This window comes from Roseibium sp. AS2 (assembly GCF_038900065.1).
In the GTDB taxonomy this organism is placed as follows: domain Bacteria; phylum Pseudomonadota; class Alphaproteobacteria; order Rhizobiales; family Stappiaceae; genus Roseibium.
Genome location: NZ_JBBMQN010000001.1, coordinates 972,385 through 1,030,055, shown reverse-complemented (window position 1 = coordinate 1,030,055; position 57,671 = coordinate 972,385). Strand labels below are relative to the sequence as shown.

Here is a 57,671-nt window from a genome sequence, read left to right as displayed (position 1 = left end):
CATGTCGATCCGCTCCGCGCTTCCCGAACGCCATTCGGGGGCACCATCGCGCACGGCTTTCTGACCCTGTCGCTGCTCTCGGTCATGGGCCAGGAAGCCCAGCCGGAAATCCGGGGTGCGGTGATGGCCGTGAATTACGGCTTCGACAAGGTGCGCTTTCTCGCACCGGTCGCGACCGGCGCCAGGGTGCGCGGGCGGTTCGTGCTGGCCGGTCTGGCACGGCCGAAGGACGGCGAAGTCGATATCACGTGGCGCTCGACGGTGGAGATCGAGGGAGAAAAGCGGCCGGCGCTGGTCGCCGATTGGCTGAACCGGTTCTATCTGGACAGCGCGACGGACCGGCCATGAGAAAGCCTCGCCCCTGTCCGGGAAACGGCCGTGTTCGGCTGTCCGCAAACCGGATGCCGTACCGCCGAAAGCGGATGCGTGACCAGATCTGTCAGGAGATAACATGGATCTAGGAGTAACCGACCGGGTTCGCCCGCTCATCGACCGGGTTCGCCGGATGGTGGAGACGGAAATCGCCCCCCTCGACAGGGAATATCATGAGGAAGTCGGCCGCCATCCGTCCGGTGACCGGTTTCGCATGACAGACCGTCAGCTGGAGATCCTGAACGGCCTCAAGGCGCAGGCCAGGGAGCGTGGCCTGTGGAATTTCTGGCTGACGGACAGCGAAGAGGGCTTCGGCCTGACCACGGTCGAATACGCCTATCTGGCGGAGGAAATGGGCAAGGTCGGGATCGCCGCGGAAGTGTTCAATTGCAATGCGCCCGACACCGGCAACATGGAGGTGCTGGAGCGCTACGGCACCGCGGCCCACAAGCAGCGCTGGCTGAAGCCTCTGCTGAACGGAGACATCCGGTCCGCCTATCTGATGAGCGAGCCGGAGGTGGCCTCCTCGGACGCCACCAACATTGCATTGACCGCCGTCAAGGACGGCGATGCCTGGATTCTGAACGGTGACAAATGGTGGGCGACCGGGGCGGGCGACCCGCGCTGCAAGCTCTACATCGTCATGGCCTGCACGGATCCGGACGCCCACAAGCACAGCCGTCATTCCATGTTTCTCATGCCTGCTGATGCCGCCGGCATCGAGGTGCTGCGGCCGATGCAGGTCTTTGGCGCCGACGACGCGCCGCACGGCCACATGCATATCCGCTTCACCAATGTCCGGGTGCCCGGCGAGGATCTGGTGCTTGGCGAGGGCCGGGGCTTCGAGGTCGCCCAGGGCCGCCTCGGCCCCGGCCGGATCCACCACTGCATGCGCGCCATCGGGCTGGCGGAAAAGGCACTGGAGCTGTTGTGCCGGCGGGCCATGGAGCGCGACGCCTTCGGCCGGAAACTGACCGATCTCGGCGCCAATCACGACATCATCGCCAATGCGCGCATGGAGATCGAGATGGCGCGGCTGCTCTGCCTGAAGGCCGCCTGGGTGATGGACACGCAAGGAACGCGTGCCGCCCAGTCCTGGATCAGCCAGATCAAGGTGGTCGCGCCGCTGATGGCCCTGAAGGTGGTCGACGAGGCCATGCAGGTCCATGGCGCGGCCGGGATTTCCCAGGACTTTCCGCTCGCCGCCATGTGGACGCATTTGCGCACGCTGCGTTTTGCCGACGGCCCCGACGCCGTGCACCGCCGCCAGGTCGCCCGCGCGGAGCTGCGCAAATATGGCAACGGCAAGGTGTGACGGGGGTGTTCAGTTTGCCTTTCACACAGTGTGTCCCCGCATGACAACGGGCGCGGCGGATCCTGACCTTCCTGCACTCAGCACCTGGCTCGAAACGCGCTTGCCCGGTTTCAAAGGCCCGCTGGAGGCGGAAAAATTCGACCGCGGCCAGTCCAACCCGACCTACCGGCTGATGGCGGCGTCCGGGGACTATGTCCTGCGCCGCAAGCCGCCCGGTGTGCTGTTGAAATCGGCTCATGCGGTCGACCGGGAATTCCGGGTGCAGAAAGCACTGGCCGGGTCGGACGTGCCGGTCGCCACAATGCTGGCTCTGTGCGAGGACGAGAGCGTCATCGGGTCGGTTTTCTACATCATGGAGTTCGTGCGCGGCCGCAATTTCGACGACCCGCGACTGCCCGGTGTCGATCCCGGAACACGGCGCGGCCTCTATGACGAGATGAACAGGGTGCTGGCGGCAATCCATTCGGTTGATCTGGACGCATGCGGCCTGGCGGATTTCGGACCTTCGGGAAACTATTACCGCCGCCAGATCGACCGCTGGACCCGGCAATACCGGGCGAGCGAAACGCAGACCATTCCGGCAATGGACGAGTTGATCGTCTGGCTGGGTGGCAACGTGCCGGAAGACGACGGCCGGCGCACGCTGGTGCACGGCGACTACCGGATCGACAACATGCTGTTTGCAGGGGAGGGGACGGCCTGTGTCGCGATGCTCGACTGGGAACTGTCCACCATCGGTCACCCGTTTGCAGACCTTGCCGCGCTGATCATGCAGTGGCAGCGCCCGCCCGGCAGCGAGGGGCGGGGCCTTGCGGGCGTCGATCGTGGCCCGCTCGGAATTCCCGCGGATCAGGCCTTCATCGACGCCTATTGCGCCCGCATGGGCCTCACCGGCATCCCGGATTTCGGCTTCTACCTTGCCTTCGCCTTCTTCCGCATGGGTGCGATCCTGCAAGGTGTCGGAAAACGCGCTCTGGACGGCAATGCCTCCAACCCGGAGCTGGGTCTCAGGCTGGGGGCAACCGTGCCGGACTATGCCGCAGGTGGCCTGGACGCGGCGAAGGTTACCTGATCATCCGTGATCCGGGGCCGGCGTCCGTCACCCCCGGTCATTCGTTTCCGCGAAACTGCCGCCGTTCTCCGCCATCTGCCGCAACAGGGCGGGCACCTGCCAGTACCAGGCGTCTTCCCGCGCATAGTCCTCGATCCGCCGGACAAGTTCGGCCGCACCGATGACATCGGCGGTGTGCATCGGGCCGCCGCGGAAACGCGGAAAGCCGTAACCGTTGAGGAACACCGCGTCGATGTCGATGGGACGCAGCGCAATGCCTTCTTCCAGAACGCGGCTGCCTTCCAGGATCATCGCCGTCATGAAACGGCTGACGATCTCTTCCGCGGAGAAAGCGCGCGGCGCGATGCCGGCCTTGTCCCGTTCCGCATCGATGATCGCCAGCGCCTCCGGGTTCGGCCGGGACCCCGTGTCGTCGTAGATGTAAAAGCCCTGACCGGTTTTGCGCCCGAACCAGCCGTTCTCGCACAGACGGTCGGCGATCGGGATGTAGCGTTCCTCGGCCGGACGGGTGGCGGCGCGGCGCTTGTTGGCCGCCCAACTGATGTCGAGCCCGGCGAGATCGGCCACCTGGTAGGGACCCATGGCAAAACCGAAACCGCGCATGGCCGTGTCGATCTCTTCCGGCGATGCGCCATCCATCATCATGTAGTCGGCGGCCTTCTTGTAGAAGGTCATGATCCGGTTGCCGATGAAGCCGTCGCAGACGCCCGAGCGGACCGCGATCTTTTTCAGCCGTTTGGCGAGGGCGAACCCGGTCGCCACCACATCGTCCGCCGTCTTGTCGGCGACGACGACTTCCAGAAGCCGCATGATATGGGCGGGCGAGAAGAAATGCAGGCCGATGACATCTGCGGGCCGGGAGGTGATCGCGGCGATGTCGTTGATGTCGAGATAGGAGGTGTTGGACGCCAGCACGGCGCCTTTCCTGCAGACCTTGTCGAGCATTTCGAAGATCTCGCGCTTGACGCTCATCTCCTCGAAAACCGCCTCGATGACCAGATCCACTTCGGACAGCGCGCCCAGATCTGTGGAGGTCTTGAGTTTCGACGACAGAATGTCGTTGCGGGCGCCGGCGGTCAGCTTGCCGCGCTTGACCGCGCCGTCCAGATTGCCGGTGATTGTCGCAATGCCCCGGTCGAGCCCGGCCTGGTCGCGTTCGGTCAGGGTCACGGGCAGACCGGCCAGCAGCAGCGCCGTGGCGATGCCCGAGCCCATGGTGCCGCCGCCGATGACGCCGATTGCATCGATCGCGCGCGGTGTCGCGGATGCTTCCGGGATCTTCGAAACGGCCCGTTCGGAAAAGAACGCGTGGATCAGACCGGCGCGCTGCGGGCTCGCCATGCACTCTTCGTAAAGCCGGCGTTCCTCCTTCATGCCCTCCGTGACGGGCAGGCTTGAGGCGGCGACCGCATCGACGCATTTCTGCGGCGAAAACAGCAACGGCTGCGTCCGGGCCAGTTTCTTGCGCATCTCGTCAAGCGCCGTCGGATCGGGCTCCGTGTCCAGTGCACCTGTCCTGCGGTTGGGCAGGGTCCCGTCAAGCAGGTCTTGCGCGCTCTGGAGGGCCACCGCGCGGGGATCGCCCTCCGAAATCCGGTCGATCAGGCCGCTTGCAAGGGCGTCTTCGGCAGAGACCGGCTTGCCGCCGGTGATCATGTCGAGCGCGGTGCGGATGCCGGCAAGACGGGGCACGCGCTGGGTGCCGCCGGCACCGGGCAGGATGCCGAGCGTGACTTCCGGCAGGCCGACCCTGGTGCCTTTCAGCGCCACCCGGGCATGGCAGGCCAGGGCGACTTCCAGGCCGCCCCCGAGGGTCGTTCCATGCAGAACGCAGACGATCGGTGTGTCTGAAGCTTCCAGGAAATTGCACAGCTCGGGCAGCCACGGGTCGAGCGGCGGCTTGCCGAATTCGCGGATGTCGGCACCGGCGATGAAGGTGCGGCCCTTGCCGTAAATCGCGATTACCTTGACCGCGGACATGTCCTGCAAGGCTTCAACAGCCTGCCGGATCCCGGTCCGGACCGCATGGGAAGCGGCGTTGACCGGGGGATTGTCGATGGCGATGAGGCCGGCCGCACCGGTCAGCTCGAAGGAGACGGCGTCATTGATGGAGGTCTCGCCGGTCAGAGGCTCAGGGTGCATACAAATCTCCCGGGAGCTCGCCGGCGCGTTCGTTCGAACACGCCGGAAGCGCCCACATTTGAAAAAGGTCAACTCGTGGAAGCCCGGTCGAGCCGGGCCGCTCCGATCAGCGTGGTGGCGGCAGGATTGTCAATTCTGGGAAGGCCTTGTCAAGGTGTCCGAAAAGCGCAGCCGGCACTGATCAGGCTTTTGGCGAGGCCTTGGGGCTGAAGGAACAGCGGTCCGGCTTGAGGTCGACCAGCGGTGTTCCGTCGAGGCAGTCGAGCCCGCGCACGATCAGGTTGGGACCCTCCACCGAGACCAGTTTGACCAGCGACGTTCCGATCGGATTGGGGCGCACAGGCGAGCGCAGCGCGAAAGTGCCGTATGTGGTTTCACTGTGTGCGGGGTTCTGGACGACAAGGTCCCGCCGGGCCTGGTCAAGCCAGTAGAGAACCTCGACCCGGTCATAGTCCTCGATGCCCTGGAGGGCGGGCACCCAGGGCTCGAAGATCTCGATCCGGCAGTCCGGGCCGTCGTGCTTGCCCTGGCGCGGACACGCCTTGCGATCCGTCCAGGGGGTGTGGATCCTGCCGATGAAATAAAGTCTGGCGTCGTCCGGCTCCGAAACCGGGATCATGACCTCATGCGGGCGGATGTCGCTCATCGTGTCTCGTCCTGTATCTTTGGCGCTTGGGTCAATCGGACAGCCAGCGGACCACGCCATGATCGCTCAGGTCATAACCGCCGAGCGCGGCCGCCCTGGTCTTGAAGTCGGCGCTGCGGGCAAATGTGAACAGGCGCTGCACCGGTTGCGAGAAGTAGGCCTTGCGGTCGATCAGCAGATCGAAATTCTCGTCGACCAGCGGAAGAAAGCCGAGCCGGAAGGGTTTTGCCATGGCCTCTATGCCGAGCGCGGCATCGGCCTCGCCCGCGGCAACGGTGGCCGCGGCGTCGTTTTCCGAATGCGCCGGGGTCGGGGAACAGGTCAGGTCCGCCTCGCTAAGCCCGGCGTCGCCGAGCAACCTGGCCAGCAACAGGGCCGCGCCCGCCCCGCTCTGGCGCAGAGCGACCCGCCTGCCTTTGAGGTCGGCAACGGATGTGATCGTGCCGACGGCGTTCTCAGCGATCAGGAGCCCGCGCGTGCGCCGGGCCCAGGCGATCAGGACCGCATCGCGCAGGCCCAGGCTGCCGACGGAGCCGACGTTCCAGCCGGTCTCCTCGGGAAGATGCAGCCCGGCCAGCGAGGCAGCGCCGTCCTGGAACTTGATCAGCCCGTCCGCGCTGCCGTTGCAGAGCATGGCCAGACCGCAGCCGGACGCATGTATCGCCCAGTCCAGAAGCGGGTCGTGGGAACCGGCAAGCACATCCGGCCGCTCCGGGCTGCCGTCCTTGCCCCCGATCCAGGCACGGATCTGGTCGGCGGGAAACAGGAGTTTGCCCGTGATCCGGCGGTGCGGTATCTCGTTCGCGGCGGCAAGGTCATAGACCTTGCGTTCCTTGACCCGCAACAGGTCGGCTACTTCCCGGGTGGTCAGAAACTGGGGTTGCCGGAGATCTGGGTGCTTCAACATGTTTCCTGCCGTTCGCGGCAAACTTAACGGAGGACCGGCTCCCGGCACAAGATCCCCGGGCACGTGCCGGTCCGGCAGGCGGCGACGGTACCGGTTCGCGACGGTCCTGCGCAGTTGAAACCGGCCGCGGCGGTCCACTCTGTTTCCGGATTTGAAATGTGATCGAACCCTTGCACCACGGATACTGAGTGCAGTGCAAGATAAACTCTTTTCCCAAGTGTTTTCCTTGAGTAAAAATCCCCCACCTTTTCGACGCTGCAAAATATTAGATCGATAGCTGATTAAAAAATATACATTTTTTTTGATCGACCCCTTTCCTTGTAGCGGCATTTTTGTTTTTCTATGCACAATTGCACTGACCGGCTGCTCGATGGGGTTCAGGCCTCCAGAGTCGCTTGAATTTGTGTGCTTGATAATAATGAACCGGACTTGGGGACACTATGGCGAATACACGGGGCGCTGCCGTTAAGTATGATGGCGTTCAAAAGAGCTATGACGGGGAAACCCTTGTCGTAAAGAACCTCAATCTCGACATCCCGCCTGGCGAATTCCTGACCATGCTGGGACCATCCGGGTCCGGCAAGACGACCTGCCTGATGATGCTGGCCGGCTTCGAGCCCGCCACCCACGGCGAGATCTACCTGAACGATCGTCCGATCAACAATGTGCCGCCGCACAAGCGCGGCATCGGCATGGTGTTCCAGAACTATGCGCTGTTTCCGCATATGACGGTGGCTGAAAATCTGGCGTTTCCACTTCAGGTCCGCAACGTCAGCAAGGCCGAGCAGCAGGAAAAGGTCCAGCGCGCGCTGGACATGGTCGAGCTGGGGGCCTTCGGCAACCGGCGGCCGGCGCAGCTGTCAGGCGGACAGCAGCAGCGCGTGGCCGTGGCCCGTGCGCTGGTGTTCGATCCCGAACTGGTGCTGATGGACGAACCCCTGGGTGCGCTCGACAAGCAGCTGCGTGAGCAGATGCAGTATGAAATCAAGCACATTCATGAAAATCTCGGCGTCACGGTGGTCTATGTGACCCATGACCAGACCGAAGCCCTGACCATGTCGGACCGGGTTGCCGTGTTCAACGACGGCATCATCCAGCAATTGTCCACGCCGGATGATCTTTACGAAGACCCGCAGAACTCGTTCGTGGCGCAATTCATCGGTGAAAACAACAAGCTGAACGGCAAGGTTGTCGAGATCCAGGGTGAGGAGTGCGCCGTTGAACTCGACGACGGCACCCGGCTCAAGGCGGACAAGGTCAATGTCGGCGCCGTCGGCGACAAGACCACGTTGTCCCTGCGCCCGGAGCGTGTCGAATTCGACACAGACGATTCGATGGACAATCTGGTCAGCGGCCGGATCGAGGAGCTCATTTACCTGGGCGACCATATCCGCGTCCGCATGAATGTGGCCGGCAACGACGAGTTCATCGTGAAAGTTCGCAATCGTGGAGAGAAGCGCAAGCTGAATGTCGGCGAGACAGTCCAGGTGGGCTGGGCGCTGAACGACTGCAAAGCGCTCGACGCGGTTGTCTGAAATCGCCCGGCGGCCGGCTCGCGGCCGCCAGCGACAACAACGGAAACAAATCCGTTAAATCCAACAAAGAGGGAGCTAACTCAAATGAAGCTCAAAACCGTAATCCTTGCAGGCACCGCAGTGGCTTTTGCCAGCAGCGCCGTGCTCGCCGACGACATGACAGTCGTTTCCTGGGGCGGTGCCTATCAGGCGTCCCAGAAAAACGCCTACACCGATCCGTACATGGCTGAAAACCCGGGCGTCAACGTGATCTGGGACGAGTCTTCGGCGGAAGCCGTGGCCAAGCTCCGTGCCATGAACGAAGCCGGCAACGTCACCTGGGACCTGGTTGACGTGGTTGCGTCCGACGCCATCCGTCTGTGCGACGAAGGCCTCGCCATCGAAATCGATCCGGACACCGACCTGGCCGCAGCGCCGGACGGAACGTCCGCTTCCGAGGACTTCGGCGATCTTCTCGTGTCGGAGTGCTTCATTCCGCAGATCGTCTATTCCACCACCTTCGGTTACCGCTCCGACGTTGCTGACTGGAACGGCAAGGAGCCGGATGACATCTGCGACGTGTTCGATCTGGAAACCTTCCCGGGCAAACGCGCCCTGGAAAAGCGTCCGATCAACAACATGGAATGGGCCCTCCTGTGTGACGGCGTCGCCAAGGCGGACGTCTACGACGTTCTGGAGACCGAAGAAGGTCAGGACCGTGCGTTCGCCAAGCTCGCCACCATTAAGGACAACGTTGTCTGGTGGTCCGCTGGTGCGGAAACTCCGCAGCTTCTGGCCGACAGCGAAGTCGTGATCGGTTCCACCTACAACGGCCGCCTGTTTGCCCTCATCGAAGAGCAGAAGCAGCCGGTGAAGATGCTGTGGGACGCTCAGGTGTTCGACCTTGACGGCTGGATCATCCCGGCCGGTCTTCCGGACGACCGTCTTGCCGCGGTGAAGGAATTCGCCAAATACGCCACCGACACCCAGCGTCTGGCGGATCAGGCGAAGTACATCTCCTACGGCCCGGCCCGCAAGTCGTCGGCTCCGCTGGTCGGCAAGCACGCCGATCTCGGCATCGACATGGCTCCGCACATGCCGACCGATCCGAACAACGCCAAGAACACCTTCCTCTATAACTACGAATGGTGGGCGGATTACCGCGACGACATCGACGCCAAATTCCAGGCGTGGCTGTCTCAGTAAGCCTTTTGGCACGCTCCGGACCGGGTGGGCACTGCCCCACCCGGTCCTCCTCCTTAAAATGCGGAAAACTGTTTCATGAGCGATATCCCGGCCGATCAGGTTCTCACGACAAAAGACGGCAAGCCGCTTAAGGCCTCGCTGGCCAAGGCGCTGCGCCGCGAAAAGCTGCGCGCCTTCCTGCTGGTTGCCCCTCTGCTGATTTTCGTGCTGGTCACCTTTGTCGCTCCCATCGCGGACATGCTGTTCCGCTCGGTGGAGAACGGCATCGTCGCCGAGACGCTTCCCCGGACTGTTGTGGCCCTCGCGGAATGGGATCCGGAATCGGGCGCCGTGCCGGACGAAGAGGTGTTTGTCGCGCTTCATGGCGACCTGGCGATCGCGGTCGGCCAGAAGACCCACACACGCCTGGGCTCAAGACTGAACTACGAGCAAAGCGGCATCTCCAGCCTGTTCCGCAAGACCGGACGGCGCATCAAGCGCATGGATGAGGATGCCCCCTTCAAGGCACAGTTCATCGATGCCGACGACAAATGGGGCGACGTTCAGACCTGGCAGGTGCTGAAACGGTTCTCGCCGCGCTACACGCCGGGCTACTTTCTGAATTCCTTCGATGCGAAACAGACCGCCAACGGCATCGAGCTGAAGCCGGAAGACGAACGGATCTACATGTTCCTCTTCGGCAGGACCCTGTTCCTGTCGATCGTCATCACAGTGTCCTGCCTGCTTCTCGGCTATCCGATCGCATTCCTGCTCGCGGCCCTGCCGCTGCGTTCGTCGAACCTGCTGATGATCCTGGTGCTGCTGCCCTTCTGGACCTCGCTCCTGGTGCGCACATCCGCCTGGAAGGTGCTGCTGCAGCAACAGGGGGTGATCAACGATTTCCTGGTCTGGACCGGTCTGATCGGTGATGCCAGTCGTCTGGTGATGATCAACAACCAGACCGGCACGATCATCGCCATGACGCATATTCTGTTGCCGTTCATGATCCTGCCGCTTTATTCGGTGATGAAAACCATCTCGCCGACCTATGTGCGTGCGGCCAAGAGCCTTGGCGCCAATGACTGGACGGCCTTCTGGCGGGTCTATTTCCCGCAATCGGTGCCGGGGATCGGCGCGGGCGCCGTGCTCGTCTTCATCCTGTCGATCGGCTACTACATCACCCCGGAACTGGTGGGCGGCACATCGGGGATCTTCATCTCCAACCGGATTGCCTATCACATCTCGTCGTCCCTGAACTGGGGTCTGGCGGCAGCGCTCGGGACCCTGCTCCTCGTCGCCGTGATGGTTCTCTTTGTTGTCTACGACAAGATCGTCGGCATCGATAACGTGAAATTGGGCTAGGCACGATCATGAGCGCACTTCCCCCCTATGCATCCCCGTTGCAGCGGACCTGGTTCTACGGTTTCCGGTTCATCTGCGGGCTGATCTTCTTCTTCCTGATCTTTCCGATCCTGATCATCCTGCCGCTCAGCTTCAACGCACAGGACTTCTTCACCTTCACCAAGGAAATGCTGGCGCTCGACCCGGCCGGCTATTCCTTCAAGCACTATCACGACTTCTTCACCAACCCGGACTGGCAGCAGGCGCTAACCAATTCGGTAATGATCGCGCCGGTGGCGACTATCCTGGCGACCAGCTTCGGCACTCTGGCGGCCATTGGCCTGTCACAGTCGCATGTGCCCTACAAGCCGGCGATCATGGCGGTGCTGATTTCGCCGATGATCGTGCCGCTGATCATTTCTGCCGCCGGCATGTATTTCTTCTATTCGCGCATCGGCCTGCAGGGCACTTACTGGGGCGTCGTTCTGGCCCATGCCGCGCTCGGCACGCCGTTCGTGATCATCACGGTGACGGCGACTCTGGTCGGCTTCGACCGGTCGCTGGTGCGGGCCTCCGCGAGCCTGGGCGCGAACCCGGTCACGACCTTCTTCAAGGTGCAGATGCCCCTGATCATTCCCGGTGTCGTCTCCGGTGCCCTGTTCGCCTTCATCACCTCCTTCGACGAGGTGGTGGTGGTGCTGTTCCTGGGCTCCGCCGGCCAGAAGACCCTGCCCTGGCAGATGTTCACCGGCCTGCGCGAGCAGATCTCGCCGACCATTCTGGCGGTGGCCTCCCTGATGGTGGCGATTTCGATCGTGCTCCTGACGGTTCTGGAGATGCTCCGGCGCCGGTCGGAACGGCTGAGGGGGCTGTCACCGGGCTGACCCGGTACGGGGCCTGAATCGCCCCGCTGCATTCCACGGGAGCCGGTGGCGGAACGCCAGTCACCGGGCGGAGGTCTGAAGACAGGATCTCCCGGCAGCAAACAATCTGATTTCGGGCCTGGCGGGCCGGCTTCTCCTGGGGAAGCCGGCCCGTTTTGCGTTTCAGGCCGGAAAAGACCGTGAACACCACAGACAGGAAGGAGCCTGGAATGAGCGACGACATGATCCGCATCTATGAAATGAACAATGGTGACAAGGCCTTTTCGCCCTTCTCGCCGGACGAAATGGACCGCCGTCAGGACGGCCTCAGAAAGCTCATGGCGGCAAGAGGTATCGATGCCGCCCTGTTCACCTCCTATCACAACATCTGTTATTACTCCGGCTTCCTCTATTGCTATTTTGGCCGCAAGTACGGCTTCCTGGTCACGCCGGACAAGGCGACGACCATCGCCGCCGGGATCGACGGCGGCCAGCCCTGGCGCCGGACCCATGGCGACACGGTCATCTACACCGACTGGCGGCGGGACAATTATTTCCACGCCATCTCGTCGCTGCTGGATATGCCCAATCCGAAGATCCGGTGCATCGGCATCGAGTTCGATCACGTCTCCCTCGACCTGCTGAAGCTTCTGGAGGCGGCTCTGCCGGGGGTCGAATTCGTCGACATTGCTGCCGACGCCATGGGCCAGCGCACGATCAAGAGCGCCGAGGAACACACGCTGATCCGCGAGGGCGCGCGCATCTGCGATGTCGGCGGCGCGGCGCTGGTGGATGCGGTCCAGGCCGGTGTTCCGGAGCATGAAGTGGCCATCGCCTCCACCAACGCGATGATCCGCGAAATCGCGAAATCGTTTCCGTTCGTTGAGCTGATGGACACCTGGACCTGGTTCCAGTCCGGCATCAACACGGATGGCGCGCACAATCCGGTCACCAACAAACGTGTGGAAGCGGGCGACATCCTCAGCCTCAATTGCTTCCCGATGATCTTCGGCTATTACACCGCGCTGGAACGCACCCTGTTCTGCGAACACGCCTCCGACACGCATCTGCGGTACTGGCAGGTCAACTGCGATGTCCATCGAAAGGGCCTGGAGCTGATCCGCCCGGGCGCGCGCTGCCGCGACATTGCAACGGAACTCAACGACATCTACCGCGGCCATGACCTGCTCAAATACCGCAGCTTCGGCTACGGCCATTCCTTCGGCGTGCTCAGCCACTACTATGGCCGCGAGGCCTCGGTGGAACTGCGTGAGGATGTCGACACCGTCCTGCAGCCGGGCATGGTCGTCTCCATGGAGCCCATGATCATGATCCCGGAAGGGGACGCGGGCGCGGGCGGTTACCGCGAGCACGACATCCTGATCGTGACGGAAACCGGGGCGGAAAACATCACCGGTTTTCCTTTCGGACCGGAGCACAACATCATTGCGAAACGCTGAGGCGAAAAATCGCCCGCCATCGCTGCTGCGGACCGGCGACCAGTCGCCGGTCCGCCCTCCGCCGCAACCGGGTCCGGGCCGCGTTTGGCTTCCGGCGGGGGATGGCGCATCCGGCCGCCTCGCGGGTACGTAAAAGTCGTCGAAATAGATAATAACATCAATGATTTGAAACAGATCAACGCCTGAAGCCCGGTTGGGCCGAGCGCCCTGACTCGCGCCGTGAAACGGTTTTGACGGCGGTCCCGGAACACACCGGAGACACCGGCCGCGGCGGCCGGCCGCCGCGGGCGCGGCCGGTATCGGGTGGTGTCATCCTGCTGAAACAAAAAGGACTTCTATATTGTCGGAATTGCGGGGACCGACATGCCTGATCTGTACAAGCCGTTTCGACTTTCCTGCATCCAGAACATGCAGGCCATTGGTGGCCGGAACTATCTTTATGCGACCGTGTTCTACGGCTTTGACCTGACCGATCCCGAGGCGGTCCTGAGCGAGGCGGTCTACACGGAAATCGCCATGTCGAATCTGCCCATGGGCGGGTTCCTCGACGCCGGATTCCCGAAATCGGGCCCGGAAGTCCTGATCGCGGGCGAGTCGCGCGCACCTGAGGGAACCAGGGTCCAGGGACAGGAGGTCGGTGTCGCGCTCGGCCCTGTCAGGAAGCGGGCGACGATCTTCGGCGACCGCCACTGGGTCAGGGACAATGACGCGGTCAAGATGTCCTATGCCGCCCCTTACGAGACCATGCCGCTGACACCGGACCGGGCATTCGGCAGTGAGAGCCATCCGGTCAACCCGGCTGGTAAAGGCTGCGATCCGCAATATATCCTGGACCATTTCGGCTATGCGCCCCTGCCGAACATCGAGAATCCGGACGCGCTCATCAAGACCATGACGGACCGGCCGCAGCCGGTGCTGTTCGGTCCGCTCGAGCACGATCATCCCTTGCGCAAATCGAAGGTCGGGCAGCCGAGCTGGGACTGGATCAGGACCTCGTTTCCGGAGCCGCCCCCGGGCTTCGACAGCGCGTATCACAACATGGCACCGGCGGACCAGCGCATCGGTGTTTCCCTTAAAGGGACCGAACCGTTGTCCGTCTGGGGCATGTCCGCGGCGCATCCGGTGATCACCTCCAGACTGCCGGGTCTGCGGATCCGCCTGTTCGCCGTTCACGACATGAAGGCCGAGCGCCTCACCGAGATCGGCACCCGGATCGAGACCGTCTGGATCTTCGGCAGCTCGGAAATCGGCGGCATGTACCATCGCGGCATTCTCGAGGTCGCCGACGAAAAGGCCTCCGACGTGGTCGCCCTGATCTTCGGGGCAGAGCGGCTGAGCGACGCGCCGCGCCCCGGCTCCTATTACGCGGAAATCTACAGGCTGCGCACGCACCCGACCGAAGGGCCGATGCACACGCTCAATGACAGCCAGCTCATGCCCGACATTCCGGAAACCGAAAAGCAGGCGATGGAAGCGCGGTCACAGGCCTATAGCGAGGAGGTCGCGCAGAAGTTCGAAAAGAAGATCCAGTTCGAACATGCGGAAATGATCAAGAACGCGAAGATGCCGGACATGATGCGTCCGGATACAAGCCTGCCGCCAATCCCGAGACTGCCGTTTCCGGCACCTGAGGATGTGATCTCGGGCAATGTCGATCTTGCGGGCATGTTCAAGAAGCTGTCAGCCGCCGCAGACGCGTATGAAACGGAGATCATGGCGGGGCCGGCCGCCGCAATCGCAAGGCACAAGGCCGACGGGATCGTGGTGCCTGACGAGGTGTTCGGGTTTCGCGATGCGATGAAAAGCGCGATGACATCAGGCGATCCCGGCGCGGCGAACATGCTGAAGACGGCTGCCAAGGGAAAGTCGGCAGCAGCCGACATCTCGAAAAATGCCAGGGCCGCGCTCGATATTGCCAACCGGAAGTCAGCCGGGCTGTCGCCGCCGGTCGAGGACGTCATTCCGGGAGCGGTGGACGAGGCACTTGCCAGGATCGATGCGATTGTCAGCAAGATCGACGGAGTGGCCGCGGCCGGCGACGACGACCTTTGGCCGCTCGTCAGGGCCAGAGCCCTGGCGCTGCCCGAAGCCGATCCGTTCTACCAGTTGAAACAGGATCTCGAATACCTGGGCAGGGACCTGAAGGAAGACGCCGATCGGCCCAGATCCGGCGAGATGGTCACGGTTGAAGAGGCGCTCGGCGATCCGAAGTTCAAAGACCCGAAACCCACCGACTTCGACGCGATCGTGGCCGAGCTTGCGACCATGCCGGACAAGAACAAGGCGAACCTGGACAGGCTCGAGGCGATGCTTGCCGAAAAGCTGCCCAAGGCGGCCGGGCACGACTTGCCGCCCAGCCTGGCACTGGCCCGCGAGATCGAAAAGATCCCCCTTCCAGAATCGGATTTGAAATCCATCGACGACATCATCGCCAAGGCCGAAAACGCGATCTCCATGGACGCTGAAACATTTTTCGGGGATCTCGATGAGGAGGCCAAGGCGTTCATGCTGGACAAGGAGCATGCGCGCTCCGCGATGCTGGAGGCGGTTCATCCTCTGGAGACCTATACGCCGACGGTCCGCAAGAAACTCGGCGACCTTGTTGTCGAGCATATTCAAAACGGCGAAAGCTTTGCCCGGAGGGACATCGCGGACGCCGACCTTGCCGGAGCGGATCTCTCGCACCTGGATCTGAACGGCGTTTTCCTTGAAAAGGCGAACCTGGCCGGCGCCAGTTTGCAGCGCTCCGATGTCTCCGCCGCGGCCCTGACCGAAGCGGTGCTGACGGACGCGAACGCGACCGGAGCCGATTTCACGCGCTCGTCCCTTTCGGGCGTCAGCGGAGAGCGGGCGTGTCTGGACAAGGCCCGGTTCGCGGAACGCACATGGTCGAAATCGAACTTCGACGCCGCGACATTCCGGAATGCGGCCTTCGACACGGTGACCTTCCTGGAATGTTCCTTTTCCGGCGCCGATTTCGAAGCGGCGCGCTTTGTGAACTGCCTGTTCCTGAAGTGCGATTTTACCGGCGCCGCGCTCCGGAATGCAAAATTCGAGAAGACGATGATCGTCGAGGGCGACCTGTCGAAATCCGACTGGTCGGGAGCGGATTTCGACCGGCAACTGATGACCAAGATCACGGCACAGGGCAGCCGCTGGAGCAACGCAAGTTTCAGCAAGTCGACCTTCGTCGGCCAATCCGACCTGAAGGGCAGTTTCTTCGACGGTCTGAAGGGGCACTATTCGAGCTTCCTGGAGGCCAATCTGGACGAGACCTGCTTCGTGCGGGCGGAAGTGCCTGACTGCCTGTTCCTGAACTGCGCGATGAACGGCGTGGATTTCCGGGTGGCGCGCGCGCGCAAGGCGGTCTTCAACGACTCCGCCCTGGTGCACTCGGACTTCTTCGCCGCCGATCTCATGGAAGCGCATTTCAGCCAGTGTGACACCAGATACACGAGTTTCCGTGACGCCAATCTCTACGCCGCGAACTTCATGAACGCCGTGATGAAATGCGCCGACTTCAGCCAGGCCAATCTGGCTCAGACAATCCTGGAGCTTCCGACATCCAATGACACTTGACGAGATCCATCTGGCGATCGAGTACAGCCGGGCGATTTCCGATCAGGATTTCACCCGCCGAACGTTTGAAGACGCGACGTTCAAGGACGGGGACTTCGTCGTATGCAATTTCAGCGGCGCGCGGTTCGTCCGGTGCACCTTCGAAAAGAACACGCTGATACGCTGCGACTTTCGCGGTGCGCGCTTCGAGGGCTGCACCTTCCTGGACAGCCGCTTCATGATGGGCACGTTTGAAGGGTCGGTCTTTTCGGAGTGCGACTTCGATACGGTCGGGTTTCTGGAGGCAAAGCTGCAAGGCGCGGATTTCTCGCGCACGTCACATGTCGATGTCGGCTTTTTGTGCTGCGAGCTTTCGGATGCCAGGTTTTGCGGGGCGAATTTCGAAAGGGTCGGTCTTCTTGAAAACACTCTCGAACGGGTCAGTTTTGCCGGGGCTCATATCTATCGGACGATGATCTCCAGGGCGGATCTGCGTGCCGCCGAATTGACCAGCGCGAGCTTCCACCAGGTCCTGCTGGTCGATGGCAGCCTCGCCAACCGTGACCTCTCGGGCCAGACGTTCAAGGAATGCACCATGGTCGATGCCGACCTTCAGAAGGTGGTGTTCCGCGGATCGGAGATGACCCAGACCTCGTTTGTGAACTGCAACATGCGCCGCAGTGATTTTAGCGAGGCGAACATGCCGCTGGCCATGCTTGCCGGGTCCAATCTCGCCGGCTCGAAATTCGAGCGCACCAACCTGACCAACGGTGTCTTTGCCAATGCGGACGTCTCGGCGGTCTCTTTTGCCGGGTCCCGAATGCAGATGGCCGTGTTCGACAACGCCAATTGCGGTGCCGCGCGTTTCGAGGGCTGCGACCTCAAGCACGGTGACTTCACCAACGCGGACTGCCAGGCGGCGAATTTCGTCAAGACGTCTTTCGGGCTCACCAAGTTCCACGGGGCCAACCTGAAGGGCGCGCTTCTGGACGGCGCGTCGGGATCGACAGTGCCGACGGATGCAAAACGCCTCGTCGCGCAGGCCTATAACCCCAGGAATGTGATCCTCGACACAGACACGTAGGGTTTTGTCTCCTCGGCAAATATGACGAGGTCAAACTGTTGATTGTGACAATGACAATATGCACCGTGCGCATCACACGATTTGAAAAACGACGGTAGCCGAAGGAAGAGACCATGCCCACAGTGAATGCCTCGGGACCAATTCCCGGCGTCGATCTTTCGCCTGTCGATCCGTTCATCATGCCGTCGGTGCCGCCGGTCCCGATGGTCATGCCTGCCGTCGGATTTCGGGCAACGACGATCCCGACGCAATTCACGTTCTATTCCATCGCTTTCTGGTTTCACACGATGTTGTCGATGATCCCGGTCTGCGTCGCGGGTCCCGGGCCGGGCGTCGTTTCCGGGATGCCGATGAGCGCAAGCAAATCGGGCAAGGGATCGGCCCGTCTTCTCATCCAGGGGCAGCCTGCCAGCAGGTCTCTCATGGATCCGCCGCTTGAGAACGGGCTGACCGTCAATTCCGTCGGCATCACGTCCCCGTGCCAGTGCACCCTGATCAATCCGGTCGGATAGCGAAGAGGGACTGTCATGGCGAAGACCAGAGCGCGCGCCGACGAGACCACGTCGAAACACATCTATTTTGCGGTTCCGCTGGCCAACAATCAGAACGAGTTCAGCGGGCAGTATCTGCGCCTGGAGGAGTATGCCGGTTCCGGCGAGAACAGCCACCTGCCCACGGGCGTCGATACGTCGGGGCTGACGGGAATCACGATGTCGGCCAAGGGCGTCTACCTGCTCGATGCGGATCTCAAAATGGTCGAGACTTTCGGCGGTGCGCTGACTGAAAAGGTGCTGGGCGGCGACCACTCGGTCACGGTGGACAACGGTGACTGGAAACTCAAGGCGGAAGACGGCGCGATCACCATCGAGGCAAAACACACGTCATCGGACGCCAATATAAAGCTCGAGTCCGAAGGATCGGACATTCATGTGCACGCCTGGTGGGGCAAGAGCACCACTTCGGACAGCCGGGACATCAAGGACAGCACCTCGAAGAAGATCACCTACGTTCAGCTTTTCGAATACTCGTCCGTCATTGGCGGCTCCGTGACGGACCGGACGGCGTTCTCGTTCAGCCTGAATGTCGTGGGAGACACGTATTTCAAGCTGGCCGAAGCAAAGGCCACGATCACTTCGCTGAAGATCATCTTTGCCAAGTATTCCGGATATTATGTCAGTATAAATTTCTTTCAGTTCCTGTCGTTCAAGGCCGCCCAGAACTACAGAAAGACAATGGTTCTTTACAACAAGATGACGGTTTTCCAGATTTACGTCGAGATGCTGAAGAGTCAGAACGGCATCGTCAAGGAGCAGATCTCGGGCGGTGTCAGTGAAACCTATGCAGCGGAAATGCGCAAAAAGATGGCCGGCTGCGGGTTCTTCCAGCGGATAAAATTCTAGTGCTTGTTCAGGTGAGACGGAGCCGGTCGATGGAAACACATCAGTTCATGCCAGGGGCGCGGCGGGCGATGCGATGCGGTGCATCGGGCATTGGCCGTCACGACGCCGGTGCTCTGGTCCGCGCCGGGGACAGCGCTTGTTTCCTGAGTGGACATGCGACGGACAGGAGGCGGAGCTTGTGACCAGTGTTTACATGGGCGTTTCACCGGCCGGCGATGCCACCCAGAGGATTGAAAAAGGCGTTTACATGCGCCTGGGCGCGCATGTCGGCGACCCCGCCGAGGTGGATGAAGCGAGCCGTTTTCCAGCCATCTATACCGGTGGAATTGCCGGCAGTGACGGCATATTCATCACCACGGCAGGGTCCTACATCATTGGGGCAAACGGCACCGCCAATATCGAGATCGGTGGCACCCTGACGCAGAAAGTCAAGACAGGCGATTGTACGACAACCGTCGAATCGGGCGATGTCGCGCTTGCACTGGACAGCAAGGGCTTCTCGCTCTCGGCGACCGACAACTCCAGCTTTCTGGTGGAGTCGCACCATGCCGGCGGGATCACCATCAAGGCGCCGGCCGGCAAGGTGTCCAGCAAGGGCAGCGCGATCTACAACCACACTTTTGGCGCGTACCTGAAGCAGGTTGTCGGCTCCCAGAAAAAAATCGTCGAAAAAACGAGCACCAATGTCAGCATTGCCTGGGTGATACCGCTCTATCTCTCAGGTGCCGTCAGCACGAAGTATTGTTCCATGTCCCTGAAGGTTGCCGATGCGAGTGAAACGGACCTGAAGGTCTCGGCCGGCGGCGTTAAAATCGGCTTCGTCTACCTCAGCAACAACGTGATAACCCACGATATGGGTTATTCGATCCTGTACTACAAAAAGCGCGGTATTCAGCTGGAATATGCCGCAAAGAGCAACAAGCTCGAGGGCTGGGGTGATCTCTTCAACACCGCGTCCATGAAAAGCGCTCTGGCCCAATCGGATTACAAGACAAGCATCGCCGCCCACATTGGCATCGAGTCCAAGATGCCAGGCGCTTAGCGGAGGATCGAATGGCTAACCTCTTTTACTGGAGTCCCGCCGGCGGCACGAACAATTTCACCGACGGTCACTATCTGCGTCTGGGTACCTATGAAAGCAGGTGGGAGCCGGGCAGTGCGGATATCAAGGATCCAGCAGGCGTCGCTCAGGGCATCTACTTTTATTCCGACGGGAAATACACGCTCAAGACGACTGCGACCGGGGATGTTTGCCAGGAGATCGGTACCGGCGTTGAGCGGACCGTCAAGTCAGGCGGCTACAGCTATACAAACACGACAGGCAACCACACGATCGCGCAAAAAAACGGTGACGTGCTGATCGAGGCTGAAGGCAAGGTTGTCCTGAGTTCAGCGCATGAGGGCATCGCAGACACCTCGATCCTGATCGATGCGAAAAGCAACGATCTGTATTACCAGCAGGCCGGATATGCAAAATTTGTCGATACCTACAAGGAAACGACCGTCAAGGGGTACACGCACAAGACAAACATCGGAGTTGTTCTGAAGTTCTATCTTGGCGGAAGTGTCGGAACGTATTCGCATATTGGACTGAGCATAAAAACGGCGACCTTCGGCATCAAGGAGGTCACGGCCAGTGCAACGGGTGTGTCCCTGTCGATGAACGGCAACTCCTCGACGGACGTGCTGGGGCTGAAATTCGGATTCACGATTTTCGCGCTGCAGGTTGTCTGGCTGCACGAGGAATACGAATTCCTGAAGAACGAACTGCAGGTCTACAAGAGAATAACCAAGCTTGCGGCTTCTGACGCGCAGATTGTTGATGCCCAGGGTGCGGTGATCGGCACGCGGACCGCTGCGGCCGCGATGGATTCAGGCCTTGAAGTACAGTGTTGACCCCGGCTTTTCAGCCATCGGCGGATATGGACGGTAATCATGAGCAGACCCGGTAATTCAGATATTCAGGCTGAAGAACCTGCCCGGCCGGTGCGGCCCGCCGGCTTGCAGACACCTTCGCGGGTTTCCACCGTCGAAGTGTCTGAGGAGACCGGCCTTTTTCTTCGTGATCCCGGAGGTGACCGGGTCGCCGCCAGGTGCGCCGTCAGTTGCCTGATCTCGCCCGTGCCGGGCGACAGGGTTCTGACCGCCGAGGCCGATGGGCAGCTTTATGTGCTGGCCGTTCTGGAACGGCAAAATGCGGACGAGCCGCTGAAAATCGAAACGGCGGGTGGCCTTGTGCTGTCGGCCAGACGGATATCGATCAAGACCGGCGTTTTCGACATGGTGGCTGAAACGGCCAACCTTGTCGGCAATACCTTCAACAGCCTGTTCAGGACGTCCAAACGCATTGCCGGGACGGACGAGACGATCGCGCAGTCGACGTCGGTCAGCGCACATCAGCGTGTTTCGGTGATTGCCGGCTCCGACGTGCACAAGGCCGGCGTGTTCAGCCAGAACATCGAAAGCGCGATGGCCCAGAGCGCGCACACAGCCGTCGTTACCGCGAAGACCGACATCCGGCTGAACGCGGAACGGATCAATGTCGGCTGACGGTGGGTTTCGACGGTGTTGCTTCCGCGGAGCAACAAGGGCGGTCATGTCTCCATTCCGACGCCGCTGCCCAATGCCGCTGCCCAATGCCCCTGCCCAACGACCTTGACTGTATTTTTAGTGAACGGACACCATGGCGAACCTGAATGCCCTGCTCGACGCGGCCACCAAACATCTTGAAAACGGCGCGATCGAGGATGCCGAAGAGCTGTGCCGCCAGGCGCTCAGCCGGGCCCCGCGATCCATTCGGGCCCTGAAGACCTATGGCATGTGCCAACTTGCGTCAGGGGACCTGGACGCCGCAATCAGGAGTTTCGATTTCGTTCTTCAAATGAACCCCGAAGACGCGACTGCCTGTTACAATCTTGCGCTGGCTCAGAGCGCCCAGGGGAAAATGGACCTTGCGCAGCTCAATTTCGAAAGGGCGCTCAGTCTCGAGCCCCAAAACCCTTCTTTTCATGAAGCCATGGCGAGTGTGCACGCGCTCAGAGGCGAGCTTGAAAATGCCATGCGGTATCTTCTGATCGCACAGGAACTCAAACCGGATGATCCCAACATCCTCGCCAATCTGGGATCGCTGCTCGCGCAGATCGGCGCGTATTATGATGCGCGAAAATACTACGAGCAGGTTCTGGAGAAACAACCGGACAACGGTCCGGTCGCAATTCAGCTGGCGCATATTCTCCATGATCTGGGGGATCATGCCAGGGCCCTTGAACTGACCGAGGCCTTGTATCTGAAGCGCCCGCGCGATCCCATGATTCTCTCCGCTTTCGCGCATTCTCTGGCGCAGGTCGGGGAACTGGATCGGGCGGCCGAACTTGTTGAAATGGCACTGAAGATCGCGCCGGACATGGTCAACGCTCTTGAAGAGTATGCAATGGTCTGCGCTTTCCGGGGCGAGCCCGACAAGGGCATTGCAAAACTGGCGGGTCTGCTGAAGACACAGAGGGACAATCCGCAAATTTGCCTGCTCGTGGCGCAAGCGATGGCCAGAGCCGGAAAGCATGTGGAGAGTGTCACGCTGGCGCAACCGGCATTGCAGGACCTTGCAACCGGCGCAACAGGCGTGGCCCTGATCCGGCAGGGCTTGTTCCATGAGGGAAAGTTTGCCGAGGCGCGCAATCTCGTTGCCCGAATTGGACTTGAAGCCGGCGGGGTCGACAATGCTGTTCCAGGAGCGGTGGAAAGGGTGATCATCCCGCTTGAAACCAAGCCGTTGGAAGCGATCCTCTTTTCCCGTTTCCTGTCCGCAGGACCGGAAGAGGGGGATGACGCGGGCGACAGGGTGGTGTTTGCCCACGAGCCGTTTCTGCCGCTGCTGCAGCGCATGGACCTGGATTACCGCCTTGAATCGCTTCAGGGAAAGAACATGTTCGAGCTGGCCGAAACCGGAAGCTCCGTGTTCATGGCCGGCTTTGCCGCGCGGCCTGAAGTTGCCGACTATGACCCTGAACGGTTCAGGCCTTACCTCAAGGCGGACCCCGGGGCCGATGATTTCTGGCGCGGCTCGCTGCAACCGTGCAAGCGGCCGCTTTGCGGCATTGGATGGTCGAAATACCAGCCGGCTCCGCTTCTGAACGACGTGGACCGGGCGCTCACGGACTGGCCGGGGACTGTCTTGAGCCTGATGTGGGACGATCAGAGGTTCGAGCTTGAAGGCAACAAACGCATCATCGACGCCGGCGCGCATCTGAAATCGCTGGAAATGCTTGTCGATCTGATCGGCAAGCTTGATCTTGTCGTCGGCCCGGACAGTCTGGTGACCCATATCGCGGGCGCCATGGGGGTTCCGGCCATCGTTCTCGTGACGCCGGACAAGCCCTGGTACTGGTACGCGCCGGACGGCCGCTCCCACTGGTATCCGTCCGTCCGGGTCCTGGAACGGGCGTGGGAAGAGCCGATGGATCATTTTACGCAAAGGCTTGCCGAAATGTCAGCGGATTTCGCAGGCGTGGCGGTGGCATGACCGGCGGCGTGCGCAAGGGACACGACGACCGGTTGAATTGTCTGCGGGCCTTGGCCGCGTGATCGATTTTCCGATATTCTGAAAACCTGCGCGCAGGTCTTAACGGATCTTCGTCAGGCATGTGATATCGTAGCGCAGTCTTGTACCGAAGAGTGTAAATCATGTCTCATCTGTTGGCGTCTGGCCAAAGGGCCTTCAGACACGGTCTGATGGGTCACAATCAACACGCTTTGATACAAGCTCGAAATGCGGGCAGCCGGAAGGAACGGACGTGATGTGTCATCCAGCCATTTTGTTCGGACGGAGCCGGGCCGCGGACAGGACCCGTTTCACCGGATCCGGCCTTGCGGCACCAGCGCTTACGGAGGCGGCCCTGTGATGACTTCGAAACCGGAACATGACTGATGCCGAGGTTCTTTCCCTATGTGATCGTGGTCGGGCTGTTTGTGCTGGCCCTTTTGTATCTCCAGTTCAGGGATCGTTCCTATCTGGAGGATATCGCGCGGTCGGCCTATCCGCCGCCGCCGGCCTCCCGGGTGATCCTTCCGCCGCCGCAGGAGGCTCAGGGGCCGCTGCTGTATATCAGCGGCAATCGCGTTGCGTTCCGCTCGGCTCCGGGGCTGCAGAAACCCGTGATCGAACGGTTCGACAAGGGCCGCACCCTCCGGCAGACCGACGTCAGCGGCGACTGGGTGCATGTGCGCGACGTCGATACCGGGCGGATGGGCTGGGTTGCCGGCGAGTATCTGACGCCGACCAATCCCATGCAGGCGGCGTCCTCAAATTGAGTGCCGCCGGCAGTCCGGACCACGGCTCCAAAATCCGGCACCGGAAGCACAAACCTCTTGGGTTGCAGGAAAATGCGTGGTTAATACAACCAAGGTAGACAGGAACCCATGTGACAGCATCCGGAGGCCGGCAATGAGTTCTTCTGACACCATGAAACCTGGACTGGCCAGTCTGGCGAGAACCTGCGAGGCCATTGCCCTCGGCCGCTTCGACGATGTCGAGGATCTGTATCAGGTGATCACGGACAACTCCGTGGAAGAAGACATCCGGGCACTGGCGGAAACGTTTTCGGGCATGGTTGTGCAGGTGGAGGCACGCGAGTTCCATTCCAGTCAGCTGATCGCCGAATTGACGGAAACCAAGCGTCAGCTTGAGGCCGCCGAAGCGAAACTGCGCAAGGAAAACGCGGAACTGAAGACCCGTCTGGACAAGTTCGACGTCAGCTACGATCAGGAACAGGCCAAGATGGAGATCGAACAGGTCAGCGACACGGACTACTTCCGGTCTTTGCAATCGCGCGCCAAGGATCTCAGATCCAGATACAAATCCTGAAGTCTTGACCTCACGACCAGAGTTGATCCGTGACAAAAATCATTTCTACCCATTCCTATCGCGGCGGGACAGGCAAATCCAATGTCACCGCAAACCTTGCTTCTTCGCTGGCCCTGCGCGGACACCGGGTCGCCATTGTCGACACGGACATCCAGTCACCCGGCATCCACACGCTTTTCAAGGTTGACCTCAACGGTGTCACCCAGACCCTGAACAACTATCTGTGGGGGCATTGCGCCATCACCGATACCGCCATCGACGTGACGGCCAGTGTTGTCGATGCGCAGGGCCAGTCCACGGTGCCGGACGGCGGCAAGGTCTTTCTGGTGCCTTCCTCCATCAAAACGGGGGAAATCGCCCGGATCCTGAAGGAAAAATACGACGTCGAGGACCTCAACCGGGGCTTTGTCGATCTGTGCCGGGGGCTCGAGCTGGATTATCTCCTGATCGACACACATCCGGGGGTCAACGAGGAAACGCTGCTGTCCATCGCCATTTCGGACACGCTGCTGCTGATCCTCAGGCCCGACATCCAGGACTACCAGGGCACGGCGGTCACTCTTGAACTGGCGCGCAAGCTCGAAGTGCCGCAGTTGTTCCTGATCGTCAACAAGGCGCTGGAGACCTTCGACTTCACCGAGCTTGCCCAGCGGATCTTCTCCAACTACCGCACGCCCGTGGCTGCTGTCCTGCCCCTGTCGACAGACCTCATCCAGATCGGCAGCACCGGCCTGATCCGCACGCTGCAGCCCGAACACATGTTCACAAGAGCCATCGAATCCATCGTCGACTCCATCGAATAAGGACCTGGCGGGTGAGGAGCGGGCGAGTGAGTTGACCTCCCGGCCGAACCCGCCGGTATCAGTCCTGATCCTCGAAAAGCCCCGCGAGAAAGCCGTCCACGGTGTCGAGGCGCTGCTCCCTGTCGAAGTCGAGTGCTTTTCGGACTGTCTCCCAGCCCTGCGGGTCGAGGCCTTCGATCGGTTCGGCTGCAACGCCCTCGCGGGCAACTTCGTCGATCGGTCGGGACAGGAACGGATGCCGACCCGTCAGGAGCTGGTAGGCGATGCAGCCGAGCGCGAAGATATCGTCGCGCGGATCCCGCTCGGCTCTCCGGAACTGCTCGGGGCTGGCATAGGCCGCGGTGAGGCTGTCCTGGATCGGATGGTCGGAACTGGCGCTGGCGGCCGCTGCGAGGCCGAAATCAAGCAGCTTGATGGTCCCGTCCTCAAGCTGGAAAATGTTCCCTGGCTTCAGATCGGAATGCACCACGCCACGGCTGTGGGCATGGGCAAGTCCTGCGCAGGTGCCTTTCAGGATGCGCGCGCATTCGCCGGGCGGCAACGGCTGGCCCATGGCCTGTCCCAGTCTGCGGTCGAGGCCGGAGCCCTTCAGCAGTTCCATGACAATGAAGACATCCGCCTTGTCGCGGTCGAAATCATAGACCGTGGTGATGTTGGGATGGGCGAGCGCCTGCGATTTGCGTGCTTCGGCTTCCAGCAGCCGCAGCGCTTCGGAGTCGTTGTGAAAACTCTCGTTCAGAAGCTTCACGGCCACATAGGGCTGGTCATGACCGGCCTCCAGGCGCCGCCGGTCCACGGCCGAATAGACATATCCCATGCCGCCCCGGCCGATTTCCGAATCGAGAATGAAGCGGTCGCGCAGGATCGAGCCGACCCCGGCGCGTTTGTGCTGGGCCGCCGTCAGCGAATTGAGATCGAGGCCGTCCTTTTGGCCGCCGCTGGAAACCCGCCTTGCATCGGAGCGAAAGCGGGCGCTTCGGAAGTCGGTCAGGAACTTGTCGAGCTTGCCGCTGTCGGAATCGCCCGAGGCGGCCCCGTCCGGCACCGCGTCTGTCCTGCGGCTGCGGAAGTCCGTGTATCCGGAAACAAGCGAGGACAGGATGGCATCGTCGACCTTGCTGCGGGTGTCATCGCCGGCTTCGGTGGCCGGATGATCGAGAAAGGGCAGCGGCGGCAGTTTGACAGATTGCGCGGAAGCGTCCGGCCGGAGCGCCGCCGGATCGGAAACCGGCGGGTCGCCGGGATCACCCGGAAAGGCCGCTGTCACCGCATGCGGCAGGGTCGGTTCGTCGAACTCCTCCGCACCGGCGGCCCCGGATGCAGGCGTGGCGAGCGGTTTGGTCGCGTCGGCTGACGTCATGGGGGACGCAGGCCCGCGATGCGCCGCGGCACCGTCATCGGTCGCGGGCAGCTGCCCCAGGAGAATTTGGCCCAGATCCGGTGGCAGACGGCCTTCCTCGACAAAATCCCGGATGGTCTGGCGCGTGGCCTGCAAAGCTTCCAGGGACTGCCGCGCCCCCTCCCGCAGGTCTTTGGACAGCCTGTCATAGGACAGCCGCCCGGACACGAAACCGGTAATCAGATCATGCGCGGCGGAAGACATGTCGGTCGGCAAGCCTGCGGGTCCCCAAGTTTAATCTCAGCCGATGGCTGTCGCAGCCCCAGACCGGATCAAGGACGTTCCAAACCAACAGGCCGCGTGATGTTGTACCGGTTGAGCTTGTCAATAATGGTCCGGCGGCTGACATTCAGTATGCGCGCTGCATTGGTTTTGTTCCAGTTCGCTTCGCGCATTTTCGCCTCGATTACCATCGCTTCGTACTGGCCGACAATGGTTTTCAGGTCGCCTTCCGGGATCAGGCCCGGAACACGGTTGCCGGTCTCGTGCCGGGCGCCCGCCAGTTCCGGCGGCAGATGCGACAGTTCGATCGGATATCCGTCCTCGGCCATCAGTCTGCCGCGGTCGAGAATGTTCTTCAATTCCCGGACATTGCCCGGATAACCCCAGCACATCAGCGCATCGAGCGCGTCGGAGGCAATGACGGGCACCTGATGTCCCGACTTGGCAGCGGCCGAGCGCAGGAAGTGATCGATGAGCAGGGGGATATCCGACGGGCGTTCCCGCAAAGGCGGCAGATTGATCGGAAACACATTCAGCCGGTAGAACAGGTCCTGGCGGAACTCCCCGCAGGCGATCTTTTCCTCGAGATTGATGTTGGTCGCGCCGACGATGCGCACGTCCACCTTTTCGGTCTTGGTCGAGCCCACCCGCCGGACCTCGCCTTCCTGAAGCAGGCGCAGGACCTTGGCCTGGAGGGCAAGCGGCATGTCGCCGATCTCGTCGAGGAACAGCGTTCCGCCATTGGCCTCATGGGCAAGGCCGAACTTGGTGGTGTTGGCACCTGTGAACGCGCCTTTCACATGGCCGAAGAGTTCGCTTTCCAGAAGCGCCTCCGGCAGCGCGGCGCAGTTCTGGACCACGAAGGGCTTGCCGGCCCGGTCGCTGGACATGTGGACGAAGCTGGCCATCATCTCCTTGCCGGTCCCGGTTTCGCCGCGCACCAGAATAGGCACATTGGACCAGGCCGCCTTGCCGACCAGCTTGATGGCGTGTTCGATCGGCGGGCTTTCGCCGATCAGCCCCTTGGGCCGCTTCAGCTCGGCTTCCTTTTTCGGCGGCGTCTTGCGGATCTGTTTTGGCAACTCCGCAAGGTGGCGGTCGAACTGGCGCTTCAGGCGGATGTTGTCCTCCACAAGACGCGAATTCCACATGTAGAGCGCGGCAAGCCCGGCAAGGCTCTGCAGTTCCTTCAGCACAGGGTCCGGCAGCGCCCGGATGGCGTGGCTGGACGAGCCCGGGTTGATCACCTGCAGGATGCCGATCGTCCGGTTGGACTGGATCGTCAGGGGCAGGATCACCAGGGCCCGGGTCGACAGCCCGCCCAGTTTGTCCTCCTCGCGGATGCGGTCGAAATCGTATCCGATGACCTTGTCGATATCCTCCAGATTGAGCATCGTTCCGGTGGACACGACAAAAGCGGCCGGCTCCTTCAGGTTCGGCATCATGTCGGCGCCGTACAGGATGACCTGCTTGCCGGTCGGCATCGCCTTGATGTAGCCGCGGTGCCGGGAACAGGCCCGGTGCAGCGTCTGGCCGAACGTGTCCAGGGTGAACAGGGATGCTTCCTCGGCACCGGTCAGGTCGAGAGCTGCCTCCACCACCTGGTCCATCACCGCTTCAACTTTGACACCCGCCGTCATGGCGCCGGCCAGCTCTATCAAATCGCCCAAAATCATCGCGTCCGCCGTCGTTTTTCGTGGACGTTACCCGAAAACCGGCCGGGTCCTGCGCCAGCCGTCTTCCGTTCGCGTTTCGTGCAGTTCAGGAGAGGACGTAGCAGAATGCGCCGCCTTCTCCCACACCGATGTCCACCTTGGAGAAATCGGCGTCTTCCGCACCCATCTTGGTCAGGAGCTCTGTAGACAGCTCCGGCAAGACCGTGCGGTTGATGATGTGATCGATGTTGCGCGCGCCGGTTTCGACTTCGGTACAGCGTGCGGCGATCGACCGGACCACCTCTTCGGAGTAGCCGAGTTCCAGCTTCTGGTTCTCGCGCAGGCGTTTGCCGATCTTGTTCAGCTTCAGCCGCACGATCTTCTCAAGCGGAGCGCCGATCAACGGATAGAACGGTACGATCTGCATGCGCGCCAGAAGGGCGGGCTTGAAATGCGCGCTCAGTGTCGGTCGGCAGCCGGCGATCAGTTCGTCGACCCCGGGTTGTTCCGGCAGGCTGCCCATCTCGGTAAGGACATCCGTTGCCAGGTTGCTGGTCAGGATGACGATGGTGTTCTTGAAGTCGATCTGACGGCCTTCACCATCCGACAGCACCCCTTTGTCGAACACCTGGTAGAACAGGTTCATGACCTCCAGGTCGGCTTTCTCGACCTCGTCCAGCAAAACCACCGAATAGGGCCGCTGGCGCACGGCTTCGGTCAGGACACCGCCTTCGCCATAGCCCACATAGCCCGGGGGCGAGCCCACAAGCTTGGAAACGGTGTGCTTTTCCTGGAACTCGGACATGTTGATCGAGATCAGGAACCGCTCGCCGCCGAACAACTGGTCGGCGATTGCAGTTGCAAGTTCCGTCTTGCCGACCCCGGACGGGCCGACAAACAGGAACACGCCCATGGGGGCTTCGGGGTTCTGGACCCCGGCCTTGGCGGTTCTGAGCGCCTGGTCGACCGCATCGATGGCGTGGTCCTGGCCGATAACCCGGCTCTTCAGCTGGGTGCCGAGCGACAGGATCGAATCCGCATCGTCCTGGACCATCCGTCCGAGCGGCACACCGGTCCAGTCGGCAATGACCTGCCCGACGGCTTCCTCGGTCACTTCGAATGAGATCAGCGGGTCGCCGGCCTGCACCGTCTTCAGGTCGGCCGCGATCCGGGAATAGTCTTCTGGAGAGATGACGCCGCCTTCCGGGGCCTGCCCGGCGGGATTCGCTGCTTCACCAGAGCCGTCCGGATCCGCTTCCGCGCCGTCGGCTGCAGGAACTTCCGTGTCCGGTGCCGGGTCGTCCTCAAGGCTGAGGCCAAGGTCGTGGCGAATCTTGAGGAGCTGATCAACCAGCGCCTTTTCCCGGCTCCAGCGGTCCGTCAGGTCCGCGATGGCGGTTTCCTCGTCGGATATTTCTTTCTCGATATCCGTGACTTCCAGATCCTGGGAGGAGAAATCGGCCTGATGATCCCGTTTCAGGGAATCGAGCTCGCGCCGCAATTCGCCGAGGCGCTTTTCCTTCAGCTCGATCACGAACGGCTTGGACGACAGGGACAGCTTCACGCGGGCGCAGGCGGTGTCGAGCACATCGACGGCCTTGTCCGGGAGCTGGCGGCCGGAAATGTAGCGGGCCGCCAGTTTCGCGGCCGCGACCACGGCGCCGTCACGAATATAGACGCCGTGGTTCTTCTCGTAGGCGCCGCGCAGGCCGCGCATGATCGTGATGGCCTGGTCCGGGCTCGGTTCATCCAGCTTGATCAGCTGGAAGCGGCGTTCGAGAGCCGGGTCCTTTTCGATGTATTTCTTGTATTCGCTCCAGGTGGTGGCCGCGATGGTGCGCAATTCACCCCGCGCGAGCGCCGGTTTCAGCAGGTTCGCGGCATCCGCGCCGCCCGCGGATCCACCCGCGCCGATCAGCATATGCGCCTCGTCGATGAACAGGATCACCGGTTTGGCGGACGCCTTGACCTCGTCGATGATGCCCTTCAGCCGGTTCTCGAACTCACCCTTGACGCCGGCACCTGCCTGCAGCATGCCGAGGTCCAGTCCGATCAGCTCGACATTCTTGAGCATGTCTGGAACGTCGTTTTCGGCAATCTTGCAGGCCAGGCCCTCGACCACCGCGGTCTTGCCGACGCCCGGATCGCCGACGCAGATCGGATTGTTCTTCCGCCGCCGTCCGAGCACATCGATCATCTGCTGGATCTCGCGATCCCGGCAGAACACCTGGTCGATCTTGCCGTCCCGGGCGAGCTGGGTGAAATTGGTGCAGAACCGGGCAAGGGCGCTGTCCGGATCCATTCCGGGAGCGACCGACCGGCCTTCCGCCGGCGCATCGCCGCCGGCCGGACGGGCACTGAGGCCCGCGGTCGTTTCTTCCGACTGGCTGACGATGTCCTTGAAATTCTTCTTCAGCTCGACAAAGGACATCGCCTCCAGATGGCTGAGCCAGCGGTCGTCACCGAACCGGTTCGGCTTGGCGAAAACGGTCGCCAGCAGGCTGCCCGAGCGAACCTGGTCCAGGTCCAGTTCCACGGAACTGACCAGCCAGGCATCCGAAATCCATTCGATCAGAAGCGGGGAGAAAGCCGGGCGGCCCTGATTGCCGCGCTTGAGGCTCTCAAGGGTCGAATCCAGGGCCTTTTTCAGGGGCGCCGGGTCAATCTCGAAATGACGGCAGGCGCTTTGCAGGTCGTGCTGGCTGTCTTCGGCGAAGACATGAAGCAGATGCTCGATCGTGACTTCGAAATGCCCGCGCGTGACGGCAAGTCCGGCGGCGCCTTCGAGCGATCGGCGGGAATAGGTGTTCAAACGGCCGATCAAACGGCGAAGATCGAGATCAATCAAGTGCCACCCCTATGACTGATTTTTGCCTGTCATCACGTGCCTAATATGAATTCATGACAGGAATACTATGCGGATTAAATCGATTCTGGCCCCTAAAAAATTGAAAGGGGGTAAAAAAGCCGCCCCGGGAAACCGGGACGGCCCTTGATGCCTGGACCTTGGATTACAGGGCGATGAACATAGGAGCCCTGGATATCCTGGCCGGACGGATCAGGTGACCGGCGCGCGGTAATCGTCGGACGCATTGGTGCCGGCGACTTCGTGGGTCCAAACGGCCTTGCGGTAGGTGAAGGACCACTTGTCGATGTCGCCGCGCGACGCATTGGCTTCATCGTTGACGTCCGGCAGGATGGTCTTGCCTTCGACCAGCACCGCATCCTCGAAAGCGATCGTGTAGTAGTGCTCCTGGACGCCGGCAGTGGAGGTGCGCCAGAAATGGATTTCGATTTCCAGAGCCTCGCCGGTGGCCAGCGCCTGCCACAGCAGCGGCGTGGCCTTGTCGACCGGCTTGACGAAGGTTGTCGGCATGTGGCGGCGGGTCGCGATGATGGAACCGGACTGCGGATCCCGCGGAACGATCGCGTTCTGCTCGAAGTGATACACGAGGGATTCGCCCTCATGGCCTTCCTGCCACAGGTTGCCGATGCTGTCAGAGGTGGTTGCGTCGGACGTGATTTCGCCCTGGGTTGCGCCCTTGACGGTGACGTATGCGATGTTGGACATGATATCCTCACTTGTAAGCTTCGAGAATTCCGACCTGCCGGTGCGTTCTGCCGCCGGCTGCCCTGTCATTGGCAAGGGGTATGCCAGTTTGGCGAGTATTTTCATAATTCAATGGAAACAGAACTTTAGATGGTAAATGCCGCTGATTGTCAATTGTGACACTGTGCGAGAATCTTCACACTTTCTCCGGGAGTGCGCGAAATAATCCACGCGGAAGATGTGATCTGCGTCACAAATGCCGTGAAGAGCCGTCCGCAATCGTGCCGGTTCGACGCAAATTCGGCTGTTTTTCACTGCAAAACGACCTATTCCGTGACAGAAAAGAGCCTGCTGTGCAGAAACTGTGGAATTGACCGCACTGATGACCTCGCCCACCTATGCGGTATCAGGAGGACCGGAAGCCTGATTTGCCGAAGCGTCACACTTCTCCGGCAAGATTGGCTAAACTGCCACCAGCAGGCCCGGTCAGGCCAGCCCAGGAGGAATTCTCGATGAGTGCTGATACATCTCAAGGTCATATGACGATTGAATTGCCGGGTGATCCCGGGGAAGAGATCTATGTCGAAAGCCTGGCGGGCAGGGAAGCCCTGGGACAGACCTACAGTTTCGAAGTCTCGCTTCTGTCGAAGAAGACGATCGACCTGGACGCCCTGATGGGAAAGACCGCGCGTCTTACCCTGGAGCGGGCAGGTGAATCCCTGGCCATCGCCGGCGTGGTGGGCGCGGCTCGCACCGGCGATCCGACGCCGAACCGGGAATTCAATTATTACGTGGTGCTCGAGCCGGAACTGGCAATGCTGCGGCACAGCGCCCAGAACCAGGTCTACGGGACGGACAAGGATGTCACGGTTGTCGACATCATCCAGGGCGAATTGTCGGATGCCAACAAATCCGGATCGAACACCTCGGCAAGCCGGGTGGCGCGGCAGATCCAGTCCGAGCTGCTCGTGACCGCATCGGACTATCCGAAGCTCGATTTTGTCTTCCAGTACCGCGAGACCGATCTGAACTTCCTGAGCCGGATGTGCGAGCGGTTCGGCATCTATTTCGCCTTCGATCACTCCGGCGACCGCGAGAAGGTCATCTTCGGCGACCGCAAGGAACATTTCTCCAAGCTGAGCGGCAACCGGATCACCGAGGAGCTGCCATACAGAAGCAAGAACCAGGTCATGGGCACCGACAACTTCGGGGTCTGGTCCTTCAACGCCGACTACAAGACCCGCAGCGGCACGATCGCGCTGCGCGAGTACAACGAGGAAACACCCAAGGTGTCGCTGTCGGTCTCCGAAGACGCGTCCTTCGCCGGACAGGGGGTGACAACACTCTACGGCGAAAACTATCCTGCCGTGTCCGATGGCCAGTTCATTGCCAAGCGCAGGGTCGAGCAGGTCGAGGGCCAGCGTCTCCAGTTCGTCGGCGAGAGCAACGTTCCCAACGTGCGGCCCGGGCTGTTTTTCAAGCTCAAGGATCATCCGATCACGGATCTCGACGGCCTTTATATTGTCATTTCCGTTGAACACGCCTGCACCGTCTCGACGCCCATCGGCTTCAGCTCCTCCGGCAAGGAGCCGGCCCCCTATACCAACCGGTTCGTCTGCGTGCCGTTCGACAAGGGCTACCGCCCGCCCGTTGTGACGCCGAAGCCGGTCATCGCCGGCTACATGATCGCGTCCATTGACGGGGAATCGGATGGCAGCCGGGCGGAGCTGGACGATTTTGGCCGCTACAGGGTCAGGATCCTGGACGAGGAAAGCGGTCTGCTGAACGGCAAGGCCAGCCATCATGTGCGCAAGATGGAGCCCTATGGCGGCGGTGACGGCTACGGCTCACATTCCACGCTGCTCAAGGGCACCGAGGTGTTGCTTGGTTTCCTTCAGGGGGATCCCGATCGTCCGGTCGTTCTGGGCGCGGTCTCCAACGGCGAGCAGATGAATCCGGTGACGTCGACCAACCAGAATGTCGCTCATCGCACGAAAAGCGCGTCGGGGATCGTGTTCCAGATCAGCGACGGATCACCCTGACGCCTGAAGCACGCGCGGGTCGCGGCTCCGGCGGCAGGTCTTCCGGAGCCGTTCACCCGGCACAGAAACCGTTGACAGGACCACCGGGTCCTGGGATTGATGAGGACTTGAATGGCACCCTGGAAACCGGCTCAACGGGAACCTGACGCGCTGCGGAGCTGCGTTTACGACTATCTCAGAACGCGTTCGCCGCAGGTCTACAAGGAAGGCAACAACGCCCCCACACGGTTGGGCCGGACCCAGGAAACCATGTGCACCGGTGCCCCCCTGACGATCGATCTGGTGGTGACGCCGGTCGGTCTCGCAACGGTCAATGCGCGCAGTGCCCTCGTGTTTTCCGTCACCGGCCACGCGGCAGACACACGCATGGGCTACGAGGTGACCGGCCAGGTCGTGATCGACAGGGCCACGCTGGCTTTCCTGGCGATCGATGCGGACCTTACCGTGATCAACAGGGGAGGGACGGCATGAGCGGACAGGACGACGTCACGGGGGGCATAGCAAGTTTCTCGATAGGTCTCGGAAATGCGGGCACACAGGCAAGACCCGTGTCGCCGGCACCGCCGTTCCGGGTGCTGATGGCCGGCGACTTCGGCCTGCCCGCGCAGGCCGGGGCCCTGAATGTGACGGGGCTGGATGTCGCCGAAATCCTGGAAGCGAATGCCCCCGCCTTCAGTGTGAGCGCCGGGAACCTGCTCGGGTCTCATCCGTCCGGCCTGGAGGAACGGCTTGCATTCGCCGCTCTGAAGGACCTTCGGCCGGCAAGGATCGCCAGCCGGTTTCAGTTCGCCCGAGATCTGGAAACCGCGGCCGGCGATCCGGACAATCTGGCGTCCCGGGGTCAGCGCTACGACAAGGTGCTGGAGATGCTCCGCGCCACAAGATCTCCCGAGCAGGCGCCGCCGGTCGCATCTTCGGCCGCACCTTCCGAAAGGGATGCGGCGTCGGCAGACAGTGCCGGCACTGACAAGGATGGTCTTGACGCCCTGTTCTCCATGATCGAAACGCCCGGCAAGACGAGCCGGCCGTCCGACAGCGGCAGCCTGGCCAAGGCGGCTGTCGAGGCCTTTGTCCAGCAGACGATGCGCGAGGAACGGCAAGGGGAAGCAAAACCGGCGCCGGCCGTGGCATCGCCCGTGACGGCATTGCAGGAGGCGCAGGCGCGCCGGTTCTTCGATCAGGGCAAGCTGCGCACGGTCCTGCAGAACTGGCACGGCCTCAAACTTCTGTTGAGCGAAATCCGGCTGGGCCTGACGCTTGAAATGCACCTGCTGCAGCTTGATCATGACCTGACCGGCCCGGATCTGGCCGATGTTCTGGGAGGTCCCGACGGCGCGCTGCAGGCCGACCTTTACGACGTGGTGCTGTTCGCGAACCTCACCGGTCTCGCGGCGGCGGATGCGGATCTGGTCAAGACCCTTGCCCGGGAATGCGAGGACGCCGACACGGTCGGCCTGCTCAGTCTGGAAGCGGGATTTTCCGGCGTGCCCGGCGCGGAACTTGCCTCCCTTGAAGCCGCCCATCAGCTTCTGGATCAGCCCGGTTACGAAGGGTTCAAGGGACTGCGGGACAGCGATGCCGCCTCCCATCTGGCGCTGTTCTGGAACGAGGCGCGTCTCGTTTCCGAGGGACCTGGACATCCGGCCGTGTTCGCGCAAGGAGCCTGGATCGCGCTCGCCCAGATCCTTGGCCAGTTGGGTTCGGGAGTGTTCCCGCGCCTTCCGGTTGGCGTGCCTGTCGACTTCGACGCCCTGGAAGTGGCCGAGGGCGAAGCTAAGGGACGTGCGGTGGCAACGGCGGCGCGGTATGTCGCGGGGCCGGGCACGGCTCCGTCGCTCGCCCAATGCGGGATCAACGTGCTGGAAGGTGTCGCCAATCGCACCGATCTCCTGTTCCGGAGGGGCGTCACCGTCAAGCCGGGCAAGGAAGGCCGCGGATCGCTGGATCAGGCGCTGCTGGTGTCCCGTCTGTTTTCGCTGTTTCAGGAAGCCCTTGGCGGAGCGGTGACCGGCGCACAGACCGCCCAGGACCGGGAAACGGCGGTCAGACGGAACCTGGACGATCTGAGCACGGCGCTGGCCGGTCAAGTCGTCTTCGAGGTCGCACGGCAGTCTGTTGAGGATCAGGACCTGATCAGCGTCTCGGCAACCGTCCGGGAGGGCTGGGCCACGGGACAGCAGCATTCGTTCTATTTGCCGGCTTCCGACAGCTGATACCACGGCTGATACCAACGCGCGTTGATCATGCCTCATCCGACCGCGTTTGGCGGCCCGTCGGCCAGACGCGTGTCGTAGGATTATCCGGCAAGACGCGCCAAGCGATACGCCGCGCCGTCAGACGGAAATGGCCTCAGACGGGTCAGGATCAACCCTCTTTGGTTTGTGGACCGGCGGAAGTTTCCTGCTCCGGCGCCTGCTCTTCAGGCGTGCTGTCTGCTGTTTCCGGGTTTTCTGTTTTCTGAATCTCTGGCTTCCGGTCTTCCAGCGGCAGATCTCCCGGTCCGCCGGGTTCCGGCCTGCCGCCTTCCGGCGCGTTCAGAAACTCGCTGACCATGTGCCTCGCCAGTGTCAGCGGGGTCGGCCGGCAGAATCCTTCTGCGAACCGCTGGACGGATGCGGTTCTGCCGTTGTCGTGCAGGCATAGCCCCGCCTTGAGGGCACGCCAGCGCATCCAGGAAAGCTGTTCGGGCCTGACCGGTGCAAGGCCCTCCCTCCGGGCGTCGAGCGCATTCGTCTTGCCGAAGGGCCGCGTGCCGCCGAAGGCGAGATAGGCGATCACCGCGAGCGAAAACACGTCGTCCGCTTCACAGGGCTCGGCCCCGGCCAGGCGTTGCGGCGAGGCGTAGGCCGGTGTCACCGCACCGAAGCGCGCAAGAATGACGATGGTGTCTTCCTCGCGGGTCTTGACCGGTCTGGCGATCGGATAGGCGATGTTGAAGTCGATCAGCTTGGTGCTGCCATTGTTGAGAATGAACACGTTTCCCGGTTTGAGGTCCGCGTGGATGACGCCGTTGGCATGGGCATGGCTGAGCGCAGTGGTCAGGTCGGCGAGCAGGCGGGAAAGCCGTGCGGGTTGAAGGCACCGGTCCGGAGCTGCCCTGAGAAGCTGCGACAGCGTCTGGCCCTCAAGAAGCTCCATCACCATGAAGTGGATGTCACCTTCCCGGTCCATGTCGTAGACACGCACGATGTTGGGGTGAACAAGGTCCCTCAGGCGGCGGGCTTCCCGGTGCATGAGCGCAACGACATCCGGATCGACATTCTGATCCGCGCGCATGATCTTGATGGCCACATTCGGATCTGCAAGCCCGGCTTTCGCGGCGACCAGGTCGCGCGCCTTGTAGACGGTCGAAAGGCCGCCCTTGCCGATTTCCTTGAGCAGCAGAAACCGGTCCTTGAGGACGGTCCCGGCCCTGACCTCGCCGGCGGCCGGTGCGTGCGTCTCGGGGCGGTCGCCCCGCGCTTCACCCGGTTCTTCCATAGGTGTCCGCCCAGACTGTGATGACCGTGATATCGTCGGAGGAACCGCCGGCAACGGACCGCGCCACCAGTCGGTCGGCAAGCCCGAATGTGCCTTCGGCGGCCATGTTGACGAGCATGGTTTCATCCATGCCCTTCAACAGGCCGTCGGTGCACAGAATGAAGACGTCGCCGGGCATCAGTTCCAGGGTCCTGCGACCGAAGGTGATGTTCTCGCCGATGCCGATGGCGGAGGTCAGCCGGCCGGCCGCGTCCGCGTGATCCTCGGAAATCAGGAACAGGTGCTGCTGGCGCAGCAGATAGAGGCGGGAGTCGCCGGCCCAGATGCAGCTGGCATGTGTTCCGTCCACGATCAGGCTCAGACTGGTGGCGCCGGAGACATCCTGTTCCGGAGCCGAAAGATAATCCGCGTACAACGCCTTGTTGACATGGGATATCGCCGATTCCAGTGCAATCAGCCGGTTGTCGAGACCTGTTGCGGGAAGGCTGACCAACTGGGACACGGCCAGCACCGTCGCCTGGCTGGCGAGATCGCCATCCCGGTGGCCGCCCATGCCGTCGGCCACGGTGAACAGGCCGGTCGCGGGGTCGGAAAAATGGCTGTCCTGATTGACGGGATGGTTGGGCCCTTGCCGTGTGGCCGCCTCGGTCCGCAACAGCGGACCCGAGACGGAAGTGGTGATCGTGTCCAAGCGTATTCTCCCTGACAGGGCTTAAACCAACCGCAATTGATAGAAACCCATTTGACCGCGTTTGGAGACTGTTCTGCAAGGAGCACGTCGCAGTGCGATGTGGATCATCGGCCAAGACGTGCGGCGCGGCAGAACAGTCTCCAAACGTGGCCTCCGGTGGCTTGTTCCGGCCCGCCGGGCAGCGTTGCGCAGCTTGAACGGCCAACCAGGCCGCCCTGCGCAGCGCTCCTGGACGGCGAACCGGGACATTGCCATCAAACGGTTTCCTATCAAATGCGGCTGGTTTTACACCAACCGGTGCCGATTACGGCCCGATAGAGCGGCGTATCGAATGCATGCGTGCAAGGGGCGCTCGGCCCGATGCCGGACCCGGTGTGATATACGGCGTGGTGAAACAGCAATCCGCTTCGGGCCGGTTTTGCATCGCGTCAGTTCCCCCTGGCCCATGGCCGAATTGGACTGCCCGGATCGATCTGGCCGCGCGTCCAGCCGAAGCGGGCCCACTCCCCGGAAAAGAACCCACCGGTTTCCCGCCCTCTTGGCAGGCCTTTCCAGATACACAGTTCCGGCGGCCGCGTGGCGCTGCCGTCCTGCCACCAGTAGGACAGGGGCAGGCCCGGCGCAGGCGGCCGCTCCAAGGAAAACACGAGCGCATCTTCGGCGATGATTGCGTCTGTGCCGGTGCGTGCAAAACGGATCCTGAGCGCTTGCTCCGCCGCGTCGAGAGGCACGGGGGCGCGCGATGGGGCAACGGGTGGAGGACCGCTCGACAGCAGGGCGGCCTGCTGCGCCAGGATCCTGGCGAAGGCCTTGCGCGACAGGGTCCCCTCGACAAAGTCCATTGTCCGGACTTCCAGGGCATCGAGGACCGCGTCCACGGCGCTCTCGAAGGCCAGGTGATCAACGGCTCCGGTCACAGGGATCAGGACGGTCAGGGGAAACGACCTGCCAAGGGCGTCGGCGGAGGCCAGCAGCAGGCCGCACCAGGAAGATGGTCCCAGCAGACCCGGTTCGATGGCAAATCGCCAGGCGGGGGCTTCGAAATACTGCCGCTGCCAGCTGTGCGGCAATTCGTTTTGGACGCTGTGCAGCCAGTCGGACATCACGCCGGCCCAGGCATCGGTCAGGCCCGCGCTCAGGCCATCGAAGACAAAATCCCGCTCGAGAGGCCGTTTTCCGAAGTACCCGCTGTTTTTCATGTCCGGCTCCCTGGGTCTGCAACCTAAAGCGAAGGCGGGCAGCGGAAGGCCGAATAAAGACCCAGGTTGAAGGGATTGGTGATGCTTCCGGCATTGAGGGCGAAGCTGGCGCTCACCTTGTCCTTGGAGATCGAGAATACGAACTGGTCGCGGCCTCGCACGGAGGACAGGCCGGAAGCGGTCATCAGCCGGAAGATCGCCCAGGTGCCGGTTTTCTTCAAGACGTTGGTGGAATTGTCCAGCAGGGTCACGGACAGCTCGGCACTGCTGCCGTCGGCCTGGCTCGGCCAGGAAAAGTCCGTCGCGCGCACGGGTCCGTGGCGGTAGGTGATGATGGAATCATCGATTTTCAAGGTCGACTTGAGCGCACCGGGATCGAGCAGGCTCGGCCGGATGGTGAACTTGGCTTCCGGGCTGGATGCGTTCTTGGGAAAGAACGCGTCCCGGATGGTCTGCGCCGTGGCAAGCTGGGCCAGTGCGTCCGGCGCCAGACCGAGATTGGACCCCTGGTTTTCGATTTCGATCAGCTGCCGGCCGCGTATGTTGACGAACGGCGAGACAAAATCGGTGAAAAAGCTGTCGACGACCCCGGCCGGGCCGAGAAGGTCGGTGAAGTCCTGCAGGGAAATGTCGTCGTCCGCTTCCTGGAAGAACGGGTAGCGGCCGGACATGATGCTGGTGCAGACCGGCAGGATTTCGTTCTGCCAGGTCCGGTTGATGTGGAGATAGGCCGACTTGTTGAGCAGGCCTCTTGTGCGGTTCACGATCGACATGACCAGGGCCCGCACCGGTTCCGGTTTGGTGGCAGCTTCAGCCCGCAGCGCGGTGAAGGAATCCGTTTGCGGGTTCTGGGCCCGCCCCTTGACATAGTCGAAGGCCGCCTTGTTCGGGTCGGGCGCCGACACGATGCCCGATATGTTGCCGTAGAGATCGCCGAACAGCTGGAGCACCTTGTCGATGGAGTTCTGGCTGTTGGGATCGACGAGATTGTTGAGCGGCCGGAAGGCATCCTCGATGGCAACGCCGGGCCAGGGGCTGTCTCCGAAGGCGGCTTCCACCGCGGCCTTTGCGGAGGCCTCCTGTGCCGAAGCCACCAGCCCACCCGCCGGATTTGCCGGCGCATTGGCGGCCTGGTCCGCCGCGCCGGCCGCTGCCGCGGCCGGATCTTCCTTGTCGCCCGGCAGCGGAAGCTGGGTGTTGTCCCGCAGGATGTTGAGGATATTGGTAAGCGGCGAATCCGGCGCCGAAAGCTGTTCCAGCACGGTCTGCGCACGGCCGAGCGAGCCGATTTCCACCACGCGGATATAGGCGGTGCCTTCCCGCCAGGCCTTTATGTAGTCTTCCGTGTAAAGCTTGACGACCTGGTTGGCGACCTGGTTGTAGGTGGTCCGGCTCACGGTGTTGCCGAGCACCCAGTCGCTGCCCATGGAACTGCGGATATATTCCGGCAGGCGCTCCAGGAAGAAATTGTAGAAGCCGTTCTTGGTGTAGAGGCCGGGGATAATCGACCGTCCGCCGGCCGTGGCGGTGTCCACGTAAAGCGACGTGGAGCCGAGCGTGCGCACGACATTGATCGGCGGCAGCCGGTAGCGCTGTGCGGCGTCCCGGACCATGCGGTTGTAGATGTCGCTGGCCTGCGGCACTTTCTGGATCCGGTTGCGGGCCTGTTGCAGGATCGGCAGCTCGGAAGGCGAGGCCACACCCTGAATCGGCAGCAGCTTCATCAGGTTGTCCATGTGGACCTGCATCTGCGCCCGGTCTTCCGGATTGAGCAGGAAGGTCGACTCGTTCTGGGCGCGCAGGGCGTTGCGCACCTTGGTGGCGTCGTAATTCTGGCCGGTCGTCAGCATCAGGTAGGTTTCGAGCTGGTCTCTCAGCAGGGCGCTGTTGCCGTTCGACGCCGTCGAGATCAACTGGATCTGCGCTTCCAGCCGCGAATTGATCGATGGCAGCAGATAATCCGTCAGCAGGGTGTCGTAAGTGCGCTCGGCCGCCGGATAAAGCACGGACTGGGCCTCGACGCTGATCGGGGTCGCACTCACCCAGCTTGCCTTTTCGCTGATCTCGTCACGCATCTTCTGGGCCGCATTGAGCGTTGGAAGCAGGTTGATCAGAGACCGGTTCCGGTCCGCCTCGGTCTTCAGAAGGCGAACCTGGTCGGCGTTTTTCGTCGTTACCTCGGCAACATCAAGTCCCTGGCCGAGGCCGGCCACCCAGTACAGGGACAGGCACACCACAAAAGCTGCGAAGGCGGCGACGGCTCCGCCGTAGAGCGCGGCCAGCCGGCGTTCGAGGCGCCTGTTCTTGCCGACGAGATTCTGTTCGGGGAAGACAATGTCGGTCAGGAGTTTCTTGATGAAAAAGGCCTTTGACTGGCCACTCAACGCGGGCTGCTGGCTGGCGGACAGCGAAAAACTGCGTCCCATGGCGCCGAGCAGGCGGTCGAACGGCGTGCCTTCCTGCGTCCCGGAAGTGAAATAGACCCCGCGCAGCAGGGGCTGGGCTTCGTAGCGGGTCGGCCGGAACACATCGGTCACAAAGTCCCGCAACACATTGCCCAGGCTGCCGAATTCATGCGGAAATCCGAAGATGCGGCAGCGCCGGCCGTTGTTGCGCTCCTCGGCCAGTTTCTCCGGCAGGTGCCGTTCCAGGCGGGCGACCAGATCGACAAAGCCGGTTTCGAAGCCGGGTCCGACCGTGATCTGCTGTTCGTCATACGGGAAGGTCACGCCCCAGACCTGCTGACGATCGGCTTCCCGCAAGGTGTCGAAATATTCGTCGAAACCGGCAATCAGATCGCATTTCGTGAACAGCAGATAGACCGGGAGGCGCAGGCCGAAAGCCCGGTGCAATTCGCGCAGGCGCTGCCGCAGGATCTCCGCCTGCTGCTTGCGCTCGGCCTCGCCGGCAAGCGCGACTTCCTCGATGCTGACGGCCAGAAGAACGCCGTTGATCGGCCGGCGCTGACGGTGTTTGACCAGCAGTTCGAGAAAGCCGTTCCAGGCGGCGGAATCGATGCCCTTGTTGACATCCTGGGTGGTGTAGCGCCCGGCGGTGTCGATCAGAACGGAATCGTTCGAGATCCACCAGTCGCAGTTTCGGGTGCCGCCGATGCCCTGGATGGCCTCGTGTCCACCTTCGGCCAGCGGAAAATCGAGTCCCGAGTTGCGCAGAATCGTGGTCTTGCCCGTGCCCGGAGGGCCGATGATGACGTACCAGGGCAGTTCGAACAGGTAGTTCTTCGGTCCGGAGCCTTCGACCGGATTGTCCCGCAATGTCGTCAGGGCGCTTTCGAACCGTTCCCGGATCAGCTCGACCTCGTCCGCCGACATGTCGTTGCCCATGGAGACGAGTTCGTCGTTCGCCAGCATGGAATTGATGAGCCTGGCATTGGCCCTGCGGGTCAGGAGGTGGCGCACGAAGGTGAGCAGGAAAAAGCCCAGCAGCAGCGCGACCGCCACGATGACCCGTGGCGCTGTCTCCGCGAACGGGGTTACGCCGGCAACCGTGATGATGCCGCCCCAGATCAGCACGAGCGCCGAAATGACGATCAGGATCAGCAGCACGAGCAGGCTTGCGGGTCGCAACAGGGAGGCGAGATAAGTTCGAAGCATCTCTTTCCCCTACGGCCTGTTCAGTGATTCAATGGCGCCGAGCGTGGGCACCAGTTCACCGTCCAGAACGAAATCGCTGTAGCCGCGCACGACGATCAGCAGCAGAAACCCGATCGCCAGGAGGATCCAGAACGGCGGCAGGGTGCTGACATTCTTGCCCTTCTGCGCGCCCTTGGCGTTTTTGGACAGCGGTTCGTCCGGCTGCAGGTTGCTGTTGCGCCTGATAAGGCGCGACAGTTCGTTTCTGAGATCTTCCAGCTGGTTTCGGCCGCCTTCCAGCACCCGGTAGCGGCCTTCGAAGCCGAGCATCAGGCAGGTGTGCACGAGCACGAGCAGCGGCAGTTTCGCCTTGGCGTCGCCGCGGATGCGGTCGAGAATGCTGAACACCTTCTCACCGCCCCAGGTTTCGTTGTGATACTGGTTGAGCAGGCTGTTGGAGCTCCATTCGCTGCGGCTCCCCCACGGGGTCATCAGCACGGTTTCGTCCAGCGTTGCGCACAGGATGTAGCGCGCCGCAATGATGTCTCCCGCCTGAACGCCGGTGCGCTGGGCAAGCTGTTCGAACCGGTCGATCTCGTCGACGACTTCCTGGCGCAGGGCATGCACGTCCGCCTGCTCGATCGAGTTGCGGATCTGGGAAATGATCAGGAGAATCGGTGTCGCCGCCCGCACGATGACCCGTTCCGGGTCCGTTTCCAGCTGACGGACGATCGAGGAGGCCGACTGCAGCCCGCCCGGGCCGCCGCCCTCGGTCCTGACGCCGGGTGCCGGAGCGGATGCCTGTGTGGAGGCGTGCGCCGGGCCTCCGGGCGACGAAATGAACGCGACCGTCGGTTCATCGTCCTCGTGACCGGCCGCGCTCTGGGACTCGGCCATCGAAGTCCGGGCTCTGGGGCTCAGTCTTTGAGCCACGGTCGGCTGATCGAGGTCATCATCCGTCATGATTCGGATTATTATCCCTTCTGAACGGCCCAGAGTTCAAGACCAAGACCTGGATAATCCCCGCTCAGATGCAACGCAAAAGCGGCGGTACTCTGCATTTGAGGCCAGAGTTCATTTTCGATGTCGAGCTCGAAATAGACGGCGTTTTGAACGTAGGGGATCTGCCGGGGCGCGACCGAGAGCGGCTTGATGGCGACGCCGGGAAGCTGCAGGTTGACAAGCTCGCGGATTTTTTCGACGGGACCGATCTTGATCTGGATCGGCATCTGCGTGCGCAGAACTTCCAGACTGACATTGGCATGGGCGATCAGGATGAAGGACCGGCCCTCCGAAAAGACCATCTTGTTGGTCGTTTCGCCAAGCCAGACGCCGTAGTCGCGCTTGGAAAGAGGAATGTTGACTGCGTTCTGCTGGACCACGAAACTCAGCAGGCTCTCCAGAATGCTCACCAGTCTCTGAAAGGTCAGGCGCAGGTCGAGATGGTCGTAGGCGGGCAGTTCCGGCGGCCGCCGGTTGTCCGCTCCGAAGGCCGAGAAGGACCCGATCAGACCGATGAATTCCCGGTAGACGTGTTCCGGTGCGTGCCGCCCGGATACGGTGATGTGTCCGAACTGGACTTCGTAATGATTGGTGACGCTGAGCGCCATCAGATCGACGATACCGGAACGGGTGCTCTCACCCTGGCCGGAGGTGTTGGAGGCGAGCATTTCACCGCGTTTGCGCAAAAGGCTGCGGACCTGATCGATCTGGGAGATCAGACGTGCGCTCGCCCCCGCCGACAGGACCGGCGGAATGAAACTTTCCGACAGCGTGACTTCACCCTGCGTGGAGACCGTGTCGATTTCCGCGATGGCAAGATGGGCCGTTTCGTCCAGGCTCTCGCCTTCCAGCACCAGCCGCGCCGTCAGCGCACCGACCGCGATGCTGGCCTCAGGCTTGTCGGCTTCGTTGGAATTGCGCACATTGGTCGCGCGCTTGAGGTAGCGGCGCATTTCCTGGTGGCTTTCGCCAAGCTCAAGCTGACCGGAAGATCTGAGCGGCAGCGCGAGATAGACCTTCTTGCCCTGATCGTCGACCGTGATTTGCCGGGCACTTGCGATCATGCCGTTCTTGGCGGTCGAGAACACACTGCCGTCCGGCAGGACGGCATCGGCGGTGGTCACCTGGAACTGTCCGACGGCCAGTGCGTCGGTATCGATTTCCACGCCGCGAAGTCCCCAGGAATACGGGCTCAGATCGAGCACGCGCTGCTCAAGCGTGGACTCGAACCAGCGGTCGTGCTGCTGCAGATGCTGCGGCCTGAGAAACATTCCCTCAAGCCAGAGTGGTTTCAGGCTTTCATTCAAGGCCCATCTCCGCCGGTTTCGCAAAAGACATCATTCGGGATCCACCGCAAACCACCAATTGCTTCGCAATAGGTAGCACAAATATCAATCATGCAGGCTGTTGTGAACGTAATGTTTTTAGAAAACGCCAAGCCGCCGATTTCTCAGTTTTTGTATTCGCACGGCAAGGCTTGTCAGATAGATGACAAACTCGTTTTTCTTTTCTTTCTGCAGTTCGATCGTATCGCGCCACTGGGCGGACTCAATGTCCCGGAAACTGGCAATCACGCCGATGTGGGTGGCTTCCGAAGAGACGTCCCTGTTGTAGTCCTGGCTTTTGCCGGGCGTCATTTCATATTCCTGGACACCGATCAGGTCGCCGCCGAGTACCTTCTTGTCGTTGTCGGCCAGATCGAAGAATTCCGCGTTCTGAAACGCGGTCACTTCCTTCAGCTGGTAGACGCGCACGACCACCGGCGACGGCTCCCCGTTTTCATTCGGATTGGTGAATTCGTCAGCCTGAAGCTCGACCTTGATCGGTGTCGGCGGAGGAACCCTTGAACAGGCGGCCAGTGCCGCAAACAGGCTCAGACCCGAAAATCCAAGAAATGTCCGCCGGGATGGTGTCATTTGTTTCTGTTCTCCCAGAATGTTTTTGACTGCTGGCGCGCCTGGTCTTCCTCGACCTGGACGAAGGCCTCGGCAATGGTCTGCCGGACCACGGCGTCGAAATCTCCGCGCAAACGGTCGTGACGTTCCTTCGCCGCATCCCATTTGCCCCGCCGCGAACCCAGGCCCCTGATGCGCAGGCCGCCGTCGTCTTCTTCTCCGGCGAGTGTTTCGGGCGACAGGCTCTCGAACAGGATCCGCATGGCTCTCTGGGTGGCTGCGACCGTCAGCATCGTATGGCTCTGCAGGTCCTTGAACGCCTCCTTCGCGGCCTCGGCCGGTGCCAGGAAACCGCCCTTGCGCGCGAACAGCATCTCGTCGATGGCGAGTTCCCCGACATTGAAATGCTTGAACGGATTGTTTTCCTCCGGCTGGATACGCGTTTCGTACATCCGGAATTCCGTCTTCAGGGACTTGCGCGCATCGAGCAGGGCAATCAGGCCGTTCGCCAGTTCCTGGACCATCTCACCTGTTGCCCGCGCTATTTCGGCCTGCGCTTCCTTCGGCACGTCGGCATCGGCAAAGCCGAGACCGGCAAGCAGCGCCTGAAACACTTCCGGATCGGGACCGGAGCCAGATGCGGCCGCCGGCGTGACCGGGTCCTGAACGGCAGGAGGCCGGGTGCTGGACGGCGAGCTGGAAAGAGGGCCAGACGGCGGGCCAGATGGCGGGCCAGATGGCGGATTGGCAAGCGGGCTCACAGGGGTCTGCGACGGCGCCGGCATTTGTCCGGTCCTGGCCGGCATTTGCGGTGCAACGCGTGTCTTTGCCTTTTGCGCCAGCTCCGCTTCCCGCTGGGCCCGGCGCTTCTTCAGCGCGTCGAGCGGATCCAGAGGCGTATCGGAACCGGCGGATGCAGGTGCCGGAGGTTCCGGCATGACACCACCGGGCATGACACCTGAGGACATGACATCTGGGGGCATGACTCCTGCTGGCATCACTCCGGCAGGCATGGCCCCTGCAGGGGGGACGCCGGCCTGACCGGAGCCGGCTTGTGGGTGGGCCGCGTCCCCGGACGCGGGTGGCAATGCAGGTTCAGGGCCGGAAGGCATCCTGGCAGGCGGGTCTGCGGCCGGCGCCGGAGCCCCGAAACCGAAGTCGACATGTTCCGGAATCGTGCTTGTCTGCGCGAGGGGGGCCGCACCGCTGGCCGGCGCCTGCGCCGGCATCAGCGCTGCCAGGTCTGGCAGGCCCGGTTGTTGAAAACCCGGAGGGGCCGGCGTTGCCGGGGCGGCCAGTCCGGCCAGAAAGTCCTCGGGAATGGCCGGACCGGCGGAAACAGGCGCCGCCGGGCGCGTTGCCGGCGGAGGCGCATGTGCCGGTGATGGCATCATCGGCTGGGCCGGAGCCTGTGCCGGCGGCGCGGACCCGCCCATGTCGGCGGGCGATACCGGCAGTCCCGGAAGGGGGGAGGCCGGTGACGGATGAAGAGCGGCAGGCGCGGCAGCGGGTGGCGCGTCGAGTTGTGGCTGAACGGGCTGAAACCGGGTCGTTTCATGCGGCGAGGCCGGCACCAGCGGGGCGGAGAAGGCCACGGGCTCAGGGATGGCATTGACCGGGGCTTGCACCGAGGCGACCGGCTGCAGCAGCTCGGTGCCGCCGCCGAGATGATCGAGCGGATCCAGGGAGGCGGTCTGCGGCAGGCTTGCTCCAGACGTATCGATCCTCAGGGGGGCCGCGGAGGGTGCTGGCCGTCCGGCCGTGTTGGCCTGCAAGCTGGCGAACGGATTGGTCTGGGTGGCCGGTCCGCTCTGGAGGCTCTCGACACGGATCTGGTAGGGGCCGGCGAGCAGGGTCATGCCCACGGACAGGCTGACGGCCTTGCCGCGGCCGATGGCAGCCTTTTGGCCGTCCAGAAAGGTTCCGTTGGTGCTTTCGTCCACGAGCACGAACGTATCGTTCTGATAGAGAACGCGCGCATGCACGGAAGACAGGTGCCTGTCCTGGTCCGGTAGCACCCAGTCACACTTGCGTGAACGGCCGAACGCGCCCCCGCCCGGCCCGAACTGATGCCGGGAGCCGATCATGTCACAAACAAGAACGAGAGAAGCAGTCATACCGTAACTGAAATCTTGTCTGAGGACGAGGCCTGATGAAAGGGGAAATCGCCGGCCGGCCCGTCCATTCCAGCCGGTGCGACAAATACATGGTGTTCGTCGCCAACGGTACCGCTTGGAGAGGCCGGCGCCAAGTGAACATTGTTTTCAAGCGCTCCGTCATCGTCCCCTGAAAGCCAGAGGTTGTTGCCCAGCCTTGCCAGACCCAACTGCCCGGCCTGCATGGTGTCGGCCTGGTAGCAGAACTCGAGATCCCAATCGATCGGATCCCGCACGATCATGGCGAGCAGGTCGACCAGCACCGGATGTTTCGCGCCGCTGGGCAGGAAGTCCTGCAAGTCCTCGAAGGACGCGGGCCCGATCCTCAGCCGGAACTTGCCGAGATCGTCCTCCACCTGCTCACCCAGCACCAAATCGCCGCCCAGTAGCGTACTTGAAATGCCCAGTTCCATGCGCGAGTCGGTGGGGATGTCCACGATCCGGGAGATGAATTCGATGATCTCGAATGGCAGGTCGAAAAAGCTGGACAGCATCGAGGCAATGGCGTCCGGCGAATTGGAATAGTGGGACATCAGGCCCACATGCGGCAGGATCGCGGTGCGGGGCACATTGCCCAGCTCGGCGCGATCGTCGACCGGAAACCCGCACAGGGCCAGAAAACACTGTGAGGTCGCATCCAGGCCCTGGGCTTCGAAGCGCACGAAATGCCGGGACTTTTGCCACATTCCGTAGAGCAGCGAAATGAAGCGGTGGTTGAACAGGTCCAGCAGATCCTCGAGCGAGGACGGGGTCTCGTCCCGCTCGATGATGCGTTCCGTCACATAAGGCGGCAGCGGCGAAGCCGGGCCGTAAAGCCCGAAAAAGTTCACCCGGACGTCGTAGCGGCCGGTGTCCGCGTCGTAGTCGATGCTGGAAACGTCGCTGGGGCCGAAGCTGAGCGAGCGGGTGGAGCGGAAGCGCAGGACTTCATGCTCCGGATCCTGACCCGGGCCCATTTTGCGGATTTCGGGATGCAACAGGCTGATCAGGTAGAGCGCCTGGAAGAAGTGGGTGTGCGACAGCGTGCCGACAAGCGCCTCGTCGGGGGTCGTCCGGTCCGGTTCTGGGGTTTCCTGATCGCTCATACCAGATGTGCATCCCCCGAGGACGGCTGCCAGCGATGGATGACATTGGCATCGGTGCCGATGACGGTCAGCTGGTGCAGGCTGTTGATGCTGGCATAGGACTTCAGGAAACGGTCGAGAACGGTTCCGAACAGATAGATCTCGGCTTCTCCGCCCATCGCCGTTTCGGACAGGGACAGGCTGATTTCATAGGCGCGTGTCGGCCGTCCGTGACGGAATATGTCGACCGCCCGCCGTTCGAACTTGTGAAAATTCTGCAGCAGCAGCTCCCGCTGCAAGGCGGCCTGTTTGTCGACATAGGCTCTGAAGTCGTAGGCTCCGACCACGGTTTTCAGCGCTTCCACGTCAATCAGGGACGCATAATTGCGCGACAGATTGGCGATCAGCGTCCACAGCACCTGATTGTCCAGCGGCGGTGGGACTTCCGACAGGATCGGCGTGATGTTGCGGAACTCGAGTTTGGCGGGTGTGGACGAGGTTGCCTGGTTGACCGCTCCCAGACCGAACCGCGCGGCGTGGTCTCCGTTCGAGCACAGCAGGCTGAGGGAGATTGTCTCGGTTGGCGGCAGACCGTTCTCGTTCAGGCGGGTGACAAAGGAAATGTAGTGATCGACGCCGTTGCCGAGCACCGACGGACGGATCCCCGTCCGGTAATAAAGCCTGTCCTCATCCTGACTGGCGCTGTCGTGGGAAAACGATTCGAAGGCCTGATAATTGACCTTGCGGCTGCTGCCCTGCACCCAGCCGGTCACACCGGTCACGTGGTGGACGCTGAAGACGGACCGGTTTCCGGACGCCCGCACCGGATATTCGGTCCGGTCATGCGCCACGTGAAGGGCCTGTCCCTCCGTCTCGAACAGGTTGATCGCCGGCACGGTGTTCAAGGCGATGGCGTCGCGGGTAATGCGGTCCTGATTGGTGAATTTCTGCCGGAAATTGAAAATGATTTCGAACTCGTCAACGGGCTCGTCGGCAAAGACCTCCAGGCCATGCAGACGCACATACATGAACTTGTCCGGGCAGGCGAAATACTCCTGCATGATGCGGAACCCGTCGAAGGAGCCATCCGGATAGGGTAGGGTTGCCTGGTCGCGGGCGAAGCCGATCGGTTCCACACGGACATCGGCCCGGACCGCGGGTTTTCTGGCCGGCACGAAATCCACGGAAGCCAGCCGGTTGCAAAGCTGAAGATAGAGCTGACGGGACAGATTGATGTCGTTGCTGGCGCCGAGGAACAGCTGCAGGGGTGCCTCGGCAAGGGCTTTCAGGTCGGCGCCGGCCGTCTTCTTGAACCCGAGGGTCAGTTTCGCGCTGTCCCGCCGGTTCTCCAGATCCGCAGCCGTCAGCATGAGCGGCAGCACGGTCAGGTCGCACCGGGTCTGGAAGCGCACCGCGGTGCCCTCCAGAGGGGAGGTCTGGACAAAGGTTCCGCGCGGCACGGAGGTCGACAGGTCAGACGATTCCGCGACCGGCTTGAAGGCGATGTGGGTGATCGGCGGAACGGGTCTCAGGTAATGCGGCCAGACGAGCTTGAGCAGGTTCAGCGCGACTTCCGGCATCTCCGCGTCGAGCCGCTGGCGCAGCCGGCCCACCAGAAACGCAAAGCCCTCCATGAGGCGTTCCACGTCCGGATCGATCGGGTCTTCCGACAGGAATTTCGACAGGCGCGGATTGGCCTTGGCGAACACCCGGCCCATTTCCTTCAGGTAGTTCAGTTCGTCGCGATAGTAGGAATTGATCGCCATGCCCGCGTTGTGTCCCTGGTGCCGTTCGGCCGTCTTTAAGCGGTGACCCGGATCTGTCCGCTGTTGTCGAGAATGGAATCAAACCGGATCCGCTTCCGGCTGCCTCCCAGATCGAGTTCCGCTTCCACGTTGAAAATGAAGTCGAGCGGCTTTTCGGGATCTTCGACCGCACGCACGATCGGATTGCGCAGCCGCGGTTCGTAGTCCCGGATCTGACGCTCGAGGTTCCGGCAGATTTCGGACGCCGTGTCCTTGTGGGACCTCGAGATCGAGTTGAAATCGGTCAGCCCGAAATCAGGACAGGTCTCGCAGCAGCCGGCAGTGCTGTTCAGCAATATTCTCAGGTCTTCCAGCACACTCTCCAGGACGGCGGCCTCGAACTGGTCCGCGTTCTGATAGTGCGCCCCTGTCGTATCGCTCTCGAGCCGCTGAAACAAACTCACAGCCATGCAGCGAAATTCCCCATCCTGACGCAACAGGTGCCGACCGCGAGACTGGTCTCAGGTCGGCACCTGTCGGCACGTCATGTTGGTGATCCGGAACGGGATCAGGATTTGTCCAGCTTGCCCTTGAGAGACAGCGTGAAGTCGGCACCCATGTATTTGAAGTGCGGCTGCACGGCCATGGAGACGCTGTACCAGCCCGGTTCCCCCTCGACATCCGAAACGCTGATCTCGGCCTTGCGCAGCGGCCGGCGGGACCGCACGTCCGCGGACGGGTTGTCCTGGTCGGAAACGTACTGCCGGATCCACTTGTTCAACTCGCCCTGAAGCTCGCCCCGGTCCTTCCAGCTGCCGATGTTCTCACGCTGCAGCACCTTGATGTAATGTGCCAGGCGGTTGATGATCATCATGTAGGGCAGTTGCGTTCCGAGCTTGTAGTTGAGTTCGGCGTCCTTGCCTTCCGGCGAGTTGCCGAAGAACTTCGGTTTCTGCACGGAGTTGGCGGAGAAGAAGGCCGCATTGTCGCTGCCCTTGCGCATGGTGAGCGAAATGAAGCCCTGTTCGGCGAGCTCGTATTCCTTGCGGTCCGACACCAGCACTTCGGTCGGGATCTTGGTCTGCAACTGTCCCATGGCCTCGAAGCTGTGCACCGGCAGATCCTCGACAGCGCCACCGGACTGCGGACCGATGATGTTCGGGCACCAGCGGTATTTGGCGAAACTGTCCGTCAGTTTCGTCGCCAGCGCGAAGGACGCGTTGCCCCACAGATAGTTGTCGCTGTCGCTGGAGGCTTCCTCTTCGTAGTTGAAGGCCTTGACCGGAGATGTTTCCGGACCGTAGGGCGTGCGCAGCATGAACCGCGGCATTGCCAGCGCGAAATAGCGGGAATCCTCGGATTCGCGGAAAGAATTCCACTTGGCGTATTTCGGTCCCTCGAAGATGGATTCCATATCCTTGAGGTTTGGAATTTCCTCGAAACTGTCGACACCGAACATGGACGGGGCCGCCGCTGCGATGAACGGCGCATGGGACATGGAGCCGACGCTGGCGCAATACTGTGCGAGCTTGATGTCCGGAGCGTTCGGTCCGAAGTCGTAGTTGCTGACGATCGCGCCGACCGGCTGACCGCCGAACTGACCGTATTCAGCCGTGTAGATGTGCTTGTAGAGGCCGGATTTGACGACTTCCGGGCTGTCTTCGAAATCCTCCAGAAGCTCGTCCTTGGCGACGCTCATCATTTCCACCTTGATGTTCTGGCGGAAATCAGTCCGGTCGATCACGAATTTCAGGCTGCGCCAGGAAGACTCGAGCTTCTTGAATTCTTCATGGTGCAGGATCTGGTCGGTCTGCTTGGACAGTTTCTGGTCAATCTCGGCGATCATCATGTCGACCGCGGCGCCGTTCACCTGGCCGCCGGCCTGCGGTTTCAGCAATTCGGAAATGAAGGCGGCGACACCCTTGCGGGCGACGTCATAGCCTTCGTCGGCGGGGGAGAGTTTCGTCTCCTGGAGGATCTGGTCCAGAAGAGACGAGTCGAGTTCCTCGGTCTGGGCCGCGCCTTGCTGTGCGTCAGTGTCTGTCATGATTCAATCTCGTCAGCTAGAAAATCGGAATTACGCTTGGGGCGGCCGGTCTGACGGCCGGACGGGTCACTCGGACTTGTCTTCGGAGGCCCCGGCCACGTTGGTCAATTCCGCCAGAAGTTTCTCGCGCGCTGCCTCGTCTCCCAGCACGCCCTGAATGGCCTTGCGGAAGGCCGGAACGTTGCCGAGCGGACCCTTGAGCGACACCAGCGCCTCGCGCAGTTCAAGCAACTGGTTGAGTTCCGGCGTCTGGCGGACGATCGATTCCGGAGTGAAGTCGTTGAGGTTCTGGAACTTCAGGGATACCGAGAGGTTTCCGGCGTCTTCGCCGTCTTCAGCGTCGACCAGCTTGTTTTCAGTGGCCAGATCCAGCGACAGATCATGGCTCTTCATGACCTCGTTGAAATTGTCCTTGTTGATGTTGATAAGCGTCCGGTCTTCGATCGGCGTATCATCGGGACGCTGCGTGTAGTCGCCAAGCATCACCATTTTCAGCGGCAGTTCGACTTCTTCCTTGGCATCGCCGGTGGCCGGCTTGTACTTGATATTCACCCGTTCCTTGGGTGCGACCGAAGATTCTTTTGACATGATGTTCCCCGTAGTCTGAGCAGCCATCGGGCACGGAACGAAGCGGTCCGGCACCGGTTTTCCTCTAGATCTGTTTATTCCTGTTCAGTTCCTAGTTTGACTATGTGTCAGTTCTATTGAGCGGACTGAAAAATTGATTTTCGACATTCACATAAGCAATACTACTTCCGGCCCGTCAACTCCGCTGCCGCGCCGACATCCAGCAGCGAAAGTGTTTCCATGACGCTGGTGCGAACCTGAACGGCGTCGGCATCCGGCAGGAACTGCTTGATGTTCTTGTGCCCGAGGCTCTGCCAGGACAACCGTGCGAGGGCGACGGCAAGCTCCGGGTCCCAGTGTGCCAGATCGCGTTCGGCAGCGATAGTGCGCAGCGAACTCAGCAGCGCGAAAAGCGGTTGCATCAGCTCGAATCGAAGGCAGAATTCACCAATCTTGAGTTGCGTCCGGAACCAGTCCCGGCCGGACCCGCGGGTTGCCAGATGCTGTTTCAGGGACGCAAGACCTTCCATGGTCTTGCCGGCAAGGGCAAGTTGCATGGCTTCGGAAGAGACCCGGTCCAGTTCGGAACTCGTGGCGCCGCCACCTGCGCTGCCAGCCTGCACTTCCCGGGCGATCCAGTCTCCGGTTTCAACGCTGGCAAACGGTGTGCCGTCACTGAAGGCCAGTCCGGGAAGATCGGGAAACCTTTGAAGAAAACCGGCGAGCTCGCCGATCACCAGGCGGCGGGCCGCGTCATAGGCGCTGCCTGCGTCCTGCATGGCGGCCGCAAGCTGGCACTGGGTGTCCAGCCAGAACGGCGACGCGACAAAGGCGGATTCCGCGGACTTGATAAGGCCCTCATGGTTTCCCGCGCCCCTGAGCGCGGCCAGTTCCGCAATCTTGGCCTTTTGCGGCGGCGGCAGCGCGGTCTTGCCATCCTTGCTGGGCGGCAGGGCCTCGATCCGGCCCCACAGGGCGAATCGCGCCGCGTAATAGCCCCTTGCATCGGCCGGTGCCTGCTGGCGGATGGCGCTGGCGGCCTTGGTCGCCGCATTGAAAACCGCCTGGATGGCACCGGTCACGCTGGAGGTGTCCACCGCGATTTCAGCGGCCGGAGCCGACGCGGGTGGTACAGCCGGTGCGGGCGCCGGTTGCGACGCCGGCGGCGCGGAAGGCGGAGTGGAAGCGGGTGCCGCCGGTGCGCCTGGGCCTGCTGCCGGGGCAGGACCCGCGCCCGGCGGGGTTTCGGCGGGAGAGGCTTCGGGTTCCGGTGGCGGCGCGGCGGCGGCTTCGGCGGCCTTGCGCTCCGCCTCCAGGGCGCTGCTGGCTTCCTTTGCCAAGGGCCGCAGGGCCCGGACCAGAGGGCCCAGAGCGACCTGCGACTTGGTCATTTTCTGCTCCAGGGCGGTGTCCAGCTCCAGCAGCGCCTCGTGTGCAATATAGACTTCGGCGTTGAATTTGCCTTCCGGGGCCTGGGCCTCGACCATCGGCGCCAGCTTTTCCGCCAGCCAGTCATAAGCGCCAGCCCGGCCGCGTTCCCGGCGCACCGGCGGGACCATGGTGTCCCAGTGGGCCTCCGACAGGTCCCGCAGGATGACAAGGCCCGTGGCCAGTCCCGGATAGCCTTCTTCGGCAAAGAGCCCGAAGACCAGACGCGTCGCGAGCACCAGATCCTTGGAATTCGACTGGAGGACCTTGACCGTTTCCTCGTTGAGCTGCTTCCAGTTCACCGCGTTCGGGCCGCCGGTTTCCATCTTGCGGAATTCGGATTCCAGCTCTTCGAATTCCGGCGATTCGCGGAAGTCTTCCTGCGTTGCCGGATTTTCCAGCGCTGCAAGGCCCACCCCGGCGCGAGGATCGTCAAGTGTTGCCAATGGATCTTCGCCGGCCATTCGGGACTCCGGATCAAGGGGACAGGCTTCGCAGGTGCCAAAACCTAAACTGATTCGTAAATTCGTAGCGTTTCAGGTGTTACATCTTTATAAAATTTACAAGGTTCCGGTCGAAATTGGCAGTGAGCGCCCGATTCGGGCCACGACACATGCGCCACGACACATGCACGGGCCTTGCGAGAAACCGTTCCGCCCGTGCGCATCCGGGAACAGGCAATGACCGCAGAAGCCGCTGAAATTACCATCGAGCATGAAACAGACGGCGGGGTCACCGTCGTCAGACCCGCCGGCAAGCTGGACACCTTGAGTGCCAGGACCTTCGAGGCCTATCTGAAGGGCCTTGCCGACGCCAATGCAGGTCCGCTGTTGATCGACATGGAAAAGGTCGACTACGTCACCAGCTTCGGATTGAGGTCCCTCCTCATCATCGCCAAGCTGCTGGCGCCGTCGGGCGGCAAGCTGGTCCTTTTCCAGGTGAACCCGTCCGTGATCGAAGTTCTCAAGATTTCCGGATTTCTGAAGATCCTGACAGTTGCTGACACATTGGCCTCGGCAAAGGAGTTGGCTGGACAGCCGCGCTGATCAGCGTGCTCACCATCAACCGGCAACGCAGCGACTGGCAAGGCAGCGAATTGTGGCAAATGTCGAAACAGTAAGTGTTCGAAACGATCTGGCGGAACTGCCGGTGGTCTATGCCACGCTCGAGGCGTTCTGCGCGGGCGGTGGCCTGCCGGAAACCGTCCGCCGGAGCCTGCTGCTGATTATCGAGGAGCTCTTCAGCAACACGGTCTCCTACGGATATGCCAACGGACAGGCGGACCGGATCTCGGTCACCGCTTCCCTGGGATCCGACCATGTCGAACTGACCATGGAGGACAAGGCGGCTCCCTTCGACGGCAGTGTCGCACCCGACGGACCGGATACGCAGGAAACTGTCGACCTCAAGGCAATTGGCGGCCTGGGCCTGTTTCTCGTGCATCAGCTTGCCGAGGAGGTTTGTTATGAGCGCATCGAGGACATCAACCGCATCACCGTCCTTGTCTCGCGCGCGGCTGCCGATACCGCAGACTGAAACCTCGGACTGAAACCACGGACTGGCAATGGAAGGTCGGAAGGCCTGCCTGCGATCACGGGCCGGGCCCGAGACGCCGTTCAGGGTGATGCCGGGGTGTTCAGCGTGGGCGTTGCGGCCCAGGTGTTCAACTCGGATGTCAAAAGGTGAATTCCATCATGGAAAAGTCATCCGGAAGCGGCGCGTCGGCCTGAAAAGCGGCCAGCCAGTCATAGACGGCTTGGGGCGCTGGGCCGGTCACGGTCCGGGTCTTGTCGGCCAGCTGGGACCACGACAGGGTCGCGCCGGTATCATCCTCGATTTCATAGGTGCCGTCGCTGATGACAAGCAGCCGGTCCCCCGGCAGCATCCGGAACGAACCGCCATCGAAGGGCATGTCGGCAATCGCGCCGATGACCATGCCTTCCGGCGTGCCGAGCCCGGTGACCTCGTAGCCGTCCGCTCCGGTTCTCAGGTGAATGGCTGCGGGATGGCCGCCGGAGGCAAAGGACAGCAGTCCGCTCGAGCGCTGGTAGATGCCGTACCAGATGGTGAAGAACATGTTGTTCTGACGTTCCATCGGGAAGGCATTGTTGAGCTTTGCCAGAACATCCGACGGATCGCGGAAATCGGTATCCGCAAGCGTGTTCGCCCGCAGCACGTTGATGATGGCGACGGACAGGAGGGCCGCGCCGACACCGTGCCCGCAGACATCGATCAGGTAGATTGCGAAATGATCCGCGTCGAGGTCGTGATAGCCGAATGAATCGCCGCCGAGTTCGGTTGACGGGACAAGCAGCCAGTCCGCACCGGGGGACGCCGACCGTTTTTCCGGCAGCATGGAGTAGACGTAGTTGCCCGCGTCGCGCAGTTCCGATTCGAGCCGTTCCTGGGTTCTG

Annotated in this window: 46 protein-coding genes (2 of these 46 only partly in view); 24 read left to right on the top strand and 22 right to left on the bottom strand. The window is 61.9% G+C overall.

Features of this window, described 5'->3' with window-relative positions; translation table 11 throughout:
• The 3 genes from WNZ15_RS04680 to WNZ15_RS04670 all read left to right on the top strand — a co-directional run.
• A protein-coding gene (locus WNZ15_RS04680) for a MaoC family dehydratase (RefSeq protein WP_342891767.1) crosses the window boundary here: on the top strand, positions 1 to 348 show its 3' portion. 147 nt of this gene lie to the left of the window's left edge; only the last 348 of its 495 coding nucleotides appear in the window; its start codon lies beyond the left edge, outside the window; it ends in the stop codon at positions 346 to 348.
• 103 nt (positions 349 to 451) lie between these two features.
• Complete coding sequence (locus tag WNZ15_RS04675; protein ID WP_342891766.1) at positions 452 to 1,687, top strand: acyl-CoA dehydrogenase family protein; 1,236 nt, start codon at positions 452 to 454, stop codon at positions 1,685 to 1,687.
• A 100-nt stretch (positions 1,688 to 1,787) separates the two neighbouring features.
• Entirely contained in the window at positions 1,788 to 2,759 is a 972-nt protein-coding gene (locus tag WNZ15_RS04670; protein ID WP_342891765.1) for a phosphotransferase family protein, read from the top strand.
• A gap of 27 nt (positions 2,760 to 2,786) precedes the next feature.
• Here WNZ15_RS04670 and WNZ15_RS04665 read toward each other — a convergent pair whose 3' ends face one another.
• From WNZ15_RS04665 to WNZ15_RS04655, 3 genes are all read right to left on the bottom strand, one after another.
• Positions 2,787 to 4,901 carry a 3-hydroxyacyl-CoA dehydrogenase NAD-binding domain-containing protein gene (locus tag WNZ15_RS04665; RefSeq protein ID WP_342891764.1) on the bottom strand — a complete coding sequence of 705 codons (2,115 nt, stop codon included), beginning with the start codon at positions 4,899 to 4,901 and terminating at the stop codon, positions 2,787 to 2,789.
• Between the two features lie 181 nt (positions 4,902 to 5,082).
• Positions 5,083 to 5,547 (bottom strand): tRNA (N6-threonylcarbamoyladenosine(37)-N6)-methyltransferase TrmO, encoded by a 465-nt coding sequence (gene tsaA / locus WNZ15_RS04660; RefSeq protein ID WP_342891763.1) that lies wholly within the window; start codon positions 5,545 to 5,547, stop codon positions 5,083 to 5,085.
• A gap of 31 nt (positions 5,548 to 5,578) precedes the next feature.
• On the bottom strand, positions 5,579 to 6,454 hold the full coding sequence (locus WNZ15_RS04655) for a helix-turn-helix transcriptional regulator (protein WP_342891762.1): 876 nt from the start codon (positions 6,452 to 6,454) through the stop codon (positions 5,579 to 5,581).
• A 440-nt stretch (positions 6,455 to 6,894) separates the two neighbouring features.
• Between WNZ15_RS04655 and WNZ15_RS04650 the strand changes: the two genes are divergently transcribed.
• From WNZ15_RS04650 to WNZ15_RS04575, 16 genes are all read left to right on the top strand, one after another.
• On the top strand, positions 6,895 to 7,989 hold the full coding sequence (locus WNZ15_RS04650; protein WP_342891761.1) for an ABC transporter ATP-binding protein: 1,095 nt from the start codon (positions 6,895 to 6,897) through the stop codon (positions 7,987 to 7,989).
• A gap of 84 nt (positions 7,990 to 8,073) precedes the next feature.
• Positions 8,074 to 9,174 carry an extracellular solute-binding protein gene (locus WNZ15_RS04645; protein ID WP_342891760.1) on the top strand — a complete coding sequence of 367 codons (1,101 nt, stop codon included), beginning with the start codon at positions 8,074 to 8,076 and terminating at the stop codon, positions 9,172 to 9,174.
• 75 nt (positions 9,175 to 9,249) lie between these two features.
• Positions 9,250 to 10,515 (top strand): ABC transporter permease, encoded by a 1,266-nt coding sequence (locus WNZ15_RS04640; protein WP_342891759.1) that lies wholly within the window; start codon positions 9,250 to 9,252, stop codon positions 10,513 to 10,515.
• Positions 10,516 to 10,523: 8 nt separating this feature from the next.
• Complete coding sequence (locus tag WNZ15_RS04635) at positions 10,524 to 11,378, top strand: ABC transporter permease (protein WP_342891758.1); 855 nt, start codon at positions 10,524 to 10,526, stop codon at positions 11,376 to 11,378.
• Positions 11,379 to 11,587: 209 nt separating this feature from the next.
• On the top strand, positions 11,588 to 12,817 hold the full coding sequence (locus WNZ15_RS04630) for a M24 family metallopeptidase (RefSeq protein WP_342891757.1): 1,230 nt from the start codon (positions 11,588 to 11,590) through the stop codon (positions 12,815 to 12,817).
• 363 nt (positions 12,818 to 13,180) lie between these two features.
• Positions 13,181 to 16,396: a DUF2169 domain-containing protein gene (locus WNZ15_RS04625; RefSeq protein ID WP_342891756.1), complete on the top strand. Its 3,216-nt coding sequence runs from the start codon at positions 13,181 to 13,183 to the stop codon at positions 16,394 to 16,396.
• Positions 16,386 to 17,459: a pentapeptide repeat-containing protein gene (locus tag WNZ15_RS04620; protein WP_342891755.1), complete on the top strand. Its 1,074-nt coding sequence runs from the start codon at positions 16,386 to 16,388 to the stop codon at positions 17,457 to 17,459. The genes WNZ15_RS04625 and WNZ15_RS04620 overlap by 11 nt, the downstream gene beginning before the upstream one ends.
• Before the next feature lie 113 nt (positions 17,460 to 17,572).
• On the top strand, positions 17,573 to 17,971 hold the full coding sequence (locus WNZ15_RS04615) for a hypothetical protein (RefSeq protein ID WP_342891754.1): 399 nt from the start codon (positions 17,573 to 17,575) through the stop codon (positions 17,969 to 17,971).
• A 15-nt stretch (positions 17,972 to 17,986) separates the two neighbouring features.
• The gene (locus tag WNZ15_RS04610) at positions 17,987 to 18,859 is read left to right on the top strand and encodes a hypothetical protein (RefSeq protein ID WP_342891753.1); all 873 of its coding nucleotides are present in this window, start codon (positions 17,987 to 17,989) and stop codon (positions 18,857 to 18,859) included.
• A gap of 193 nt (positions 18,860 to 19,052) precedes the next feature.
• On the top strand, positions 19,053 to 19,901 hold the full coding sequence (locus tag WNZ15_RS04605) for a hypothetical protein (RefSeq protein ID WP_342891752.1): 849 nt from the start codon (positions 19,053 to 19,055) through the stop codon (positions 19,899 to 19,901).
• 11 nt (positions 19,902 to 19,912) lie between these two features.
• The gene (locus WNZ15_RS04600; protein WP_342891751.1) at positions 19,913 to 20,755 is read left to right on the top strand and encodes a hypothetical protein; all 843 of its coding nucleotides are present in this window, start codon (positions 19,913 to 19,915) and stop codon (positions 20,753 to 20,755) included.
• Between the two features lie 39 nt (positions 20,756 to 20,794).
• Positions 20,795 to 21,409, top strand: coding sequence for a DUF3540 domain-containing protein (locus WNZ15_RS04595; protein WP_342891750.1), 615 nt, complete (start codon positions 20,795 to 20,797; stop codon positions 21,407 to 21,409).
• 133 nt (positions 21,410 to 21,542) lie between these two features.
• Positions 21,543 to 23,378: a tetratricopeptide repeat protein gene (locus tag WNZ15_RS04590; RefSeq protein WP_342891749.1), complete on the top strand. Its 1,836-nt coding sequence runs from the start codon at positions 21,543 to 21,545 to the stop codon at positions 23,376 to 23,378.
• 404 nt (positions 23,379 to 23,782) lie between these two features.
• A complete protein-coding gene (locus WNZ15_RS04585) occupies positions 23,783 to 24,166 on the top strand; it encodes an SH3 domain-containing protein (protein ID WP_342891748.1) in 384 nt (127 codons plus the stop codon).
• Between the two features lie 133 nt (positions 24,167 to 24,299).
• Positions 24,300 to 24,719 carry a hypothetical protein gene (locus tag WNZ15_RS04580; RefSeq protein ID WP_342891747.1) on the top strand — a complete coding sequence of 140 codons (420 nt, stop codon included), beginning with the start codon at positions 24,300 to 24,302 and terminating at the stop codon, positions 24,717 to 24,719.
• Positions 24,720 to 24,748: 29 nt separating this feature from the next.
• Positions 24,749 to 25,522 carry a MinD/ParA family protein gene (locus tag WNZ15_RS04575; RefSeq protein ID WP_342891746.1) on the top strand — a complete coding sequence of 258 codons (774 nt, stop codon included), beginning with the start codon at positions 24,749 to 24,751 and terminating at the stop codon, positions 25,520 to 25,522.
• Positions 25,523 to 25,580: 58 nt separating this feature from the next.
• Here WNZ15_RS04575 and WNZ15_RS04570 read toward each other — a convergent pair whose 3' ends face one another.
• The 4 genes from WNZ15_RS04570 to WNZ15_RS04555 form a co-directional block, all read right to left on the bottom strand.
• Positions 25,581 to 27,137 (bottom strand): protein kinase, encoded by a 1,557-nt coding sequence (locus tag WNZ15_RS04570; protein ID WP_342891745.1) that lies wholly within the window; start codon positions 27,135 to 27,137, stop codon positions 25,581 to 25,583.
• A gap of 56 nt (positions 27,138 to 27,193) precedes the next feature.
• Positions 27,194 to 28,819 (bottom strand): sigma 54-interacting transcriptional regulator, encoded by a 1,626-nt coding sequence (locus WNZ15_RS04565; protein WP_342891744.1) that lies wholly within the window; start codon positions 28,817 to 28,819, stop codon positions 27,194 to 27,196.
• 85 nt (positions 28,820 to 28,904) lie between these two features.
• Positions 28,905 to 31,646 (bottom strand): type VI secretion system ATPase TssH, encoded by a 2,742-nt coding sequence (tssH, locus tag WNZ15_RS04560; protein WP_342891743.1) that lies wholly within the window; start codon positions 31,644 to 31,646, stop codon positions 28,905 to 28,907.
• A 210-nt stretch (positions 31,647 to 31,856) separates the two neighbouring features.
• Positions 31,857 to 32,369, bottom strand: a complete 513-nt coding sequence (locus WNZ15_RS04555; protein ID WP_342891742.1) for an Hcp family type VI secretion system effector — start codon at positions 32,367 to 32,369, stop codon at positions 31,857 to 31,859.
• Positions 32,370 to 32,860: 491 nt separating this feature from the next.
• Here WNZ15_RS04555 and tssI point away from each other — a divergent pair, with 491 nt between their 5' ends.
• From tssI to WNZ15_RS04540, 3 genes are all read left to right on the top strand, one after another.
• Positions 32,861 to 34,390: a type VI secretion system tip protein TssI/VgrG gene (tssI, locus tag WNZ15_RS04550; protein WP_342891741.1), complete on the top strand. Its 1,530-nt coding sequence runs from the start codon at positions 32,861 to 32,863 to the stop codon at positions 34,388 to 34,390.
• Positions 34,391 to 34,501: 111 nt separating this feature from the next.
• Positions 34,502 to 34,861 (top strand): hypothetical protein, encoded by a 360-nt coding sequence (locus WNZ15_RS04545; protein ID WP_342891740.1) that lies wholly within the window; start codon positions 34,502 to 34,504, stop codon positions 34,859 to 34,861.
• Complete coding sequence (locus WNZ15_RS04540) at positions 34,858 to 36,603, top strand: hypothetical protein (RefSeq protein WP_342891739.1); 1,746 nt, start codon at positions 34,858 to 34,860, stop codon at positions 36,601 to 36,603. Before WNZ15_RS04545 ends, WNZ15_RS04540 begins: the two co-directional genes overlap by 4 nt.
• Before the next feature lie 151 nt (positions 36,604 to 36,754).
• Here WNZ15_RS04540 and WNZ15_RS04535 read toward each other — a convergent pair whose 3' ends face one another.
• The 14 genes from WNZ15_RS04535 to tssA form a co-directional block, all read right to left on the bottom strand.
• Positions 36,755 to 37,870: a serine/threonine-protein kinase gene (locus WNZ15_RS04535; protein WP_342891738.1), complete on the bottom strand. Its 1,116-nt coding sequence runs from the start codon at positions 37,868 to 37,870 to the stop codon at positions 36,755 to 36,757.
• Complete coding sequence (locus tag WNZ15_RS04530; RefSeq protein WP_342891737.1) at positions 37,854 to 38,561, bottom strand: PP2C family serine/threonine-protein phosphatase; 708 nt, start codon at positions 38,559 to 38,561, stop codon at positions 37,854 to 37,856. Before WNZ15_RS04530 ends, WNZ15_RS04535 begins: the two co-directional genes overlap by 17 nt.
• 428 nt (positions 38,562 to 38,989) lie before the next feature.
• Positions 38,990 to 39,760, bottom strand: a complete 771-nt coding sequence (tagF, locus tag WNZ15_RS04525) for a type VI secretion system-associated protein TagF (RefSeq protein WP_342891736.1) — start codon at positions 39,758 to 39,760, stop codon at positions 38,990 to 38,992.
• A 23-nt stretch (positions 39,761 to 39,783) separates the two neighbouring features.
• Entirely contained in the window at positions 39,784 to 43,374 is a 3,591-nt protein-coding gene (tssM, locus tag WNZ15_RS04520; RefSeq protein ID WP_342891735.1) for a type VI secretion system membrane subunit TssM, read from the bottom strand.
• 9 nt (positions 43,375 to 43,383) lie between these two features.
• Positions 43,384 to 44,316, bottom strand: a complete 933-nt coding sequence (icmH, locus tag WNZ15_RS04515) for a type IVB secretion system protein IcmH/DotU (RefSeq protein ID WP_342891734.1) — start codon at positions 44,314 to 44,316, stop codon at positions 43,384 to 43,386.
• An 11-nt stretch (positions 44,317 to 44,327) separates the two neighbouring features.
• Positions 44,328 to 45,662 (bottom strand): type VI secretion system baseplate subunit TssK, encoded by a 1,335-nt coding sequence (gene tssK / locus WNZ15_RS04510; RefSeq protein WP_342891733.1) that lies wholly within the window; start codon positions 45,660 to 45,662, stop codon positions 44,328 to 44,330.
• 117 nt (positions 45,663 to 45,779) lie between these two features.
• Positions 45,780 to 46,271 carry a type VI secretion system lipoprotein TssJ gene (tssJ, locus tag WNZ15_RS04505; protein ID WP_342891732.1) on the bottom strand — a complete coding sequence of 164 codons (492 nt, stop codon included), beginning with the start codon at positions 46,269 to 46,271 and terminating at the stop codon, positions 45,780 to 45,782.
• Positions 46,268 to 48,367: a type VI secretion system-associated FHA domain protein gene (locus WNZ15_RS04500; RefSeq protein ID WP_342891731.1), complete on the bottom strand. Its 2,100-nt coding sequence runs from the start codon at positions 48,365 to 48,367 to the stop codon at positions 46,268 to 46,270. The genes tssJ and WNZ15_RS04500 overlap by 4 nt, the downstream gene beginning before the upstream one ends.
• Complete coding sequence (gene tssG / locus WNZ15_RS04495; protein ID WP_342891730.1) at positions 48,364 to 49,491, bottom strand: type VI secretion system baseplate subunit TssG; 1,128 nt, start codon at positions 49,489 to 49,491, stop codon at positions 48,364 to 48,366. The genes WNZ15_RS04500 and tssG overlap by 4 nt, the downstream gene beginning before the upstream one ends.
• Positions 49,488 to 51,236, bottom strand: a complete 1,749-nt coding sequence (gene tssF, locus WNZ15_RS04490; RefSeq protein ID WP_342891729.1) for a type VI secretion system baseplate subunit TssF — start codon at positions 51,234 to 51,236, stop codon at positions 49,488 to 49,490. Before tssF ends, tssG begins: the two co-directional genes overlap by 4 nt.
• A 35-nt stretch (positions 51,237 to 51,271) precedes the next feature.
• Positions 51,272 to 51,685 carry a type VI secretion system baseplate subunit TssE gene (gene tssE / locus WNZ15_RS04485; RefSeq protein WP_342891728.1) on the bottom strand — a complete coding sequence of 138 codons (414 nt, stop codon included), beginning with the start codon at positions 51,683 to 51,685 and terminating at the stop codon, positions 51,272 to 51,274.
• A gap of 98 nt (positions 51,686 to 51,783) precedes the next feature.
• Positions 51,784 to 53,262 (bottom strand): type VI secretion system contractile sheath large subunit, encoded by a 1,479-nt coding sequence (tssC, locus tag WNZ15_RS04480; protein WP_342891727.1) that lies wholly within the window; start codon positions 53,260 to 53,262, stop codon positions 51,784 to 51,786.
• A 66-nt stretch (positions 53,263 to 53,328) separates the two neighbouring features.
• Positions 53,329 to 53,850: a type VI secretion system contractile sheath small subunit gene (gene tssB / locus WNZ15_RS04475; RefSeq protein ID WP_342891726.1), complete on the bottom strand. Its 522-nt coding sequence runs from the start codon at positions 53,848 to 53,850 to the stop codon at positions 53,329 to 53,331.
• Between the two features lie 161 nt (positions 53,851 to 54,011).
• Positions 54,012 to 55,721 (bottom strand): type VI secretion system protein TssA, encoded by a 1,710-nt coding sequence (tssA, locus tag WNZ15_RS04470; RefSeq protein WP_342891725.1) that lies wholly within the window; start codon positions 55,719 to 55,721, stop codon positions 54,012 to 54,014.
• A 216-nt stretch (positions 55,722 to 55,937) separates the two neighbouring features.
• Here tssA and WNZ15_RS04465 point away from each other — a divergent pair, with 216 nt between their 5' ends.
• A complete protein-coding gene (locus WNZ15_RS04465; protein ID WP_342891724.1) occupies positions 55,938 to 56,303 on the top strand; it encodes an STAS domain-containing protein in 366 nt (121 codons plus the stop codon).
• A gap of 52 nt (positions 56,304 to 56,355) precedes the next feature.
• Positions 56,356 to 56,793: an ATP-binding protein gene (locus tag WNZ15_RS04460; protein ID WP_342891723.1), complete on the top strand. Its 438-nt coding sequence runs from the start codon at positions 56,356 to 56,358 to the stop codon at positions 56,791 to 56,793.
• Between the two features lie 139 nt (positions 56,794 to 56,932).
• Here the strand turns inward: WNZ15_RS04460 and WNZ15_RS04455 are convergent, their stop codons facing one another.
• Positions 56,933 to 57,671, bottom strand: partial view of a PP2C family protein-serine/threonine phosphatase gene (locus WNZ15_RS04455; RefSeq protein ID WP_342891722.1) — the 3' portion only. It continues 188 nt past the right edge of the window; 739 of the gene's 927 nt are visible here — the last part of the coding sequence; its start codon lies beyond the right edge, outside the window; it ends in the stop codon at positions 56,933 to 56,935.

Coding starts and splice junctions, on each gene's coding strand:
- WNZ15_RS04675 (WP_342891766.1), top strand. CDS start 452: ATGGATCTAGGAGTAACCGACCGGGTTCGCCCGCTCATCGACCGGGTT.
- WNZ15_RS04665 (WP_342891764.1), bottom strand. CDS start 4,901: ATGCACCCTGAGCCTCTGACCGGCGAGACCTCCATCAATGACGCCGTC.
- tsaA (WP_342891763.1), bottom strand. CDS start 5,547: ATGAGCGACATCCGCCCGCATGAGGTCATGATCCCGGTTTCGGAGCCG.
- WNZ15_RS04655 (WP_342891762.1), bottom strand. CDS start 6,454: ATGTTGAAGCACCCAGATCTCCGGCAACCCCAGTTTCTGACCACCCGG.
- WNZ15_RS04650 (WP_342891761.1), top strand. CDS start 6,895: ATGGCGAATACACGGGGCGCTGCCGTTAAGTATGATGGCGTTCAAAAG.
- WNZ15_RS04645 (WP_342891760.1), top strand. CDS start 8,074: ATGAAGCTCAAAACCGTAATCCTTGCAGGCACCGCAGTGGCTTTTGCC.
- WNZ15_RS04640 (WP_342891759.1), top strand. CDS start 9,250: ATGAGCGATATCCCGGCCGATCAGGTTCTCACGACAAAAGACGGCAAG.
- WNZ15_RS04635 (WP_342891758.1), top strand. CDS start 10,524: ATGAGCGCACTTCCCCCCTATGCATCCCCGTTGCAGCGGACCTGGTTC.
- WNZ15_RS04630 (WP_342891757.1), top strand. CDS start 11,588: ATGAGCGACGACATGATCCGCATCTATGAAATGAACAATGGTGACAAG.
- WNZ15_RS04625 (WP_342891756.1), top strand. CDS start 13,181: ATGCCTGATCTGTACAAGCCGTTTCGACTTTCCTGCATCCAGAACATG.
- WNZ15_RS04620 (WP_342891755.1), top strand. CDS start 16,386: ATGACACTTGACGAGATCCATCTGGCGATCGAGTACAGCCGGGCGATT.
- WNZ15_RS04615 (WP_342891754.1), top strand. CDS start 17,573: ATGCCCACAGTGAATGCCTCGGGACCAATTCCCGGCGTCGATCTTTCG.
- WNZ15_RS04610 (WP_342891753.1), top strand. CDS start 17,987: ATGGCGAAGACCAGAGCGCGCGCCGACGAGACCACGTCGAAACACATC.
- WNZ15_RS04605 (WP_342891752.1), top strand. CDS start 19,053: ATGGGCGTTTCACCGGCCGGCGATGCCACCCAGAGGATTGAAAAAGGC.
- WNZ15_RS04600 (WP_342891751.1), top strand. CDS start 19,913: ATGGCTAACCTCTTTTACTGGAGTCCCGCCGGCGGCACGAACAATTTC.
- WNZ15_RS04595 (WP_342891750.1), top strand. CDS start 20,795: ATGAGCAGACCCGGTAATTCAGATATTCAGGCTGAAGAACCTGCCCGG.
- WNZ15_RS04590 (WP_342891749.1), top strand. CDS start 21,543: ATGGCGAACCTGAATGCCCTGCTCGACGCGGCCACCAAACATCTTGAA.
- WNZ15_RS04585 (WP_342891748.1), top strand. CDS start 23,783: ATGCCGAGGTTCTTTCCCTATGTGATCGTGGTCGGGCTGTTTGTGCTG.
- WNZ15_RS04580 (WP_342891747.1), top strand. CDS start 24,300: ATGAGTTCTTCTGACACCATGAAACCTGGACTGGCCAGTCTGGCGAGA.
- WNZ15_RS04565 (WP_342891744.1), bottom strand. CDS start 28,819: ATGATTTTGGGCGATTTGATAGAGCTGGCCGGCGCCATGACGGCGGGT.
- WNZ15_RS04555 (WP_342891742.1), bottom strand. CDS start 32,369: ATGTCCAACATCGCATACGTCACCGTCAAGGGCGCAACCCAGGGCGAA.
- tssI (WP_342891741.1), top strand. CDS start 32,861: ATGAGTGCTGATACATCTCAAGGTCATATGACGATTGAATTGCCGGGT.
- WNZ15_RS04545 (WP_342891740.1), top strand. CDS start 34,502: ATGGCACCCTGGAAACCGGCTCAACGGGAACCTGACGCGCTGCGGAGC.
- WNZ15_RS04540 (WP_342891739.1), top strand. CDS start 34,858: ATGAGCGGACAGGACGACGTCACGGGGGGCATAGCAAGTTTCTCGATA.
- WNZ15_RS04535 (WP_342891738.1), bottom strand. CDS start 37,870: ATGGAAGAACCGGGTGAAGCGCGGGGCGACCGCCCCGAGACGCACGCA.
- tagF (WP_342891736.1), bottom strand. CDS start 39,760: ATGAAAAACAGCGGGTACTTCGGAAAACGGCCTCTCGAGCGGGATTTT.
- tssM (WP_342891735.1), bottom strand. CDS start 43,374: ATGCTTCGAACTTATCTCGCCTCCCTGTTGCGACCCGCAAGCCTGCTC.
- icmH (WP_342891734.1), bottom strand. CDS start 44,316: ATGACGGATGATGACCTCGATCAGCCGACCGTGGCTCAAAGACTGAGC.
- tssJ (WP_342891732.1), bottom strand. CDS start 46,271: ATGACACCATCCCGGCGGACATTTCTTGGATTTTCGGGTCTGAGCCTG.
- WNZ15_RS04500 (WP_342891731.1), bottom strand. CDS start 48,367: ATGACTGCTTCTCTCGTTCTTGTTTGTGACATGATCGGCTCCCGGCAT.
- tssG (WP_342891730.1), bottom strand. CDS start 49,491: ATGAGCGATCAGGAAACCCCAGAACCGGACCGGACGACCCCCGACGAG.
- tssF (WP_342891729.1), bottom strand. CDS start 51,236: ATGGCGATCAATTCCTACTATCGCGACGAACTGAACTACCTGAAGGAA.
- tssE (WP_342891728.1), bottom strand. CDS start 51,685: ATGGCTGTGAGTTTGTTTCAGCGGCTCGAGAGCGATACGACAGGGGCG.
- tssC (WP_342891727.1), bottom strand. CDS start 53,262: ATGACAGACACTGACGCACAGCAAGGCGCGGCCCAGACCGAGGAACTC.
- tssB (WP_342891726.1), bottom strand. CDS start 53,850: ATGTCAAAAGAATCTTCGGTCGCACCCAAGGAACGGGTGAATATCAAG.
- tssA (WP_342891725.1), bottom strand. CDS start 55,721: ATGGCCGGCGAAGATCCATTGGCAACACTTGACGATCCTCGCGCCGGG.
- WNZ15_RS04465 (WP_342891724.1), top strand. CDS start 55,938: ATGACCGCAGAAGCCGCTGAAATTACCATCGAGCATGAAACAGACGGC.